General features: G+C 37.0%; 54 protein-coding genes and 1 rRNA gene (1 of these 55 running past the window's edge). 2 read left to right on the top strand and 53 right to left on the bottom strand.

Annotation, left to right across the window (positions count from 1 at the left end):
- A 16S ribosomal RNA gene (locus BV906_RS07385) occupies positions 1-229 on the bottom strand; the annotation flags it as partial.
- A gap of 647 nt (positions 230-876) precedes the next feature.
- Here BV906_RS07385 and BV906_RS07390 point away from each other — a divergent pair.
- On the top strand, positions 877-1,152 hold the full coding sequence (locus tag BV906_RS07390; RefSeq protein ID WP_087972823.1) for a YqhV family protein: 276 nt from the start codon (positions 877-879) through the stop codon (positions 1,150-1,152).
- A gap of 641 nt (positions 1,153-1,793) precedes the next feature.
- Here BV906_RS07390 and BV906_RS07395 read toward each other — a convergent pair.
- Positions 1,794-2,642 (bottom strand): pyridoxamine kinase, encoded by an 849-nt coding sequence (locus BV906_RS07395; RefSeq protein WP_087972824.1) that lies wholly within the window; start codon positions 2,640-2,642, stop codon positions 1,794-1,796.
- Positions 2,643-2,949: 307 nt separating this feature from the next.
- Here BV906_RS07395 and BV906_RS07400 point away from each other — a divergent pair, with 307 nt between their 5' ends.
- Positions 2,950-3,489, top strand: coding sequence for an ECF transporter S component (locus BV906_RS07400; RefSeq protein WP_087972825.1), 540 nt, complete (start codon positions 2,950-2,952; stop codon positions 3,487-3,489).
- Between the two features lie 374 nt (positions 3,490-3,863).
- Here the strand turns inward: BV906_RS07400 and glnA are convergent, their stop codons facing one another.
- The 51 genes from glnA to nusA form a co-directional block, all read right to left on the bottom strand.
- Positions 3,864-5,201, bottom strand: coding sequence for a type I glutamate--ammonia ligase (gene glnA, locus BV906_RS07405; protein WP_087972826.1), 1,338 nt, complete (start codon positions 5,199-5,201; stop codon positions 3,864-3,866).
- Positions 5,202-5,284: 83 nt separating this feature from the next.
- Positions 5,285-5,671 (bottom strand): MerR family transcriptional regulator, encoded by a 387-nt coding sequence (locus tag BV906_RS07410; protein WP_087972827.1) that lies wholly within the window; start codon positions 5,669-5,671, stop codon positions 5,285-5,287.
- Between the two features lie 124 nt (positions 5,672-5,795).
- Positions 5,796-7,037 (bottom strand): methionine gamma-lyase family protein, encoded by a 1,242-nt coding sequence (locus BV906_RS07415; RefSeq protein ID WP_087972828.1) that lies wholly within the window; start codon positions 7,035-7,037, stop codon positions 5,796-5,798.
- A 6-nt stretch (positions 7,038-7,043) separates the two neighbouring features.
- Positions 7,044-8,282: a GTPase HflX gene (hflX, locus tag BV906_RS07420; protein ID WP_087972829.1), complete on the bottom strand. Its 1,239-nt coding sequence runs from the start codon at positions 8,280-8,282 to the stop codon at positions 7,044-7,046.
- A gap of 120 nt (positions 8,283-8,402) precedes the next feature.
- Positions 8,403-9,329: a stage V sporulation protein K gene (gene spoVK, locus BV906_RS07425; RefSeq protein WP_087972830.1), complete on the bottom strand. Its 927-nt coding sequence runs from the start codon at positions 9,327-9,329 to the stop codon at positions 8,403-8,405.
- Positions 9,330-9,788: 459 nt separating this feature from the next.
- On the bottom strand, positions 9,789-10,013 hold the full coding sequence (gene hfq / locus BV906_RS07430) for an RNA chaperone Hfq (protein ID WP_087972831.1): 225 nt from the start codon (positions 10,011-10,013) through the stop codon (positions 9,789-9,791).
- Positions 10,014-10,056: 43 nt separating this feature from the next.
- The gene (miaA, locus tag BV906_RS07435; RefSeq protein ID WP_087972832.1) at positions 10,057-10,986 is read right to left on the bottom strand and encodes a tRNA (adenosine(37)-N6)-dimethylallyltransferase MiaA; all 930 of its coding nucleotides are present in this window, start codon (positions 10,984-10,986) and stop codon (positions 10,057-10,059) included.
- Positions 10,987-11,007: 21 nt separating this feature from the next.
- Positions 11,008-11,457 (bottom strand): Dps family protein, encoded by a 450-nt coding sequence (locus BV906_RS07440; RefSeq protein WP_087972833.1) that lies wholly within the window; start codon positions 11,455-11,457, stop codon positions 11,008-11,010.
- A 101-nt stretch (positions 11,458-11,558) separates the two neighbouring features.
- Positions 11,559-13,409 (bottom strand): DNA mismatch repair endonuclease MutL, encoded by a 1,851-nt coding sequence (gene mutL / locus BV906_RS07445; protein ID WP_281254126.1) that lies wholly within the window; start codon positions 13,407-13,409, stop codon positions 11,559-11,561.
- A 23-nt stretch (positions 13,410-13,432) separates the two neighbouring features.
- Positions 13,433-16,012: a DNA mismatch repair protein MutS gene (gene mutS / locus BV906_RS07450; protein ID WP_087972834.1), complete on the bottom strand. Its 2,580-nt coding sequence runs from the start codon at positions 16,010-16,012 to the stop codon at positions 13,433-13,435.
- A gap of 129 nt (positions 16,013-16,141) precedes the next feature.
- Positions 16,142-16,702 (bottom strand): outer spore coat protein CotE, encoded by a 561-nt coding sequence (locus BV906_RS07455; protein WP_087972835.1) that lies wholly within the window; start codon positions 16,700-16,702, stop codon positions 16,142-16,144.
- A gap of 146 nt (positions 16,703-16,848) precedes the next feature.
- On the bottom strand, positions 16,849-17,277 hold the full coding sequence (locus BV906_RS07460; protein ID WP_087972836.1) for a YlbF/YmcA family competence regulator: 429 nt from the start codon (positions 17,275-17,277) through the stop codon (positions 16,849-16,851).
- Between the two features lies 1 nt (position 17,278).
- Positions 17,279-18,835: a tRNA (N6-isopentenyl adenosine(37)-C2)-methylthiotransferase MiaB gene (gene miaB / locus BV906_RS07465; RefSeq protein WP_087972837.1), complete on the bottom strand. Its 1,557-nt coding sequence runs from the start codon at positions 18,833-18,835 to the stop codon at positions 17,279-17,281.
- 622 nt (positions 18,836-19,457) lie between these two features.
- Positions 19,458-19,718 carry a stage V sporulation protein S gene (locus BV906_RS07470; RefSeq protein WP_010649201.1) on the bottom strand — a complete coding sequence of 87 codons (261 nt, stop codon included), beginning with the start codon at positions 19,716-19,718 and terminating at the stop codon, positions 19,458-19,460.
- Positions 19,719-19,821: 103 nt separating this feature from the next.
- Positions 19,822-20,619 carry a TIGR00282 family metallophosphoesterase gene (locus BV906_RS07475; RefSeq protein WP_087972838.1) on the bottom strand — a complete coding sequence of 266 codons (798 nt, stop codon included), beginning with the start codon at positions 20,617-20,619 and terminating at the stop codon, positions 19,822-19,824.
- 172 nt (positions 20,620-20,791) lie between these two features.
- Positions 20,792-22,354, bottom strand: coding sequence for a ribonuclease Y (rny, locus tag BV906_RS07480; protein ID WP_087972839.1), 1,563 nt, complete (start codon positions 22,352-22,354; stop codon positions 20,792-20,794).
- Between the two features lie 230 nt (positions 22,355-22,584).
- The gene (recA, locus tag BV906_RS07485) at positions 22,585-23,700 is read right to left on the bottom strand and encodes a recombinase RecA (RefSeq protein WP_087972840.1); all 1,116 of its coding nucleotides are present in this window, start codon (positions 23,698-23,700) and stop codon (positions 22,585-22,587) included.
- A 173-nt stretch (positions 23,701-23,873) separates the two neighbouring features.
- Complete coding sequence (locus tag BV906_RS07490) at positions 23,874-25,124, bottom strand: competence/damage-inducible protein A (RefSeq protein ID WP_425435183.1); 1,251 nt, start codon at positions 25,122-25,124, stop codon at positions 23,874-23,876.
- The gene (pgsA, locus tag BV906_RS07495; protein WP_087972841.1) at positions 25,121-25,699 is read right to left on the bottom strand and encodes a CDP-diacylglycerol--glycerol-3-phosphate 3-phosphatidyltransferase; all 579 of its coding nucleotides are present in this window, start codon (positions 25,697-25,699) and stop codon (positions 25,121-25,123) included. The genes BV906_RS07490 and pgsA overlap by 4 nt, the downstream gene beginning before the upstream one ends.
- 96 nt (positions 25,700-25,795) lie before the next feature.
- Entirely contained in the window at positions 25,796-26,704 is a 909-nt protein-coding gene (locus BV906_RS07500; RefSeq protein WP_087972842.1) for a helix-turn-helix domain-containing protein, read from the bottom strand.
- 17 nt (positions 26,705-26,721) lie between these two features.
- Complete coding sequence (locus BV906_RS07505; RefSeq protein WP_087972843.1) at positions 26,722-27,513, bottom strand: DUF3388 domain-containing protein; 792 nt, start codon at positions 27,511-27,513, stop codon at positions 26,722-26,724.
- A gap of 229 nt (positions 27,514-27,742) precedes the next feature.
- The gene (locus tag BV906_RS07510) at positions 27,743-27,991 is read right to left on the bottom strand and encodes a DUF3243 domain-containing protein (RefSeq protein WP_087972844.1); all 249 of its coding nucleotides are present in this window, start codon (positions 27,989-27,991) and stop codon (positions 27,743-27,745) included.
- A 79-nt stretch (positions 27,992-28,070) separates the two neighbouring features.
- On the bottom strand, positions 28,071-28,787 hold the full coding sequence (gene ymfI / locus BV906_RS07515) for an elongation factor P 5-aminopentanone reductase (RefSeq protein WP_087972845.1): 717 nt from the start codon (positions 28,785-28,787) through the stop codon (positions 28,071-28,073).
- A 10-nt stretch (positions 28,788-28,797) separates the two neighbouring features.
- Positions 28,798-30,081, bottom strand: a complete 1,284-nt coding sequence (yfmH, locus tag BV906_RS07520) for an EF-P 5-aminopentanol modification-associated protein YfmH (RefSeq protein ID WP_087972846.1) — start codon at positions 30,079-30,081, stop codon at positions 28,798-28,800.
- Entirely contained in the window at positions 30,074-31,363 is a 1,290-nt protein-coding gene (gene yfmF / locus BV906_RS07525) for an EF-P 5-aminopentanol modification-associated protein YfmF (protein WP_087972847.1), read from the bottom strand. The genes yfmH and yfmF overlap by 8 nt, the downstream gene beginning before the upstream one ends.
- Positions 31,364-31,505: 142 nt before the next feature.
- Positions 31,506-32,459, bottom strand: coding sequence for an ABC transporter permease (locus BV906_RS07530; RefSeq protein WP_087972848.1), 954 nt, complete (start codon positions 32,457-32,459; stop codon positions 31,506-31,508).
- Positions 32,460-33,506 carry an ABC transporter permease gene (locus BV906_RS07535; protein ID WP_087972849.1) on the bottom strand — a complete coding sequence of 349 codons (1,047 nt, stop codon included), beginning with the start codon at positions 33,504-33,506 and terminating at the stop codon, positions 32,460-32,462. It lies immediately after the preceding gene.
- Positions 33,493-35,031, bottom strand: coding sequence for an ABC transporter ATP-binding protein (locus BV906_RS07540; RefSeq protein ID WP_087973540.1), 1,539 nt, complete (start codon positions 35,029-35,031; stop codon positions 33,493-33,495). The genes BV906_RS07535 and BV906_RS07540 overlap by 14 nt, the downstream gene beginning before the upstream one ends.
- A 154-nt stretch (positions 35,032-35,185) precedes the next feature.
- Positions 35,186-36,301, bottom strand: coding sequence for a BMP family lipoprotein (locus BV906_RS07545; protein ID WP_087972850.1), 1,116 nt, complete (start codon positions 36,299-36,301; stop codon positions 35,186-35,188).
- Between the two features lie 104 nt (positions 36,302-36,405).
- Positions 36,406-37,131 (bottom strand): GntR family transcriptional regulator, encoded by a 726-nt coding sequence (locus tag BV906_RS07550; RefSeq protein ID WP_087972851.1) that lies wholly within the window; start codon positions 37,129-37,131, stop codon positions 36,406-36,408.
- A gap of 477 nt (positions 37,132-37,608) precedes the next feature.
- Entirely contained in the window at positions 37,609-39,882 is a 2,274-nt protein-coding gene (locus BV906_RS07555) for an FtsK/SpoIIIE family DNA translocase (protein WP_087972852.1), read from the bottom strand.
- A gap of 146 nt (positions 39,883-40,028) precedes the next feature.
- Positions 40,029-40,235 (bottom strand): YlzJ-like family protein, encoded by a 207-nt coding sequence (locus tag BV906_RS07560; protein ID WP_087972853.1) that lies wholly within the window; start codon positions 40,233-40,235, stop codon positions 40,029-40,031.
- Positions 40,232-40,963 carry a ClpP family protease gene (locus BV906_RS07565; RefSeq protein WP_087972854.1) on the bottom strand — a complete coding sequence of 244 codons (732 nt, stop codon included), beginning with the start codon at positions 40,961-40,963 and terminating at the stop codon, positions 40,232-40,234. The genes BV906_RS07560 and BV906_RS07565 overlap by 4 nt, the downstream gene beginning before the upstream one ends.
- A gap of 89 nt (positions 40,964-41,052) precedes the next feature.
- Positions 41,053-41,919 (bottom strand): 4-hydroxy-tetrahydrodipicolinate synthase, encoded by an 867-nt coding sequence (gene dapA / locus BV906_RS07570; RefSeq protein WP_087972855.1) that lies wholly within the window; start codon positions 41,917-41,919, stop codon positions 41,053-41,055.
- 282 nt (positions 41,920-42,201) lie between these two features.
- The gene (gene dapG, locus BV906_RS07575; RefSeq protein ID WP_087972856.1) at positions 42,202-43,443 is read right to left on the bottom strand and encodes an aspartate kinase; all 1,242 of its coding nucleotides are present in this window, start codon (positions 43,441-43,443) and stop codon (positions 42,202-42,204) included.
- A 72-nt stretch (positions 43,444-43,515) separates the two neighbouring features.
- Entirely contained in the window at positions 43,516-44,562 is a 1,047-nt protein-coding gene (gene asd, locus BV906_RS07580) for an aspartate-semialdehyde dehydrogenase (RefSeq protein WP_087972857.1), read from the bottom strand.
- Between the two features lie 193 nt (positions 44,563-44,755).
- The gene (dpaB, locus tag BV906_RS07585; protein WP_087972858.1) at positions 44,756-45,346 is read right to left on the bottom strand and encodes a dipicolinate synthase subunit B; all 591 of its coding nucleotides are present in this window, start codon (positions 45,344-45,346) and stop codon (positions 44,756-44,758) included.
- On the bottom strand, positions 45,343-46,227 hold the full coding sequence (gene dpaA / locus BV906_RS07590; RefSeq protein ID WP_087972859.1) for a dipicolinic acid synthetase subunit A: 885 nt from the start codon (positions 46,225-46,227) through the stop codon (positions 45,343-45,345). The genes dpaB and dpaA overlap by 4 nt, the downstream gene beginning before the upstream one ends.
- A 244-nt stretch (positions 46,228-46,471) precedes the next feature.
- Entirely contained in the window at positions 46,472-46,714 is a 243-nt protein-coding gene (locus BV906_RS07595) for a YlmC/YmxH family sporulation protein (protein ID WP_087972860.1), read from the bottom strand.
- Between the two features lie 152 nt (positions 46,715-46,866).
- Positions 46,867-48,093 (bottom strand): M16 family metallopeptidase, encoded by a 1,227-nt coding sequence (locus BV906_RS07600; protein ID WP_087972861.1) that lies wholly within the window; start codon positions 48,091-48,093, stop codon positions 46,867-46,869.
- A gap of 40 nt (positions 48,094-48,133) precedes the next feature.
- Positions 48,134-49,078: a polysaccharide deacetylase family protein gene (locus BV906_RS07605; RefSeq protein ID WP_087972862.1), complete on the bottom strand. Its 945-nt coding sequence runs from the start codon at positions 49,076-49,078 to the stop codon at positions 48,134-48,136.
- A gap of 287 nt (positions 49,079-49,365) precedes the next feature.
- The gene (pnp, locus tag BV906_RS07610; protein ID WP_087972863.1) at positions 49,366-51,483 is read right to left on the bottom strand and encodes a polyribonucleotide nucleotidyltransferase; all 2,118 of its coding nucleotides are present in this window, start codon (positions 51,481-51,483) and stop codon (positions 49,366-49,368) included.
- A gap of 225 nt (positions 51,484-51,708) precedes the next feature.
- Positions 51,709-51,978 carry a 30S ribosomal protein S15 gene (gene rpsO, locus BV906_RS07615; protein ID WP_087972864.1) on the bottom strand — a complete coding sequence of 90 codons (270 nt, stop codon included), beginning with the start codon at positions 51,976-51,978 and terminating at the stop codon, positions 51,709-51,711.
- Between the two features lie 149 nt (positions 51,979-52,127).
- A complete protein-coding gene (locus tag BV906_RS07620; RefSeq protein WP_087972865.1) occupies positions 52,128-53,066 on the bottom strand; it encodes a bifunctional riboflavin kinase/FAD synthetase in 939 nt (312 codons plus the stop codon).
- 22 nt (positions 53,067-53,088) lie between these two features.
- Complete coding sequence (gene truB, locus BV906_RS07625; RefSeq protein ID WP_087972866.1) at positions 53,089-53,982, bottom strand: tRNA pseudouridine(55) synthase TruB; 894 nt, start codon at positions 53,980-53,982, stop codon at positions 53,089-53,091.
- A gap of 96 nt (positions 53,983-54,078) precedes the next feature.
- On the bottom strand, positions 54,079-54,420 hold the full coding sequence (gene rbfA / locus BV906_RS07630; protein WP_087972867.1) for a 30S ribosome-binding factor RbfA: 342 nt from the start codon (positions 54,418-54,420) through the stop codon (positions 54,079-54,081).
- A gap of 28 nt (positions 54,421-54,448) precedes the next feature.
- Positions 54,449-54,727 carry a DUF503 domain-containing protein gene (locus BV906_RS07635; RefSeq protein WP_087972868.1) on the bottom strand — a complete coding sequence of 93 codons (279 nt, stop codon included), beginning with the start codon at positions 54,725-54,727 and terminating at the stop codon, positions 54,449-54,451.
- Entirely contained in the window at positions 54,724-56,856 is a 2,133-nt protein-coding gene (gene infB / locus BV906_RS07640) for a translation initiation factor IF-2 (RefSeq protein ID WP_087972869.1), read from the bottom strand. The genes BV906_RS07635 and infB overlap by 4 nt, the downstream gene beginning before the upstream one ends.
- A 20-nt stretch (positions 56,857-56,876) precedes the next feature.
- Entirely contained in the window at positions 56,877-57,176 is a 300-nt protein-coding gene (locus BV906_RS07645) for a YlxQ family RNA-binding protein (RefSeq protein ID WP_087972870.1), read from the bottom strand.
- A complete protein-coding gene (gene rnpM, locus BV906_RS07650) occupies positions 57,166-57,447 on the bottom strand; it encodes an RNase P modulator RnpM (RefSeq protein WP_087972871.1) in 282 nt (93 codons plus the stop codon). The genes BV906_RS07645 and rnpM overlap by 11 nt, the downstream gene beginning before the upstream one ends.
- Positions 57,448-57,460: 13 nt before the next feature.
- Positions 57,461-57,671, bottom strand: the 3' portion of a protein-coding gene (nusA, locus tag BV906_RS07655; RefSeq protein WP_087972872.1) for a transcription termination factor NusA. It continues 893 nt past the right edge of the window; 211 of the gene's 1,104 nt are visible here — the last part of the coding sequence; the start codon falls outside the window, past its right edge; the stop codon is at positions 57,461-57,463.

The raw sequence follows: 57,671 nt of genomic DNA on the forward strand, positions 1-57,671 counted from the left end.
CGTCTTTTAACTTTCCAACAGGAGTTAAAAAGTATTATCCGGTATTAGCTCACGTTTCCGCGAGTTATCCCGATCTTACAGGCAGGTTGCCCACGTGTTACTCACCCGTCCGCCGCTCGTTCCACAAGTTCACACCCCGAAGGGTGATCACTTGCTTCCCGCGCTCGACTTGCATGTATTAGGCACGCCGCCAGCGTTCGTCCTGAGCCAAGATCAAACTCTCCATAAAAGTGTTTGAATAGAATCAACATCAGTTAATTCCATTTGTGTTCTTAGCTTGTTGCATACTCAAAAAGTAAAACTTAATGAGTTGTTTAAAAAGAAAATCATGTTTTCTTTTCTTGACATACTGGTTGTTTTGTTCAGTTTTCAAAGAGCAAATTTATTAGCCAACTTATCAAAAGCGACTCTATTAATATACCATAAATCAGCCGTTAATGTCAACAATAAATTAATTATTTAACGTTGTTTTTTCGACAACTTTTATATCTTACCACTTTAAGTTTCAAAAGTCAAACGCGATTTCCTCGGCTTTGATAGAAATTATTGAAACACAAATTACGTATAGTTAAAACACGTTATTTAGCTGTGGGTAAATTATATTACTCTTGTAACTTCAAAAAGTCAATACTTTTTTTGATGTAGGTATTTTATATTTATCATGATATTACCTTAAGCTACTCTTAGCAAAATAGTAGCTTAAAGGAATATATGGATTCTTATTTTATAACTCATCTATCTAAACTGAGTAATGATAGTATTTTCAAGCACTTCTTCCCATATGCTGTTTAAAGAACATGCAAAGAAAGAAACTGTTTAGTCTTTTTGTGGACATGTAGGGTATATAATAGAAAATGCGAAAAACGGAGGATTAAAATGTTTACTTTACTAGAAAAAGCGGTAGTTTTAATGGCACTATTAAGGATGCTATCAGGTAGTATAGAAATATTTGCGGCTTATATGATGATTAGATTTAATGAAATTGAGAAAGCACTCATAATTAATAGCTCACTTGCCCTTGTCGGTCCACTGATTTTGATTATAACTACTACTATAGGATTAAATAGTGTAGCTGATAAGATCTCCTTTGATAAACTGATTTGGATTATATTAGGTGTCACATTTATTATTTTTGGGATAAAGAGCAACTAGTATAAACACGAGATTAGCCGCGCGAACTCCCTTATCGATTTTGTTTTATATGGTTCTATAATACTTTCTCGATTTATGTATCTCTAACGGACCATGCTGCATTATTCCATATAGAATCAAGTGCCAAAAAATGTATAAGAAAGAGTTAAAATCACACCATACCCATCTTCGTAGTAAAGCCAATGCATCTATTCGAGGCGATATAATAAGGAGTTAGAAGTAAGGTTACAAAGGCATTTATAACAAGCTTATTAAATCATCTATACGTAGGTACAAATAGGAACGTAATTAGATTGTTGTTGTCAGAAGAGCAAAAACATTTTGTTAGATAGTGTAAACTTAACTGCGAAGTAAGAACCCTCTCACTAACACAGTTTAGTTTAATCTTCCTACAATATAGACAGTTGCGATAAGAGCTTAAGATTTTAATCGATTGAACCTTCCATTTCATACTTAATTATTTTTGGTTTTTTTACTAGCACTTAGAAATCCTATCTATTGTAATCCTGCAATTATTACATCAATGTTAATATCGCTATTAGATTTACCTTCTCCCTTTAAGTTGGATTCATTTCAGTCAGCGGAGTTTACTAGTCCAATAACAGGGGATTAGATTTGATTTGACTTTTTTAATAGAACTTCTATAATAACATTCCTAAATATTTCTCAAAGTTAACCCCTTCTACTTCAGGAATTTGCTCTACTGTGGAATCACCGATGGCCTTTGACAGGAATGACACTGCAAGCTTTATAGATTTTTCCAGGTCCTCTCCGCGCATCATACTTCCCATCATCACGGATGCAAATAAATCACCAGTGCCAGAATAGCTTTTACCATTAAACTTCATCGCATGATAAAAGGTTTTACTCCCGTCCAAATACATATTTCCGATATACTGCTGATCTAATTCTACTGATGGTGGATTCACTCCAGTAATGATAACCTTAGCGCCAGTTTCTTGCCGCAAAATATTACCAGCTTCTTCTACGGCTTTCATATAGTCCTTCTCACTTGAGTAACTATGTAGTTTTTCGTAAGACATTCCAGATAACAAACAGCTCTCAGTAACATTTGGTGTAATCACATCTGCATGCATCACAAGCTCTCCCATACGTACCAACAATTGGTTGGTAAAATGTTTATAGACTTCTCCTATATCCCCCATAACTGGATCAACAAGTAAAGTCGTTTCTTTTGTATGAAATTTATCTAAAAAATAATAAATATTATTAATTTGCTCACTGCCAGTAACGAAGCCAGTATATATTCCATCAAAGGTTACATGAAGCTTACTCCATTCCTCTGTGAAATATTTCATTTTAGAAGTAAAATCTTCGTAAAAAAAACTCGGATAACCGGTTTGCGCAGAGAGTATTGCTGTTGGTAAAGGACATGCCTGCACGCCCATTACTGAAAGCACCGGTATCGCAGCTGTTAATGAGCATTTTCCAAAAGATGATAAATCTTGTAATACAGCAACTTTTTTCATAATAACCTCCATAAACTCTATTCATCTTAAACTTCGTCTATATTAATATTACCACATAGAAAATAATGTGGAAAAGGTCAAAAGAATATTGCAAAATTACTTACACAAATATTAACGGCACGCTCCAATTATATACTTCTATTGAATCATCAATAACTTAATTGCAGGGATTGTCTCTATCTTCTTTAAACTTGTATAATCTGCACTTTCACAAACTGACCCTAACGTTTTATATTAAATTGGTACTTTTGCAGATACCAATCTTTTGCTAAAGTTATAGAAAATTCTAGTAAGGAAGGTTTATAAATTGCAAAATACACAAAGTTATTTAAAGTCACGTCAAAAAACATTAGATCTAATTACAACATCAATGTTAATATCACTTGTTTTCGTTGCTACTCTCTTTTTGAATATCAGACTACCTATTTCTGCAAACGGAGGTTTAGTTCATCTAGGAACAGCAATGTTGTTTATTGCATCTATTTTATTTGGCCCTAAAAAAGGGGCTCTTGCTGGAGCGATAGGAATGGGATTATTCGATATGTTCGGGGGTTGGGTCTTATGGGTACCTATCACCATTCTAGCACGTGGTTTGCAAGGTTACATTGTTGGTAAAATTGCTTGGTTAAATGGTCACAATGGTGACAGTATTTCCTTAAATTTAACTGCAACAATTGTTTCCATCCCATTTATGTCAGCTGTTTATTACATTGGTGAAGGAATTCTATACGCTAATTGGATTGCACCCTTAGCTTCGATACCTGGTGACCTCCTTCAAAATATATTAGGAATTATAATTGCCTTGCCAATTTGTGTTGCTTTGAAAAAAATCCCTTCTTTTAAATAGTAATATTTTCTATGTTCAACTGATTGCTCTCCTTCGTATTTGTTTTAAATTTATTATGTCAAAGTGTATACAAGTATATTTCTATATTTGTATACACAAAGGTTTAGTTACTCCCCAATATTAGGTATTATATTTAAAATAGATAATTACAAACCAAAACTATAGGAGTAGAGGTTTCATAGCTGATATCTACACCCATGTGTCTAAAAAGATGGAACAAAAAAATACCGCTCAGTTGAATCGTACCTGAACGATATTTTAAATGAAGACATCTTATTATTTTGTGATTTTTGGTGGGTGTTTCGTGACTGTAACCTACGAATAAACTCAAAAACAATCCGAATACTCACGAAACAAACCCTATCATATCAAACTTAATAGTTAGTCAAGTACTGCTCACGTTCCCACGGATGTACAGTCGTTCTAAACATATCCCATTCAATTTCCTTCGCTTCGATAAAGTGTTCGTATAAGTGTTCGCCAAGAGCGCTCACGAGAACTTCATCTTTTTGTAATTCTTCCAAAGCATCGGCAAGTGTTGCTGGTAGGTCTTTGATACCGTTAGCTTCACGTTCAGCTTTATTCATTACATAAATGTTCCGGTCAATTGCAACAGGTGCTTCCATGTTATTTTCGATACCATCTAGTCCCGAAGCCAATAAAACAGCTAATGCCAAATATGGGTTTGCAGAAGGGTCTACACTTCGAGCCTCGATACGGGTACTTAATCCCCTTGAACTTGGTACACGAACCAATGGACTACGGTTTGAACCAGACCAAGCTACATAGCAAGGTGCTTCATAACCAGGAACCAATCGTTTGTAAGAGTTTACTGTTGGGTTTGTCACAGCCGTAAAATTAGTAGCATGTTCCAATATACCAGCAAGGAAACTAAATGCCTTTTCACTTAATTGCATGTCACCATTCTCAGCAAAGAATACATTTTCTCCGTCTTTAAATAAGGACATATTCACATGCATTCCAGAACCATTTACACCGAATAACGGCTTTGGCATAAATGTTGCGTGTAAATTATGTTTTCTGGCAATCGTTTTAACTACTAATTTAAATGTTTGAATATCATCTGCGTGTTTAACAGCATCCGAATATTTAAAATCAATTTCATGTTGTCCAGGAGCTACTTCATGGTGGGATGCTTCAATTTCAAAGCCCATTTCTTCAAGTTCTAGCACGATATCTCTACGGCAGTTTTCACCTAAATCAGTCGGAGCCAAGTCAAAATATCCACCGTGGTCATTTAATTCCAATGTCGGATTGCCTTTTTCATCCAGTTTAAACAAAAAGAATTCTGGTTCTGTACCGATATTGAATGCGTCAAATCCAAGTTCTTCCATTTTTTTCAAATTACGTTTCAAATTATATCTCGGACAACCTTCAAACGGAGTTCCATCTGGATTATAAATATCACAGATAAAACGTGCTACCTTACCCTTATCTGATGTCCATGGAAAAACAACGAAAGTATCCAAATCAGGATATAATTTCATATCTGACTCTTCAATACGGACAAAACCTTCAATCGAAGAACCATCAAACATCATTTCATTAGCCAACGCCTTATCTAATTGGCTTAAAGGAATTTCCACGTTTTTGATGTTACCGAGCATATCCGTGAATTGCAAACGAATAAACCTTACATTTTCTTCTTTAATTTGTTGAATAATTGCTTCTCTCGTGAATCTCTTTCCCATTCTTTCTCCTCCAATTTTTAAGTGTTTCACCATCAGAAAAACGCAGCACCGGTCATATGTAAAGAGCTTTATTTTTCCAATACCTATTTTACAAAAAATCTTGATAATTCACCTTGTCTTAAACTCGTTCTTCCAAATCTGCCTGCATCTTTTAGTTCATTTCGCAAAATAGATCTAAGTTCCTCGTCGGATAAATCGGAACCTACTCGCTTGCTTACTTCACTTTTTATTTCCTTTGTAAGCAAGAGTTTAATTCCGGCCATATTAATGCCTTTATCCAGCAAATTCTTAATTTCCAACAGCTTGTCAACATCATTGAAAGAGAATAATCTCTGATTGCCAGAAGTGCGTTCTGGTGTAATCAGTTCATTTTCTTCGTAATATCTAATTTGCCTCGCTGTCAGTTCAGTCAATTTCATAACGATGCCTATCGAGAATAAGGGCATTGAACGACGATCTTTATCATTCAAAAGATGACCCCCTAAAAGATTTCTTAAGGTAATTATAAATTTTGTGAGGTAACTTGTCAATCCTATGTCAGATTATCTAACATGAATGAAATTTACAAAGCGATACTTTAGTAATCTACCCTTTTCACTCTATTATAAACCCCTTATCAATTAAAACTTTTACAGATTCCAGTATTGCGATCTTTATATGTGCATATGTAAGTCCGCCTTGAACATAGGCGGTATACGGAGCTCTAATTGGCCCATCTGCAGATAACTCTATACTTGCACCCTGTATAAAAGTTCCAGCAGCCATAATTACTTTATCTTCGTAGCCCGGCATTTCGCTTGGGTATGGCGTAACATAGGAGTTTACCGGAGAATTCTGTTGGATTGCCTGACAAAATGCAATCATTTGCTCTGCTTCCGGAAAAGTTACCGATTGAATTAAATCTGTACGTTGATCGAGATAACCTGGAGATGTACTGAATCCAGCCAATTCCAGAAATCTTGCTGTTAATACAGCACCTTTTAATGCTTCACCAACTATATGTGGAGCAAGAAAGAATCCTTGATACATTTCTTGAAGCATATTAAAAGTTGCACCAGTTTCCTTGCCAAGTCCTGGTGCAGTTAATCTGTTTGCACATTGTTTAATTAAATCATGACGACCAACAATATAGCCACCAGCTCGTACAATACCACCGCCAGGATTTTTTATTAAAGAACCTGCCATGAGGTCTGCACCAACATGGAGCGGTTCTTGTTCTTCAACAAATTCACCATAACAATTATCAACAAAAACAATAATATCCTGGTTGATCTCTTTAACAAAACGCACCATCTCACCAATTTCGTCGACTGTAAAGGATGGTCTATTATCATAGCCTTTCGAACGTTGAATACCGATAACTCTTGTCTTTTCATTCATGGCCTTTTTTACTGCCGAATAATCAACAAATCTGTCTTCTTTTAATGAAACTTCCTTGTACAGAATTTGAAAATCACGTAGAGAACCCGAATTATTTCCACGTATTCCAATTACTTCTTCAAGCGTGTCATAGGGTTTGCCTGTAATGTACATTAGCTCTTCACCAGGTCGCAATAGACCAAAAAGCGCGGTGGTTATAGCATGTGTACCCGACACGATTTGTGGTCTTACAAGTGCGTCATCACCACCAAAAACATCCGCATATACTGCTTCCAGTGCTTCTCTTCCTAAATCATCATAGCCGTAGCCACTTGTCGAATTAAAATGACTGTCACTAATTCGATTCTTAATAAAAGCATCAAGTACACGTTTCTGATTTATTTCTACGACGCGATTAATTTTTTTATGTTGTTTGCTGCAATCTTCTTCCGCTTGACCTATTAATGATTCAACCATGTACTATTATTGCCCCTTTAATAAGCTATTCAATGAATGACTTTTTCTTACAAACCCACTAATAACATAATTATTTTTCTCTTCATCAAATACTTTGTTTTTTATAATTGTTTCTGTATTAATTTTGTTTAGTAATTTTCCATTTTCAGGATCCAATACCACGTTATAACTGTTCCATTCCTCTGTCATAATTTCTTCAATTTTTTTCAGAACTGCTTGAATATCATTTTGTTCATAAGCACTCATAAGCATATATGGGTGATTCATCGGTATAAAATCACTTTCAATAAGATCTTTTTTATTATATAAAGTAAGCATTGGTAATTTTTGTGCATCCAGGTCTTCTAGTAATCCGTTAACTGTATCCTGTTGCTGAATTTGATCAGGATGTGATCCATCTACAACATGCAGCAGGAAATCTGATGCTGTAACTTCTTCCAAAGTAGAACGAAATGACGCAATTAGCGATGTCGGTAGCTCCTGTAGGAAACCAACCGTATCCGTAATAAGAGCTTCAAAACCGGAAGGCAGCCTTATTTTTCTTGTTAAAGGATCTAAGGTGGCAAATAGAAGATTCTCCTCCAGTGATTCACTTTGCGTTAATCGATTAAATAATGTAGACTTCCCCGCATTTGTGTATCCTACAATTGCAATTTGAAAGACATCGTTACTTTTTCTGTTTTTACGGTATTGATTCCTTTGCTTTACAATTAGTTTCAATCTGCGCTTAATATCATAAATTCGTCTCTCTATATGCCGTCTGTCTGATTCTAACTTTGTTTCACCTGGCCCTCTTGTACCGATGCCCCCACCAAGTCTTGACATTGCAACACCTTGGCCATGAAGCCTTGGCAGCATGTATTCCAATTGGGCAAGCTCCACTTGAAGCTTGCCTTCCTTCGTTCTGGCACGCATGGCAAAAATATCCAAAATAAGCTGGCTTCTATCAATGATTCTTACACCAATTTCATCAGTCAAGTTTCTCAGTTGACCTGCTGAAAGTTCGTCATTCGAAATAACAAGGTCAATATCATTTTCATCGACCATTTCTTTTATCTCAACAATTTTCCCTTCACCAATATAGGTAGCGGGATGGATTCGGTTTCTTTTTTGAGTCACAACTTTCTCGACTACACCACCTGCTGTTCTACCAAGGGAAATCAATTCATCCAAAGAAGATTGAAATCGGTCTTCCGTTTGTTTTCTGCTTTTCACGGCAATGATAAGTATATTTTCCTGGGACATTAACAGACCTCTTTCTTTACTACAATTTGATATTAAATGAACTCTGCAGCTGTTAATAAGCATATTCGCCACATTATATGTTAACTCAATCATATCAAATAATACTTTCGAAACAAATCATTAACTATATCCACGATCAAGCTGCAAATCATTTCCCGTCAATAATATAAGATCTTTCGAAGTATAGCTGTTTTGTCTTAATAACCTTACTGCATGCAACCTAATTGCCTGTTCAATGACATTTCTTACATATCTTGCATTGGAAAAGTTTCTTGGTTTTTCCTGCAGCTTCTTATATAGGTGATTCCGAAGTTCCCATTCTGCTTCTTTCGATAGATTATATTCCCGCTCCTTGGCCATCCTACCCGCAATTTCCATTAGCTGTCCCACTTCATAATCATCAAATTCCAATATGAATGGGAAACGAGATTCCAGTCCCGGATTAAATGTTAAAAAACGGTCCATCTCATATGGATAACCAGCAAGTATAAGAACAAGATCTTGATGTTCGTCTTCCATATGTTTCACAAGTGTATCAATCGCTTCTTTACCAAAATCCTTTTCACCGCCACGTGCCAGGGAATATGCTTCATCAATAAAAAGGACCCCTCCCATTGCTTTCTGGATTACAGCTCGCGTTTTTTGAGCAGTCTGCCCAATATATTCCCCTACTAAGTCCGCTCTTTCCGCTTCGATAAAATGACCTTTGGAAAGGATATTCATATCTCGATATATTTTAGCAATCTTCCTCGCTACAGTCGTTTTACCTGTACCTGGATTACCTTTAAAAAGCATATGAAGTACTTGTTTGGAATCCCTTAATCCCAATTCTCTTCTTTTTTCATTAATCAATATGGTCGCATAGATTTCTTTTATGGAAGTTTTTAAATTTTTCATGCCGACAAATGATGAAAATTCATGCTCAATAAGCTTCAATGGACTATTTTCAATCGACTTCACATTGCTTGTTGGCTGATAGTCACTTTTATCCCGATCCTGTAAAATGATATTAATTTTTCCATTTTTATAGCCTTGCACTTGTGCCATTCCATCACCCCTTACTCTTCCACAGTATACGCAAATGCCTATAAGAGGGTGACAATAGCCTAGTAATTTTATATAATGGCAGTTTTTTAAAAGATTGTGGTTTTGCCACAAAATCGGTAAACTGCACACATAAGATAAACTTCGGCGACCGCTCTGGAAAATACACCGCGCGCATCCTAAGGCGACAGGTGAGCCCCTTCATGCTAACGCATTTCAGGGTCTCACCTATGCCTCTCTTCCCGTAAGATTCTCCGTGTATTTCTCAGAGCTAGTTAGAAGTGGCTTGCAATTACTATACCCGCCATAGCTAAAATAACATCATACAACTCCTCCAGTCTGGGTGAGCGGGGGGTGGTGGCCCCTGCGGGAAAAGCACATCCTGATAGAAATCAACAGGTAATTAAGAAAAGAAAGCTGCCCAATTTAAAAACGGACGCTGTTTTAGCGTCCGTTTCGAATCTATTCTTTATCAAGTGTTACGTTTTTCACTGGTGCAAAGGTGGAAATAGCATGTTTGAAGATTAGTTGCTGTTTCCCGTCTGTTTCCAGTAAAACTGTAAAATTATCAAAGGCTTTAATAATACCCCTTAATTGAAAACCATTTGTCAAAAATACAGTAACCGAAATATGATTCTTTCTTAATTGATTTAAATACTGGTCCTGGATATTAACTGCTTGAGCCATGGAAGTTCCTCCTCTTTTCTATCTGTATTAATTAATTCTACCATTATTTCAAAATTCCTGCTAATTCGTCTAAAATATTTGCGAATTGCTTATCAATCGTTGCAGGTGTCATATGAAACCATGTTAAATCCATTTTGTTCCGAAACCAGGTAAGCTGCCTTTTCGCGTATCTTCTTGAGTTACGTTTTAATAATTCAATCGTCTCTTCTAGACTTTGCTCATTCTTAAAGTATGGTATGAATTCTTTATATCCAATTGCGTTCATTGATTGGCAGTTTTCATAGCCCTTCGCATATAAATTTTTCACTTCATCCAAGAGGCCATCCTTCATCATATGATCCACCCGTTCATTTATCCGGCGATACAGTAGTTCCCTTTCCATATCGAGACCTAGTAATATTGGTTTATATGGTGATTCCATTGACTGGTTTTCCTTGTATGCAGTCATCGTCATTCCCGTCGATTCATAGATTTCCAACGCCCTAATTACCCGTCTGTGATTATTGGGATGAATTTTTTCAGCCTGTTCTGGATCAATTTCTACTAAACGGTTGTATAGTGGCATAATCCCTTCTGATTCAATAATTTCTTCCATCTTATTTGTAATTGTATGATCCCTTTTTGCTTCGGAAAAATTATAGTCATACAATGCAGCCTGGATATAAAGGCCGCTGCCACCAACGATAATCGGCAAGTTACCACGTGCTGTAATATCATTTATGTATTTTTGCACATTCTCTTTAAAATCAGAGACAGAGAATTCCTGATCGGCTTCCCTAATATCAAGCATATGATGTGTGATACCTTGCATTTCAGAGGGCTTAATTTTCGCGGTGCCGATATCAAGCCCCTTATAGACTTGCATGGAGTCACCACTGATAACCTCACCATTGAATTTTTTTGCAATTTCGATGCTAAGATTTGTTTTTCCTACTGCGGTCGGACCCATGATTGAAATAACATTTTTTTTCATTCGTACTCCCCTATATTACTTTTATTTATAGGCAGAATATGCTTTCAACATCCAGATATCCTTCTCAAGCTTCCCTTGAAGATCTGTTAACATATCTGCAGTCGGATCATCATTAAATTTAACCGCAAGCTCCATTCCCGATTGATTAATTTCTGAAACTATTTGGGTATAATCTTCAATTAGCTGTGCGATTATTTCTGTTTCTTTATCATCAGCAGTCGCTTCTTCCAACGTTGACTCTTTTAGGTATTTGATCATCGTTGCAAGAGGTTTTCCATCAATCATTAGAATTCTCTCTGCTATCGTATCTAAATCCTCGGCAAAACGATTATACATTTCTTCAAATTTTTCGTGGAGTAAAAAGAAATGCCTGCCTTGTACATACCAGTGATAGCGGTGCAGTTTCACATACATCACAACGTAGTTGGAAAGCATTTGGTTTAAAAAATTAATTAGTTTCTGGTTTTCCAATTTCCACACCTCGATTTTTAAATGCCAAGTGACTATATCCATTCATTTGGCTATTAGCTTTTATGCATAGCTTCGTCGATATATGGAAATTTTATACATATTTACATAACCCTTTTAAACATTTTTTCTAATTCATACGTGGAGAAATGTACGATAATCGGCCTGCCATGTGGACATGTAAATGGGTCTGTCGTTTGACGTAAATCTTCCAGTAATCGGAACATTTCATCTTGATTCAAATAGTGATTCGCTTTAATGGATCGTTTACAAGACATGAGAATGGCTGCTTCTTCCCGGATTGATTCCACATTTACCTTTTCCTCATTAATGATTTGATCAACCATTTCCCGGATTACTTCTTCTTCAAATCCGGTTGGAAACCAATTTGGATGGGAACGGATAACATAGGTCTGATTTCCGAATTCCTCAAAAAATAAGCCTACCTTTTCAAAATCCTCTTTATACTGGTCAATAAAAATGGCTTCCTGTTTGGAAAATTCAAATGTCATCGGTAAAAGCAACTCTTGTGATTCATTAAATGGCTTTCCTAGTTTTCCCTTAAAAAATTCGTATTTAATTCTTTCCTGTGCAGCATGCTGGTCAATCATATAAAGCCCATTTTCATTTTGCGCCATGATATAAGTACCTTGTAATTGTCCAATCGGATATATTGTTGGCACACGGGGTTGATCTGCCTCTGTTACTCGTGTATCTGTTTTTGTGAAATCAATAGTTATATCGTTATTATCTGATTGAGCCCCAACATTTTTTGTTTCATACTCTTCAGTAGATTGTGAGCTAATACTTTTCTTATCTGTAATCCGGGGTATTGATTCATGAATTACCTCTTGATCCTGCTGCGTAAACGTATCTCCTGAAAAGTTTCTCTTCACTGTATCATCAAAATCAATTGCATGTTGGAATGACTTTTCTTTTACTTTCGGTTTTTGTTCGATTTCTGGAATTAATGTCATTTCACGGAATCTATCTTTGATTGTCTGTTCAATGGCAGTATATAATTCTCTATCCTTACTAAAACGTACTTCAAGCTTGGCTGGATGTACGTTTACATCAACCAGTATGGGGTCCATATCAATTGTGAGAACAACAATAGGTGAACGTCCAATTGGCAACAAGGTATGATAGGCACGCAAAATCGCCTGTGTTAAGGGGGCATTTCTAATATAACGGCCATTAATAATCGTTGATACATAGGCTCTTGATGCCCTTGTAATTTCAGGCTTGGCAATGTAGCCTTCGATAGAAAAATCCAGTGTTTGATGTTTGATTGGCAGCATATTCTTCGCTACATTCATACCGTATATTTGAGAAATAACCTGCAGTAGATCACCCGTTCCAGAAGTTTTAAATAAGCCTTTACCATTATGCGTTGCTTCGAAACGTATTTCTGGATGGGAAAGTGCCATCCTGTTTAGAAGATCTGTGACATGTCCTAATTCGGTATGAAGGCTCTTCATATATTTAAGTCTTGCAGGTGTATTAAAGAAAAGGTCCCTAACTGTAATCTCTGATCCTTTCCGTGCGTCACTTTTGTTCTTCTCCAGTACTTTTCCACCTTCCAAGGATAAAAACGTGCCTGCCTTGTCACCTTGCGATGTTTTAATTTGTAATTTGCTTACCGACGAAATACTTGCTAATGCTTCTCCACGAAAGCCAAGTGTTCGTATATGAAATAAATCTGTTTCATTTCTGATCTTACTTGTTGCATGTCTCAGGAATGCAATTTCTGCGTCTTCTTCTGACATGCCATCCCCGTTATCAGTTATTTTAATCTCCTGTAAACCTGCTTCTATTATATCTACCTTGATCCAACTACTGTTTGCATCAATACTGTTTTCTACTAGTTCTTTTACTACAGATGCAGGACGTTCCACGACTTCCCCTGCTGCTATTTTATTTGCCAGCGCATCTGACATTTGAATGATACTCACGCAAACATCCCTTTCGAGTAAAACTATTGCTTAATATCTTTTTGAAGCTGATATAACTCATTCATTGCCTCCATAGGCGTCATTTCAAACAAATTCATTTCCTTCAAATCATTGATTACTTTTTCTTGATTTGCTGGTTGGTTTTCTTCTTTTTCAACTGTTTTATTTCCATCCGCAAAGAAAGACAGTTGGCCAGATTCGGTTTTTTCTGCAGTTGGTGCTAATTTTTCATCGCTTTCCAACTGTTCAAGAATTGCTGTTGCCCTTTCAATCAATACCTCTGGAAGGTCTGCAAGTTTTGCGACATGAATCCCATAGCTTTGATCTGCTGCACCTTCTTTAATCTGGTGCAGGAATACAACATTCCCCTCATGTTCTTCTGCACGAACATGAATGTTTTTCAAGTTCGCTAACGAATCTTCAAGTGCTGTTAATTCGTGATAATGGGTCGAAAATAACGTTTTAGCATGAATATTATTATGAATAAACTCCACAATCGCTTGTGCCAGTGCCATGCCATCATACGTACTTGTACCTCGTCCTATCTCGTCCAATAAAATTAGACTTCGATCCGTTGCATTTGCAATGGCATGATTTGCTTCCAGCATTTCGACCATAAAGGTACTTTGTCCAGACACAAGATCATCTGCTGCACCAATACGCGTGAATATTTGATCGAATATAATTAAATCAGCATCATCACATGGTACAAAACAACCTATTTGCCCCATGATTACGGTTAGTGCCAACTGTCTCATATACGTACTCTTACCTGACATATTCGGACCGGTAATCAGTAATATATTTTTATTTTCGTCAAGAGAAATATCATTTGGAACGAACGAACCATCCTTCATGACTTGTTCAATAACTGGATGTCGTCCATTTTTGATGTTCAATTTATTTCCTACAAATTTTGGACGCTTATAATTATTCGTTTCGCTAACAGTAGCAAATCCTTGCAAGACATCAATTTCACTTACAACATCGGCCAGATGCTGAACTACTGGAATATGTTCCTTGATCATCTCTCTTATTTCTATAAACAATGTATATTCTAGGTCTACGCTTTTCTCTTCCGCTTCCAGTATAATTTCTTCTTTTTCCTTTAATTCAGGTGTAATATAACGTTCTGCATTTGCTAGTGTCTGCTTTCGTTCATATCTTCCCTCAGGCAAAAGATGTAAATTAGACTTGGTTACCTCAATATAATAGCCAAACACCCGATTGAAACCTATTTTTAAAGACTTGATATTCGTTTCCTGTTTTTCTTTTTTTTCAAGTTCAGCTATCCATTTTTTACCGTTCTTTGTTGCATATCTATACGTATCCAACTGCTCATTGTATCCATCCTTAATGATAGATCCTTCTTTTATAGATATCGGGGGATCTTCTTTAAGACTGCTTTCCAGTAACTCCAAAATATTATCAGGGGAAATCAGATTATCTGCTAATCTACTGATTTCTTTCTTGTTGAATTGATATAAGTTATGTTTCAGTTCAGGTATTTTTTGCAAAGAATGTTTCAATTGAATTAAATCTCTTGCATTTACATTACCAAACGCAATTCTGCCAGCCAATCGTTCCAAATCGTAGACCGATTTTAAAGTATCTCGTAATGAATCCCGCTCCATAAAGCCACGATAGAATCCAGCCACTATTTCCAACCGTTCTTCAATTTTATTTTTATTAAGTAATGGCCTCTCAAGCCATTTCTTTAGCATTCGGGACCCCATTGCTGTTGCTGTCTTATCCAAGACCCATAACAAACTTCCATACTTACCTTTTTTAATAATTGTCTCCGTTAGTTCCAGATTTCGTTTGGAATACATATCGAGTGATAAGTATTGTTTAAGCTCAATTACTTTTGCTTTCTGAAGATGGTCCAGTGTTCGTTTCTGTGTATGCTGGATATAATTCAAAAGTCTGCTGAATGCTGTAAGCAAGCGCTCGTCATTCAGACCTTCAGTAAGATTACGATATTCCGCATTAAATGTTACTTCATCCTGGTATGATAGCGTAACATTTAATCGCTCCTCTAATTGTATTTGCAATTCATCCGACAAATCAGAAGAAATGACGATTTCCTTTATTGGTTGGTTGTATAATTCATGGATAACGGCATCCCAGCCACTGGAAATAAGCGCTAATTGGTTTTCCCCGGTCGATAAATCATTGTAGACAATCACATAGGAACCATCATTAAATTGGGACAAGCTAGCAATATAGTTATTCTCGCCCTCTTTTAACATCGTACTTTCCATTACCGTACCAGGTGTAATCAGCTGCACGACTTCCCGCTTAACGACACCTTTTGCAGTTTTTGGATCTTCCACTTGTTCACAAATTGCTACTTTGTATCCTTTTTCAATTAATGTCTTAATATAATTCTCAGCCGCGTGGTAAGGAACACCACACATTGGTATGGGGTCTCCTTTTCCTCCCCCTCGTTTCGTAAGTGTTATTTCCAGTTCTCTTGATGCATGAATTGCATCATCATAAAAAAGTTCATAGAAATCACCTAATCTGTAAAATAAAAATGAATCTTGGTATTCTGCTTTGATTTTTATGTATTGTTCCATCATTGGTGTATGCTTAGCCATCTTTTTTCCTCCAACTACCTAAAACTTTCTTCTGCAATTATAGCATAAAATAAAAGAGATAGCAGACACGTATTGGCTCCTGCTATCTCGGTTAAAGAGAATGAATGTATTATAAACCTCATTCATTATTTAATCTTTTTTATGAAAGAAATCTGTCTTAACATCTTTGACTTCATCATCCGTTACTTTGTGGTCCCATGAGTCGTCATCGTCATCGTTATCCCAATCTGGATTTACTTTTACGAATATTTTTGTGTCACCGATGATTTGAACGATGAATTCCCGCTCAATATCAACAGTAACTTTACTTCCACTGCTTGCAATTTTGCATTCCAGGCAGTTCGGTTGCTGGATTACTTTTGCGATCACATCATATTCGTCATTGATGGAATTATCATCTTTCACAGACAGTGGAATAATGTCAGTGTACGTCACTCTTTCGGTAACCACTTCTGTCTTTGTGTTGTCATTAAAGGAATACCAGATATTGATATCATAGCTACCATTAATTTCGACCGTGTCTTCGGATTTCTTCTTCGCATTATATAAATGGTTGATCACCCAGCAACCTAAAATGCTTGAAGGCCGATGTGACGGAGAGATGGAATGGGATTCCTTTGAGAACTTTCGCCCTTTACCACAGACAGCTTTCGTTATGATCTCTCTATATTCTTTATCAAGAAAAGTCATGATTACTTTTACCTCCTCTATTTACATTGTCATTTTATGCAAGACAAATACCTAAAGTGCATAGCATTTTAGGAAAAGAAGAATGTAAGGCGATTATAACGGGATAAACAACAAAACCGGGCATATTTCCTGCCCGGCTTTAGAAGTTAATTTGTGCATCCAGAGTTATTTTTAGCTTTAGAACCAGTTTCACCGGCAAGTACGTCTCCGCCAGTTGATTCAATTACTTGGTTGGTTACTTCACGTGCAATTGTTTTCGTAACAAGTTGCAGTACATCATTTACAACTATTTGTGTTTCTTTAAATTCTTGTACAACTGGTATGTCATCTATTTCCGCTTGTACTCGGTCAATTTCTTCCTCTATTCGTTTCAAGGCTTCTCTTTTTTCATAAGCCTGGAAATTAACTGCCTGTTTTTGTAATGTTTTAATTTTCTGGATTAGTTTTTGCACTTTCTTACTTTCATTTATTTTTGCTTCAACCTGCTTGAAACGGTCAATTTCTTCCGTACTGGCAAGCATATTTGCTAATTTTTTCGCTTCATCCATTACTTCTTTGCGACTATATTCAACCATATTAGTTCACCTCAACTGTACTTTCCACCATTATACCATTTAATGACCATGTTTTGGCTTCTGTTATTTTAACTTCTACAATTTTGCCTATAGACGATTTCGGTCCTTTGAAATTCACAAGCTTATTTCTTTCTGTATATCCAGCCAGAACATCCGGGTCTTTTTTACTTTCACCTTCAACAAGAACTTTAACCGTCTTTCCGTCATACGTTTTCATCGATTCAGCAGATTGTTTATTCACAAGGTCATTTAAGCGATATAAGCGTTGTTTTTTAACCTCTTCAGGTATGTCGTCTTTCTTACGCGCTGCTGGAGTACCTTCACGTGGTGAATAGATATAAGTGTAGGCAGCTTCAAAACCTACTTCTTCCATAAGTGTCATTGTCTCCTCGAATTGTTCTTCTGTTTCGTTCGGGAATCCAACAATGATATCTGTTGTTAAGGTAGTATTCGGCATCGCTTTTCGGATTTTCTGAACCAATTCCAAATACTCTTCCCTTGTGTATTTTCGGTTCATCTTTTTAAGGATTTCACTGCTGCCGGACTGTACCGGTAAATGGATGTGATCAAGTAAATTACCACCCTGTGCTAGAACTTCAATTAAACGATCATCAAAATCCCTTGGATGTGATGTCGTAAAACGGACACGGGGAATATCTATTTTATGAATAGCATTCATCAAATCGCCTAGTCCATATTCAAGATCCTCGAAGTCTTTGCCATAGGCATTTACATTCTGACCCAGTAATGTGACTTCCTGATAGCCTTGTGCCACAAGATGACGTACTTCCTGAATGATATCTTCTGGTCGACGACTTCGTTCTTTACCACGTGTCATTGGGACGATACAGTATGTACAGAATTTATCACAGCCATACATAATGTTTACCCAAGCTTTGATTTTCCCTTTACGAACTTTAGGAAGGTTTTCAATTACGTCGCCTTCTTTGGACCAAACCTCGACAATCATTTCTTTACCGAACATTGCTTCTTTCACTAACTGTGGTAGACGATGTATATTATGTGTACCGAAAATAAGATCAATATGCTGATGTTTTTTTAGAATTCGGTCTACTACAGACTCTTCCTGAGACATACATCCACATACACCAATTATAAGGTCGGGGTTTTCCAATTTAAGTGGCTTTAAATGACCAATTTCCCCAAACACTTTATTTTCGGCATTTTCACGGATTGCACAAGTATTTAGTAAGATGATATCTGCTTCATCTGTAATGGAAGTTGATTCATACCCCATTTCCGTTAGAATTCCGGCCATTACCTCGGTATCATGTTCATTCATCTGGCAACCATACGTACGTATCAAGAATTTCTTACCTTTTCCAATATTAGCTACATCTTCTGGTATTGAGAAGTCATAATGAAATTGAACATCTTCATTACGTCGCTTTCTTGCTTTTTTTATATCTGGTGATTGCTGTTCATAGCTCGTTTGAAAATATTTAGCAATCATATCGTCACTTGACGCACTTTTAATACGCTCAACATTATCGACTTGATTTATTTGTGCTTGCTGTTTTCGTTGTTCTTCGTTCATTACGAATCTCCTTTCTATCTAAAAGATTATATGTATAGGTATACAATAGAACAGTATAATGCTTCTTATTAAATTTAACAATACTTGTGAGAATAGCGCAAATAAAAAACCTCCCTATCGATTATAGGAAGGTTACCTTAATTCAGGCTGTTTTTGCATAGATTGCTGTTGTCCGGGATTGCTCTGGGCGGATGCGCATCCTTAGGGCACGACCTCAGCCTCCGAAGAGAAAACCACTCTGCGGGGGCTTCGGATACGTGCTGTTCCCGTAGGAGTCACCGCTCAGAGTAATCCCGGACTAGTAAAGCTTTTTTATGGAAGAATTCTTTGTCATTATTTCAGCTAAAGATTTTCATTATTGGAAAACACTATACTAGCAGCCGTATACACGAAGACTCCTGTGGGAGGAAAGGCATCGGTGAGACTCCGAAGTGCGATAGCACAAGGTGGCTCACCAGCCGCCCATAGAAAGGGAGTGTATGGCAGGCTGCGGTTGCATAAGTAATTTGCTTCCAATATTAGTGTCACAGATCTAACTTAAATAGAAGTTACGTCGTAGTTTATAGAAACTGCGACGGTTGAAAGAGTAACAAAATTTACAAAAAGTCCCTAAACTATAATATTATCTTGGTTCAACAATTAACTTAATGGCTGTCCGTTCTTCATTATCAATTAAGATATCTGTGAATGCTGGAATACAAATTAAATCTACCCCACTTGGTGCAACAAAACCTCTTGCTATGGCTACTGCTTTAACAGACTGATTTAAAGCACCTGCACCAATCGCTTGAATCTCCGCTGTACCTCGTTCTCTTAAAACATTAGCAAGTGCACCTGCTACTGAGTTTGGATTTGATTTTGCTGAAACTTTTAATACGTCCATTACTAGTACCTCCTCCATGCGCTATTGTAGTTATATTGCTACTATATTCCTGGAGATGTTAGCTTATTCCCTATTACGCAACAAAGATTCAAACAATTATCAATCAACCGAAGAATGGATGATCATCATTTATCATAATCCGTTCGATCTTAGATGCTTTACCCGTATTTGACTCGATTGTAACCATTACTCCATTTAATTGTGTTCTTCCCTGTTTTGTCGTTTCAAAACGTACAGGTAGTGACGTGAGGAAACGTTTTATTACAGCTTCACGGTCAACACCAAGTATTCCATCATAGGGACCAGTCATCCCTACATCTGATATATACGCTGTACCATTCAGTAAGATCCGCTCATCCGCTGTTTGGGTATGTGTATGTGTACCAACAACAGCACTCACTCTACCATCAAGATACCATCCCATCGCCTGCTTCTCACTTGTCGCTTCCCCATGGAAATCTACAAAAATCATATTCGTTCTTTTTTTGGCTTCCTCAATTAATTGATCTGCTTTCTGAAAAGGATCATCCACAGCAGGAAGGAATGTTCTACCCTGGAGATTGATAACGGCTACCTCTGCTCCATTTATATTTATATATACGATTCCTTTCCCCGGATTATTCTCTGGGAAATTTGCTGGCCGAATCATATATTTAGCATCATCAATAAACTCAAAAATTTCCCTTTTATCCCAAGTGTGGTTTCCCATAGTGATAGCTTGAGCACCCCATTCAAGAAATTGCTTATAAATTTTTTCCGTAATCCCTTTACCTGCAGCAGCATTTTCACCATTAATAATGGTCATGTTCGGTCGATATTTTTCCTTTAGTTTCGGCAGATATTCTTGTACCATATCCCGCCCTGGGGAACCAACCACATCACCTATAAAAAGTATTTTCATTGTTAATCATCCTAACGTATAGTATAGTATAAGTTTTTCATATTGACTTAGGGTTGTCAAAACTCTAACTGAATCAAACCGATTATTTCCCACCCTAGATAGATAGGTAGGTAGGTAAACACAATAGATTCAGAATTTAAAAAACAAAAGCGATCGAATGACCGCTTTTGTTTTATTTGGCGTATTCAATTGATCTTGTTTCCCTGATTACCGTTACTTTAATATGACCAGGATAATCAAGTTCTGCTTCAATCCGTTTCCGTATATCACGAGCAACACGAACAGATTCTATATCATCAATTTCATCAGGTCTAACCATAATTCGGATCTCTCTTCCAGCCTGAATGGCAAATGATTTCTCTACTCCGTCAAATGACTCGGAAATTTCTTCGAGTTTTTCTAATCGTTTGATGTAGTTTTCCAATGTTTCACTTCTAGCTCCTGGTCTGGCAGCAGATAATGCATCGGCGGCAGCTACAAGTACTGCGATAATGGAAGTAGCTTCTTCATCTCCATGGTGGGAAGCGATCGAATTAATGACAACCTCAGGTTCTTTGTACTTCATTGCTAGCTCTTTACCTATTTCAACGTGACTGCCCTCTACTTCATGATCAATTGCTTTTCCGATATCATGAAGTAATCCGGCTCTTCTTGCTAACGTAACGTCTTCACCAAGTTCAGCAGCAAGCAAACCTGACAAATAAGCAACCTCCGTTGAGTGCTTCAGTACATTTTGACCATAGCTCGTACGATATTTCAGTCGACCGAGAATTTTCACCAAATCTGGATGTAGTCCATGTACACCAACTTCAAACGTAGTTTCTTCTCCAACTTCCCGTATATATTCATCAACTTCACGTCTGGCCTTATCCACCATTTCTTCAATTCTTGCGGGGTGAATTCGTCCATCCTGTACTAGTTTTTCTAATGCCATACGGGCTACTTCCCGTCTAATTGGATCAAAACCGGATAGTATGACAGCTTCCGGTGTATCATCGATAATTAAATCAATACCTGTTAATGTTTCTAATGTTCGTATATTACGTCCTTCTCGACCTATAATACGACCTTTCATTTCATCATTAGGCAAGTTAACAACAGATACAGTTGTTTCTGCAACATGATCTGCAGCACATCGCTGCAATGCAAGAGATAGAAGACTTTTCGCCTTTTTATCTGATTCTTCTTTTGCACGATTTTCAGCTTCTTTAATCATTACAGCAGATTCATGTTTCACTTCATTTTCGATCCGTTCTAAAATAATTTGTTTAGCCTGGTCAGATGTATATCCTGAAATGCGCTCAAGCTCCGTTTGCTGCTCTTCTTTCATAGCTTCCACTTTGCTTTTCATTTCTTCAATTTGTTGTTGTTTGTCTGTTAGAGCTTGTTCTTTTCTTTCTAACAGAGATTCACGTTTGTCTAATGTTTCACTTTTTCTGTCCAGAGTTTCTTCTTTTTGCATCAGACGGTTTTCCTGCTTTTGAGCTTCCGTACGTCGCTCACGTAATTCATCTTCTGTCTGCTGGCGAAGCCTATGATTTTCATCTTTTGCTTCAAGAAGTGCTTCCTTTTTAGCAGCACCTGCATTTCTACGTGCTTCTTCCACAATCTGCTTTGCCAAGGTTTCCGCACTGGAAATTTTAGCTTCTGCAATAGATTTACGTACTAGATAACCAACAACAATACCGACGATCAGAGCAAGCAAAATGGAGATGATTAAGAGTATAATGTCCATGATTTCACCTCCCATTGCTATAAAATTGTACAATTCATTATTGTCGGCATGTAACATTTCTGAATGCATAAAATACCAATTAATTTCATAATAAAAATTATAAAATTATACACTTATAATATTAATTGCCAAAGCACGTAATGTCAAGGAAACGTCACAACTATTTACGCAAAGTAAAAAGACCTTTACCGATATTTTAACCGGCAAAGGTCCCTTAAGTTAAGAAACTATTAAACATCCAGACTGTCCTGAGTATTTTTTTCCTTTTCTGTTGCTTTACTATTTTTAGTTGCTGTTTTATTATCTTTTGTTTCTGTCTTTGCTTTTTCCGCTTCTGCTTCTGCTTTTTCTTTTTCTACACCATCCAGATCATAATGGGTTCGAATAGCACTATGAATCTCGTTCATGATAGCTTTGTTTTCATTTAGGAATATTTTTGAATTTTCACGGCCTTGTCCAAGTCTCTCACCTTTATAGGAGTACCATGCACCACTTTTATCTACAATATCCAAGTCTGAAGCGATATCAAGTATTTCACCCTCTTTAGAAATCCCTACACCATACATGATATCCACTTCTGCTTGTTTAAATGGTGGCGCAACTTTGTTTTTAACAACTTTAATCCTTGCTCTATTCCCTACCATTTCATTGCCCTGTTTTAATGTTTCGGCACGGCGTACTTCAAGTCTTACAGAAGAGTAGAACTTAAGGGCACGTCCACCAGGTGTTGTCTCTGGATTACCAAACATAACCCCGATTTTTTCACGAACTTGGTTGATGAAAATAGCAGTTGAGTTTGATTTATTAATAACACCGGAAAGTTTTCTTAATGCCTGTGACATCAGACGAGCCTGTAAGCCCATATGGGAGTCACCCATTTCACCTTCAATTTCCGCCTTTGGCACTAATGCAGCAACTGAATCGACTACTAATATATCAACAGCTCCACTTCGAACAAGTGCTTCTGCAATTTCCAGTGCCTGCTCCCCTGTGTCCGGCTGGGATAAAAGTAACTCGTCCGTATCTACACCAAGTGCTTTTGCATAGGTCGGATCAAGTGCATGCTCCGCATCGATAAATGCTGCTTGCCCGCCCTTTTTCTGTGCTTCTGCAATTGCGTGAAGAGCTACAGTTGTTTTACCTGAGGATTCTGGACCATATATTTCAATTACTCTTCCACGTGGATAACCGCCAATACCTAATGCGACATCAAGTGCCAGTGAACCACTTGGAATTGTATCTAGTTTCCGCATTGGAGTTTCACCGAGTTTCATAACCGAACCTTTACCAAATTGCTTCTCTATTTGTCTCAAAGCTACATCTAAAGCTTGTTTTCTATCACTCAAAGAAACTACCTCCTTAAATTATCTATTCCTATCATACATTGTTTTGAGATATTTAACAAGAAAAAATCGAATAGACGTTCTTATATTTTTATACTTGAAATTATTAAAAAATAAAGTAATATGCAGTGTTATTTACGTAAAAAATGATTTCTACTTCTAAACAGTACCATATATTACGATTTTAAGTAGTTATAAATTATTTCCAATCCTTTTAAACAAGCTCTTTTTCTTATCGAATTACGTGTCCCTGTAAATAAGTATTCTTCTACTTTTTGATATCCATGAATATCACTAATAGAAATAAAGACTTTTCCTACGGGGTTTCCTTCTGTCTGTGTTGGTCCCGCAACACCAGTAAAGCCAATTCCAATGTCAGATCCGAAAAGTTTTCTTACCTTCTCGGCCATCTCAAGAGCACATTCCTCACTTACTGTTCCCTTGTTTTGAATTATTTGCTCTGATACACCAAGTATATCTCGCTTTATCGCGGTATCATAACAAATGATTCCGCCAGGACAGACTTCTGAGGCGCCATTTACAGATACAACCTTTTCAGTAAACATTCCACCTGTCAGACTCTCTGCTGCTGCAAGCTTTTTCTTCTGCTTTTTAAGTAATTCCACTATTACCTCTTCTATAACCTGATCATCTTCTCCAAAATAAAATTCTCCCACTCGTTCGAGAATTTGTATTTTGGTATTGTTTAATAGTTGCTTGATGCTTTTCTCAGATTTTCCTTTTGCCGTTAAACGAATCACAACCCCATCATCCTGGGCAAGTGGTGCAATGGTTGGATTGCTCTGTGCTTGAATTAAATCTTTTAATTCATGTTCCAATGAAGACTCACCAATACCAATAAATTTCAGCACTAAAGATTTAATTATTTGTTCATTACCTATCATCACTTGAAGATAAGGGATAATTTCATCCTTCGTAATTTGTTTCATCTCTCTTGGTACTCCTGGAAGAAAGAACCATGTTTTTTCAGCTAATGTTACTTTCATTCCTGGTGCCATGCCGGCGTTATTTTTCAACACAGTGGAACCCTTGAAGACTCTTGCCTGTCTTCGATTATTAGGAGTCATTTCAACTTGATGATTTTGAAAAAATAATTCAATCTTTCCCATCGCTGTTTTATCTTCTATCATTTCCATTCCACTGATTGCTTGAAATGCTTCTCTAGTTAAATCATCTTCTGTAGGTCCCAGCCCTCCAGTGACAATGATGATATCCGATCTTTTCTGCGCCATTTGGAAAGCTTCTTCAACGCGCCCGGGATTATCGCCAACAACCGTGTGATTGTAAACATTAATACCATATAACGCCAATTGTTGTGATAACCATTGTGCATTTGTATTGGCAATTTGACCGAGTAATAATTCTGTTCCGACAGCAACTATTTCTGCTTTTAAATGTTTCATCATTTAGAATCCCTCATGACATGCCAATTTTTCACAAAATAATCAACACCAGATACGACTGTAAAAAATAATGCAATATAAAGCATAATCGTCCCAAATGGAAAATCGATATAGGAAAATGGGAAGTTATGCAATAATAGTACAGCAATTGCAATCATTTGTGTTGCTGTTTTCAGCTTACCCATTTGACCGGCAGCAAGTACAATCCCTTCCCCGGCTGCGACAAGGCGCAGACCAGTTACAGCGAATTCTCTGCTAATGATAATAATGACTACCCATGCAGGTGCAAGTCCCAATTCAATCAATAAAATAAGTGCTGCCGAAACAAGCAGCTTATCTGCCAATGGATCCATGAATTTCCCTAGATTTGTTACCAGGTTATATTTTCTTGCATAATACCCATCCACCCAATCGGTAGCTGCAGCAATAATAAAAATCAGTCCTGCTACAAAATGGGCTATAGGTAGTTCTGCTGCTCCAATATTCCAATTACCCCAATTAAAAGGTACTGATAAAAGAATGATAAAGATGGGAATCATAAAAATTCGCGATAATGTAAGTTTATTTGGTAAATTCATTACTCAATTTCCTCCTATGTTTTATTTGATTTTAGAATGAGATAAACCCTTCCGAAAAGGTAAATGGAAGGGTTTATCATCATAGACTATACATATTTACTCAGCCTTATTAATATTTAAATACAGTTTCTGATGTACCTTGGAAGTTGAAACCGGGTATTCCAGCTCCACTCCATTGACTAAAATCCTTAATGCTGGGACGTGACCAATATTAAAGTAAATTGTTTCCGCTTCACTGACATCAATTTCAGTCGGAGAGTTGTCTTCACTAAAACTATTACTATAAAATACTTCATTACTATTATCATCTCTGACTTCAAGCCAAGTATCATCCGAATTGGCTGACTCCAGCGTAATAATTATCTCCTCACCAGCATTAGTCAATTCCAATGTGGATGCAGGTGCTGAACCTGTACCTTCTTCAACAACGGTTATTTCCGATTGTTCTTCACCAGAGTCCTCTGGCTGTTCTTCTTCCTCTGTTGTATTATCATTATCTATTGAATCAGCATCGTGGTTGTCACCATCTGATTCTGTACTCTCCGTATTTTCTGGATTGTTTATAATAACGTTATCCTGTGGTTCCTCTACAGGGGCAGATGAATCTTCTGACATATTCTCCCGTATAAACCACCAAGCAACTAAAATAATACCAATTACAAGTAATACAACAATAATAGATGGTATAAGTGAGGAAATTCCAGAAAATTTTTCTGAATGATTGGATTTTCTTGTCCGCTGAATTCTTGAGTATTGAACATTTTCTTCTTCAGTGGCAGGAATCTCTTCCCTGTATTCCTCCAACAGGTCACTTGCATCCAGTCCAACTGCACTCGCATATTCTTTGATAAATGCGCGCGCATAAAATTTGCCTGGTAATATATGCAAATTCCCTTCTTCAATTGCTACTAAGTATCTCTTTTGTATTTTTGTTGTTTCCTGAAGACTGTCCAACGACAATCCACTCGCAAGCCGTGCTTCTTTTAGCTTTGCCCCAACCTCCATAAATAACACCTTCCATTTTAAAAATCAAACATAGAAAATCCGCTTTGCCCATCAAATTGCTGTTTTTCTACTGATTCATATGTTATTTGTTGTTCTTCATCTGTTCTCAGTTCAATAATATAATCAAAATCATCCATACTATATTCTGTTGATTGTACAAAAATGTCTGGATGCTCCACAACCTTAATAGCGGGAAGTTGCATAATTTCCCGAATCAATTGCCAATGCATCTCATTTGCCTTTCGTTTAGAAACGACACCATCGATAATATAAATATTATCTGAGTTATATTCTCCTTCAATGAGCTGACTTCTAACCGTTTGTTTAATCATCGTACTGGAGACAAACAACCAGCGTTTATTTGCACATACACTGGCGGCAACAACGGATTCTGTCTTACCAACCCGCGGCATACCCCGAATTCCAATTAATTTATGACCTTCCTGCTTATATAATTCTGCCATAAAATCAACGAGGAGACCCAGTTCATTACGAACAAAACGGATTGTCTTTCTGTCATCACTATCCGTATGTATATATTTACCATGTCGGACAGCCATTCGATCCCTAAGTTTAGGCTTTCGCAATTTAAATAATTTAATTGTGTCCATTGTTTGCAGAATTGATTTTAATCTTGTAATGTTCTCATCATATTTTGAAAGAAGCAGCATTCCCCTTCTCGAATTCTCTACTCCATTAATAGTGATAATATTAATGGAAAGCATACCTAATAAAGAAGAGATATCACCTAATAAACCAGGCCGGTTGATTTGAATTTCATATTCAAGATACCATTGGGTTTTATCCATAACGAGCTCCTTTATTTTACATATAAACAACATATTAGGCAATCCATACTATTATTACTATCATCCATAAAACATAAAATAATAAGTGTTCTCTTAGTAATATAACATTATTTCCAATTTTTCCAAACTAGAATTACCGAATGTTTCTATAAAAGTAAATTTCCCAATGAAAAAAGCTGTATAGAATTGACCTATACAGCTTTTTTAAAAAGTCATATCAAATTGATTTTTACTTGTTTTGCACGAGTTTTATCATCACATTGGCTAGTGCCTGCTGTTCTTGCTCAGATGCAGCATTCCATAGTTCTTTTAATGCCGCTTCCTCACCTGTCTTTGCTTCAACACTTTGAGCTAGGTAATCGCCCACTTCAGCAGCTATACTGGATATTGTTTGTTGATCCATCCCTTGCTGTTGTGCCTGATCAAGCCTGTTTGCTAAGAAACCTTTCCACGTTTCAAAATTATCAAGAACTGACATTTGGCATGCCTCCTCTATTCATTTTATCCTGTATAGTATTTGGGTTTACTAATAATTTATACAGAAAAATGAACGTTTCTTACCAACCGCCAGAAATATTGATAATTTCTCCTTGGATATAACTTGAACGTTCATCAAGTAAAAAGCTGACAGAATGAGCAATCTCACTAGGCAAACCAGCACGATTGAGTGGTATATCAGCAATGATTGATATTTTCTCATCTTCCGTCAAATGGCCGTTCATCTTTGTTTCAATATACCCGGGACTGATCGCATTTACCGTTATGCCAGAAGGTGCAACTTCTTTTGCCAAGGCTTTGACAAAGCTGTTCTGTGCACCCTTTACAGAAGAGTATATTACTTCATTACTGGCACCAATATTACCCCAGATTGATGTAATAAAAATGATTTTCCCTCGTTTTTGTTGGATCATTCGTGGTAATAGGTGTTTTGTAATCATCCATGGTGCTTTAACATGTAATGTCAACATGTCATCCATTACTTTTTCAGGTGTATCCTGAAGTAACCCGAACTGTGCAACGCCACTAGCGAACACAATATAATCTACAGGCAAAACCATTTCAGCAAGAAATCTTTTAATTGCTTCATTGCTGCTCAAATCCGCTTGTATGACTGCAAGCACTGAATCTGTACTTAATTCCTGCCTTAATTCATCTATCTTTTCCTTATTTTTATTATAATGTAGCAATACTTGATAACCATCATGCAATAGACGTTCTGCAATAGCTTTACCAATATCCCCGCTTGCACCAATGATTAGAACATTTTCCCCCATATAAATCTCCTTACTCGGCTGCAATCGTACAAACTGCTAATCGATTCTCGCTAATCCAATTTTTCATGAAATTATTGGCGTCTTGCAATGTCAGTTTTTGTATTTCAGGGATAATTTCAAATAAATTGATTCCCATTGCATGATAGGAAGTATAGTTGTTCGCAATAAACTCAAGTGAATTCATTGAACGTAACAACTGACCAATTTTCTTTTTCTTCATTCGATCAAAAACGTCCTCCGCAAGCTCGATCTCATTTGTTGAAAGTAATAACTCAATTACCCGCTTGGAAAATTTCTCTGGCTTGTTTGTGTTGCTTCCAATCATGGAATAGCCAAAGTTTTTATCCAGATTCGTTTCAAAGTAAAAACTACCATCAATCAGATTCGCTTTATATAGTTCCTGGTAAAATTCCCCACCAGTTGAAAAGAAATGACTTAGTACCATTCCACCAAGCAGATCTTTATGAAGGAAATCATCTTTACTCAGTTCGTCACCATACTCTTTTATTCCTATCGTACATTTTGGGATCGAAACGGGCATCGTAATTTTATTCTCTTTTATGGCCACTTCTTCTGGTTCCTCCGGTAAATTCCGCTTTAGATCTTCCATTTCCTTGAATGATTTTTTATTCTGATTCGTTTTAATCATTTCCATCATATTTTCAGGCCTGAAATTTCCAGCGAGGAATAAAGACATGTTTTCTGGATGATAGAAAGTGTTATAGCAAGTGTATAAATCATCTTTTGTAATCGAGGTTATTGATTCAACCGTCCCAGCAATATCTACGTTGACCGGATGATTCTTAAACATGCTTTTAATTGTACCCATAAACGATTGCCAATCAGGCTGATCATCATACATTTTAATCTCTTGAGAAATAATTCCTTTCTCCTTTTCAACCGACTCCTCGGAAAAATAAGGATCTTGCACAAAGTCAATTAACGTTTCAACATTTTTTTCTATATTCGTTGTCGCCGAAAATAAATATGCTGTCTTCGTAAAAGAAGTATATGCGTTTGGTGAGGCACCTTGCTTCCCAAAGTCTGCGAAAACGTCACGGTCTTTCTTTTCAAATAGTTTATGTTCTAGAAAGTGTGCTACACCTTCAGGCACATGAACTTCCTCCGTTTCACCAATTGGAACAAATGTTTGATCAATTGATCCATAATTTGTTGAAAAGATACCAAAGGCCTTTGCCATTTCTGGCCTTGGAAGTAAAAAGACGGTGAGCCCATTATCGAGTTTTTCTGAATATAATGTTTCATTGATTTCTTGATATATTTGCTTATTCATCTTTTGAGCCTCCTTCACTTGTTAACAAGTATACGGTATCTTCCTCTATTTTCCCTGCTACCTGGATAACTTCATCTTTTGTAACATTACGAATACCTTCGATTAATTGATCTGGTGTTAAGGTTTTATTGCCTATTACTTGTTGATATAACAGTTCGATCAAACCTTGTGGATGGTCCATTGTTTCTTTTAACTGATTAATGATTAAATCCTTTGTTTCACTTAATTCCTCTTCTGTAAAGTCTCCATCTTTCATTGCGGTAACCTGAAGACGAATAATGTCTCTCGCCTTTTCGAAATCATTGGGAGCAATCCCACTAAACACAAAAAGCAGCCCTTTATGGCTCTCCATTCGGGAAGATGCATAATATGCCAGGCTGTTTTTTTCTCTAACATTAATAAACAGCTTAGAGCTTGGAAAGCTACCAAATACCCCATTAAATACTTGCAGGGCAAAGTAATCATCGTCTTGAAATATTATATTGGTACGATAACCAATGTGCAGCTTTGCTTGTTGTACATTCTGTTTTTCAATAACTTCCTGTGATTTACTAACTGACTTTATTGCCTGGGATGGATTAAATTCAGGAAGTTTTTGTTGATTGATTGTCATTTTACTTGTTATTTTTTCTTTTATCGCAGCTTCGTCAAAATCACCAAGGACATAAACATCCAATTCATTCTCATTAAAGATTGTTTGATAATAATTGTACAAGTCTTCATTTGTCATGGTATCAAGCTCTTCTTCATATCCATGAACATGTAGTTGATAGGGTTCATTTTCACACATTTCATCAATAAGTCGCATGTTGGCATAACTCATTTTGTCATCCTGTATCGCGTTTATTTTTTGTTTTAATGTATCTTTTTCACGCTTAAATATGGATTCATCAAAGCCATTCTCATTAACATTTGGCTGAAACAATATTTCGCTGAATAAACTAATTGCTTCATCTATAATAGAAGATTCTTCCGGAAGAAATTTCTCATTGGCAAATTCCAGGCGAACAGTAATAATATGATTTTCACCCTTTTTTCCGCCGTCAACAGACAAAACGGCACCATATAAATCATCTAATTTTAATTGAAATTCACTTCTGCTTGGATAATTTTTAGTTCCCTGCTTTAATATATAAGGGAGTAAAGCTCTTTTTGTAATCGTTTCCTTCTCAAGAGGTGCTCTTAACTTTGCCACGATATTAATCGTTTTGTATTTTTTACTTTGAATAAAATGAAGTTTTAGACCGTTTTCCCGATGTTGCTTTTCTTGAATGGCATTCATAAATATCCTCCGATGCTATGTAATATTATTCTCCACAATTATTCTGCACAATTTTACCAGTTGTCATCCATAATACAGTAAAAAAAACTGACTTGCTAATATAAGCAAGCCAGTGAAAAGTTATTCTAAATTAATTGTAATTTTATCTACTTCCTTTAATATAAGGCACGCCATTTGCTTTTGGCGCTTGGGCACGTCCGATAAACCCTGCAAGTGCCAGAATCGTTAACACGTATGGCGCAATCAAAAGGAATATCTGTGGTACATTCTCAAACAGGGGAATACTTGATCCGATAACACTTAAGCTTTGGGCGAAACCAAAAAATAATGCTGCACCCATTGCACCAAGTGGATGCCATTTCCCAAAAATAACTGCGGCCAATGCCATAAAACCTTGTCCAACAATAGTTGAATGTGAGAAATTCGAAGCAATCGTAAGAGCGAAAACCGATCCACCAATTCCTCCGAGTGCTCCGGACAAGATCACAGCAATATAGCGCATCCTGGGTACATTGATACCATTTGTATCAGCTGCCATCGGATGTTCACCTACCGCACGTAAACGCAAGCCAAATGGCGTTCTGTACAATACAAACCAAGCAATAAAAGCAAAAGCAATTGCTATATATGAAGTAATATAGATACCTTCAAAAAAGATAGAACCTATAATTGGTATATCAGATAAAATTGGAATATTGGTTGTATAAAAAGGCTGATCCACCATATCCGTTTGACCTTTTCCATACCATTGCTTCGTTAAATATACACCAATACCTAACGCAAGCATGTTGATTGCTACACCACTTACGACCTGACTTGCATGGAAAGAAACAGATGCAACAGCATGAATAATCGAAAAGATTGCAGACACTACCATAGCAACTATTATGGAAATCCATGGCGTCCAGACACCAAGAACATCAGAAAAAGTTAAATTGAATACAATTCCTACAAATGCTCCCATTACCATTAATCCTTCTAGACCAATGTTTACAACTCCAGACCGTTCACTAAATACACCACCTAATGCAGTAAAAATCAGTGGTGCAGAGTAAAATAATGCTGTAGGGATAATCGACTGCAATATATCTAACATTTATTTACCCTCCTTTTTAAAGCGAAGCAATATCCAGCGAATAATATAGCTAGATGCTACAAAGAAAATAATTAAAGCAATAATGATATCTACAAGCTCAGTTGGCACACCAGCACCAGTAGGCATTTCACCAGCACCCTCTTTTAATGCCCCAAACAAAAATGCTGCCAGCACAACACCTAAAGCGGTATTTGCACCAAGTAAGGCAACGGCTATACCATCAAAGCCCATATTAGGAAAACCGGACATAACAGAAATGGTTCCATAGGTTCCTAACCCCTCCATGGCGCCTGCCAAACCTGCAAATGTCCCAGCTATAACCATTGAGAGAACTATATTTTTACTTACATTCATTCCGGCATATCGAGAAGCATGCTCGTTGTAACCAACAGATTTCAGCTCATATCCAATTGTTGTTCTCTGGATAATAAACCACATAATTACTGCTGCAAATAAGGCGATTAGTATTCCATAGTGAACACGGGAGTATAATGTAATACTTTGCAACCAGTCCGATGCCAATGAAGCTGACGCAGGAATTGCTTCGGTTGTGGTTTGGCGATCTGTTAATACATTTCTAATAATGTCATTTGTTACAAATAATGCTATATAGTTCATCATAATCGTAACAATAACTTCATGCACTCCAAGTTTTGCCTTCAGTATACCCGGGATAAATGCCCAAAGTGCTCCCGCTATTCCTGCTGCGATTATAGCAAGCGGTAAATGAATATACATTGGAGCATCGATCGCAAGTCCTACCCACACTGCTGCAAGCCAACCAACAATCACCTGACCTTCAGCACCAATATTAAATAAACCGGTACGGAAGGCAAATGCAATTGATAAACCTGTCAATATATACGGTGTCGATCTTCTTATCGTTTCACCAAGCGTATAAGAATCTCCGAATGCTCCATTCCATAAAGCTGTATATCCTTCAATTGGGTTAAATCCGGAAACGAGCATGATAATTGCGCCTGCTAGCAAGCCAAGAAACACGGAAATTATAGGCACTAGAACGGTAAATAATTTATTCTGTGACATTGGACTCACCCGCCTTTACTTTACTGCCTGCCATCAACAGGCCAAGCTCTTGTTCGTTTGTTTCTTCCGGTTTTACCTCAGCTACAATTTTACCGTCAAACATTACTGCTATTCGGTCACTTACATTAATAATTTCATCTAGTTCAAAAGAGACAAGAAGGATTGCCTTTCCTTTATCCCGCTCCTCTATTAACTTTTTATGGATAAATTCGATTGCACCAACATCAAGCCCTCTGGTAGGCTGAGCAGCAATCAGTAAGTCCGGTGAACGATCCACTTCCCGACCAATGATTGCTTTTTGCTGATTACCACCTGATAGTGCTCTTGCTGGCGTATGTACACTTGGTGTACGCACATCGTATTCTTGGATTAATTTCTCTGCCTTATTTAGAATCTCTTTATAATTCAATACTTTTGCTTTGGAATACGGCTTTTTATAATAGGTTTGCAGAACCATATTTTCACCAATTGAATAGTCCAGAACGAGTCCAAATCGATGCCTGTCCTGGGGAATATGCCCAATACCACTTTCAGTGACTTTTCTCGGGCTTTTATTCATGATATTTTTATTATTAAGTTCTATTTTCCCTGATACGGATTTGGTTAGCCCCGTTATAGCTTCAATCAATTCTGATTGTCCATTGCCATCCACACCTGCAATCCCAACAATTTCACCAGCATGGATTTCAAGATTGAGCCCTTTGACAAGATCTACTTTTCTAGAATCTTTCACTACCAGATTTTCTATTTTAAGTACCGTTTCCTTAGGATGAGATTCTGTTTTAACAGTATTGAAATTAACTTCCCTGCCAACCATTAAGGAGGCCAGTTCATTTACATTTGTATTGAAAGTATCTACGGTACCAATGCCTTTTCCTTTGCGGATCACAGTACAACTATCACAAACTTCCATAATTTCCTTCAATTTGTGGGTAATTAAAATGATAGATTTGCCTTCTTTAACAAGAGAACGCATAATATCCATTAATTCATTAATTTCTTGAGGGGTCAGTACTGCAGTTGGTTCATCAAATATAAGTACTTCAGCACCACGGTAAAGTGTTTTTAGAATTTCAACACGTTGTTGCATTCCAACAGAAATATCACTTATTTTGGCATCAGGGTCTACTTTTAGCCCATATCTATCGGAAATCTCTTTAATATTTTTTCTTGCTCTATCAATATCAATAACTCCACTCTTTTTGGTCGGTTCACTACCAAGCACAATATTTTGAGTTACCGTAAATGGTTCAACAAGCATAAAATGCTGATGTACCATTCCAATTCCTAATTCGTTTGCAATATTAGGATTAGTAATATTTACCTTTTTACCTTTAACCCTTATCTCTCCTTGCTCTGGCTGGTACAAACCGAATAAAACATTCATTAAAGTGGACTTTCCTGCACCATTCTCTCCTAAAAGAGCATGGATTTCACCTTTTTTAAGCTGAACAGTAATGTTATCGTTCGCAACGATACCTGGAAATTCTTTTCGAATGTTCAACATTTCAATCACATACTCCACCATGTTCACCCCTTTATAATCTGATATATCTTTTAATGGTATTATTTTAATAAAATCACCAAATAAAAAGGATCTTATTATACAGATCCTCTTTATTTGAAAATTTTATCCTACATGATAGAAGAAGGCTGCAGTCAGCCTTCTTCATTATTTATTAAAGCGAGCTTTCGAATGTCTCTAATTCTTCACGTGTTTTTGGTACTTCTATTTCCCCGTTTAGAATCTTTTCTTGCCATTCGTTGACTGTATTAACAATTTCTTCTGTCATTGCTTCTGTATTTGTTTCAGCAATTGCAATTCCTTCTTCTTCAATACCGAATTCTAAAATTTCACCACCTGGGAATTGATCATTTGCTAGCATGTTAGCAACTTCCTGTACTGCAACGTCCACACGCTTAATCATAGAAGTCAATGTAACATTTTGATCATTAATTTCACCATCTTCATGTTGGTCACGGTCAACACCGATAACCCAAATTTCACGTTCCGGATCGTTTTGCTTGATATCTTTTGCTTGATTGAATACACCATTTCCAGTCCCACCAGAAGCATGGAAGATAATGTCTATATCATTGCTGTACATGTTGGAAGCAATTAACTTACCTTTTGATGGATCATCAAATGTTTCAGCATACTGTACATCTACTTCAATCTCTGAATTCACTGATTTTGCTCCTGCAATAAATCCTGCTTCAAATTTGTTGATTAATGGTGAATCAATTCCACCGACAAAACCAAGTTTGTTTGTAGTTGTCTTACTCGCTGCTGCAACACCAGCCAGGAAGGATCCTTCATGTTCTTTGAAAGTAACACTTACTGCATTTGGTGCTTCTACAATAGCGTCAACTAATGCAAATTTAGTATCTGAAAATTGTTCTGCAGCTTTTTGAATATCCTCTTGTAAAAGGAAACCAGTACCAAAGATAAGACTATATTCATCTCGAACAAGACGTGTAATGTTTGGCATAAAGTCTGCTTTAGATCCTGATTGTGCATAATTAAAGCCATTCCCTTTTGACAAACCATGTTCTTCTCCCCATGCTTGCATACCTTCCCATGCAGACTGGTTAAAAGATTTATCATCTACTCCACCTTGATCTGTTACCATAGCAATACTGTAATCTGAAGACCCTTCTTCAGTAGCAGCATCATCTCCGCTGTTTGTCGAATCTGTTGTTTCTTCTTCGTCAGACCCCCCACCACATGCAGCTAATACGATTCCAAGACTAAGTAGTAAAGCAAATAATAAAATAAATTTACGATTTTTCATTTAAAAGCCCCCTTAAATAATTTACTGTTGATTAGTTTTACAATAGAATTCCTACTAGACCTGCTATCTTGCCCATCACCTCCTAAAAAAACATGGTTGGACTTTTAAACTCGTTTTCTTAAAACATGAAAACTAAATACATCCGAACGGAAATAATTAGACGAATAAAGAACCGCTTCATCTTCACTTGTGTAATGTACTTGCTTCAGCAAGAGAAGAGATAGGTCTGGTGCACAATTCAATATACTGAATATACGGTCATGATAACTGATTGGTTCAATATATGTAACAGCATAAGAGATCCGTTTATTCGCATATTCTTCCAGCAGTTCAAAGAGTGAATCTTCTTCATGTACACGGTGGAGCGGTATCAATTTTGCAGGAACCTTATCAATGCAAAATACAACAGGTTTATTATCAGCAGTCCGAACTCTTTCAATTTTTGCCAGATTCTCAATATTTTGCGAGGAGAACTTTGCTTTTTCTTCATCACTTGCTTCTATTATTTCAGTAGACAAATATTGAGAACCGGCAATTTTTCCTGACTGTTCAATCATTTTTGTTACACTCTTAAGTTCTTCAATTCCTGATGAAAAAATTGGCTTTGAATTTACAAACGTACCAACCCCATGCCTTCTTGTTACAATATTATCTTCTTCAAGAATACGCAAAGCCTCTCTTAATGTAGCTCTGGAAACACCCAATCGTTTAGACAATTGATACTCGGATGGTAATTTTTCTTTCTCGCTGTATGTGCCATTCTCAATATCTTTTGTTATTTCATCGATTACCTGTAAATATAGGTGTCTTGAATCCGTTCTAATCGACACAAAATCCCCTCTTCCCTAGGCTGCTATTAAAGAGATCCGACCTCAGACGTATGACTCTTTTGTTGTCATTAATAATACCATCATTATTAAAATAAATAAATAGAATATAGGATAAAAGTCATAAAACTCGTCATCTTTTGACAAAATTCAACAAAAAGGACAGGTTAATCATTTTTTCATGATTAACCTGTCCTTTTTTTGGCAAATTTCATAAATTTTATTGCTTTTCAACCTTCGTAGATTCTATAAAGTGCGAACTAAGATAAGCAACTTAGGCACCGCTCTGGGAAATATACTTCGCGCATCCTAAGGCGGCTGGTGAGCCCCTTCATGCTGTCGCATTTCAGGGTCTCACCTATGCCTCTCTTCCCGTAGGAGTCTCCGTATATTTCCCAGAGCTGGTAAGAAAGTTGCTGACGACTATGGGGCAGATAACAACATTCTATGTGAAAACTAGCCTTTATTTTAAATTAAACATTACGAGGGTTGTTCCTCTGTCTGTTTAGTAATCAATACAGTACGAGGTTTACTGCCTTCATACGGGCCTACAATTCCTCTTGCCTCCATAGCATCAATTAACCGGGCTGCACGTGTATAACCAATCCTAAATCTCCGCTGAAGCATTGATACACTGGCAGTCTGCATTTCTGTAATCATTTGTACCGCATCATCATAAAGCTCATCATCCACTTCTTCAACCATTTCATTCGTTTCTTCTGGAATCATTTCTTCCTGGTAAGATGCTTTCTGCTGCTCAATACAATGGTCGACAATTCGTTCAACCTCTTCATCCGATAAAAATGCTCCTTGTACACGTGTTGGTTTGGATGAACCTACCGGCATAAACAGCATGTCTCCCCTACCTAGCAATTTCTCTGCTCCACCAGAATCAAGAATTGTCCTGGAGTCGGTTTGAGATGATACACTGAAGGCAATTCTTGATGGAATATTCGCTTTGATTACCCCAGTGATGACATCTACAGAAGGTCGCTGTGTGGCAATAATTAAATGTATCCCTGCAGCTCTGGCCATTTGAGCGAGTCTTGTAATCGAATCTTCCACATCATTGGAAGCAACCATCATTAAATCGGCTAGCTCATCTACCAGAACAACAATATATGGTAAATGGGGCTGTGTTTCTTCCGTTGTTAAGTTATATTTTCGAATATGTTCATTATATCCTTCTATGTTTCGTGTCCCTGTATCGGAAAATAAATCGTATCTTCTTTCCATCTCAGAAACTACCTTTTTCAATGCTCTGGAAGCTTTTTTTGGATCTGTGACAACCGGTGCCAACAGATGTGGAATTCCGTTATATACATTCAATTCTACTTTCTTCGGATCAATCATCATCATTTTTACTTCATGTGGTTTTGTACGCATTAGAATGCTAGTAATAATACCGTTCACACACACACTTTTCCCACTACCAGTAGCACCAGCAATCAGGAGATGTGGCATTTTATTTAGTTCTCCTACAACTGCTTCACCGGAAATATCTCTTCCTAATGCATAAAGTAGTTTGGATGTTTTATTATTCCATGTTTTATCCAATACTTCTCTGAGCGAAACCATCGCAATTTCCTTGTTAGGAACTTCAATACCAACAGCAGATTTACCCGGAATCGGTGCTTCTATGCGAATATCCTTTGCAGCAAGTGCCAACGCAATATCATCATGCAAACTGACAATCTTGCTTACTTTCACACCGGCTTCAGGAGAAACTTCATATTTTGTTACTGCAGGACCAACATGAACCTTTGTAATCTTTGCCTTAACATTAAAACTTTTAAATGTCCGTTCAAGCTTACGGACGGTTGCCTGAATTTGTGATTTTTCCTGCTGTTGTGGATTATGTGCAGGTTCGGCCAATAAATCAGGTGAAGGCAGCACATAGTCATGGTTCTCTGTAGCTGTCATTGGCATCGGTTGATCTACTACATCTTCTACAACTTTTTGCTCATTTACAGATTCATTTACTTCCACTTTTTCCATCTCTTGATTCGGTTCAGGTGTAGCATAGGCAATCTCTGTAAAATCATTTATTAATGGTTCATCATGCTCTGCACCTGGTCCAATCGTTTCCTCTTGAAGTACTTGTTTCTCTTCCCTATGCTGTTTCTTCTCTGCTCTAGCTTCTTTCCATTTCGTAAACTGTTTAGTCATCATTAATTTGACCTTGGCATAAAGTTTGGCGAAAATATCACCAATAGATAAATCAGTAATAAAAATAAGACCAATCAACATGGAAAAAACCGCAACAATTTTCGAACCGGCTAAAGAGAATAGATAATAACAGAATGTAAAAATAATCGCTCCTATCATTCCTCCACCGATTTGGACAGTAGTGCCTGTCCCGTTAATATACGCCAGAAAATTACTCCAAGTAGTTCCGATGATCGAAGAATTTTCAGCTGATACTAGTAAACTTTCAAACGTTTGAATATGAGTAAATAGTAATATTCCAGCAAAAAGAATATAGAAACCTACCATTTTTTTAGTCCAGAAATCCGGATACTTTCTTTTGACGAGTAAAAGCAGTCCAGTAATAAATAGAAAAACAGATGCAACAAAATACCAAATTCCTAGGAAAAATTGAAAGAAATACTCCAGCCAACCTGGTATTGCACCATCACTGATTGCACTTGCTCCACTTCCAAATATGGATAGAAAAATAAATAGTAGTCCTATTAGTTCCAATTTCAATAGCTTTGTTTGTTTTGCACTTTTTCTTTTTCTTTTTTTAGCCATTCTTTCACCTCTATCTATACCAGCATATACGATTAGTAAACCCTTGCCTTTTATTGGCAAGGGCATATACATGCAATTATATCATAAAGTGAAACTTATTTAGTAAGGATTTTCCATCATCGTTACTAAATGGTAAATGAGACGAATCAGTTTATGATTCTCCCAGGGGAAAAATCTGTGTTTAAAAAATCTTGGGGATCCGATGATAGCAATTGTTGTATCTGATAAGTTCCATCCTGTAGTCTTTCTGCATGGATTGTTCTGCCATTATACGTAACACTCGCTATTTTGTCGTATTCACTTAAATCCATTGGAAATATGTCGTTTTGTGCTAGTGGTGTGTACAGGATCATTGGACTTCACTTCCTTCTGAAGACGGACTCGTACCAATAAATTCATTTAACTTACTCATTGCATCTTTAACGCCACCTACTGCATCAATCAATCCGTACTCAACAGCATCTTTACCAATCACATTTGTTCCAATATCTCTTGTAAGATTTCCTTTTTCAAACATTAGATCTTTGAATTTCTCTTCTTTTATATTTGAATGCTCTACCACGAATTGAATGACTCGGTCCTGCATTTTATCAAGATATTCAAACGTCTGTGGCACCCCGATCACCAAACCTGTCAATCTTACTGGATGAATGGTCATGGTTGCAGAAGGTACTATGAATGAATAGTCTGTTGCAACAGCAATTGGCACTCCAATAGAATGACCACCACCAAGAACAATGGATACCGTTGGTTTTGAAATAGATGCGATCATTTCAGCAAGTGCAAGACCTGCCTCCACATCTCCACCAACAGTATTTAACAGGATAATCATTCCCTCAATTTTCGGATTCTGTTCAATCGCTATAAGTTGAGGCAGTAAATGTTCATATTTCGTTGTCTTATTTTGCGGCGGTAATTGCAAATGTCCTTCTACTTGACCAATAATGGAAAGGACATGAACGTTTGATTCAGGTGCCTGGGGTATATTGGACTGACCCAGTTGTTGAATTTTTTCAACCAAAGATGATGAATGTGGCTGATTATCCTGCTGTTGATTTTCTTTTTGATTTGAATTACTCATATTTTCGAACACTCCCTTTATGGCTTTGGCTATAAGGATAGTATGAACGTAAATATGCAAAAAATACCGGCTGATAGCAGCCGGTATTTTTACTTGTCTAAAAGACCCTTTAATTGATCCATTTCTTCATCTGTAAGCGGGATTAACGGTAATCGTACACTGCCTGTTTCAATCCCCTTCATTTGTAGCGCAGCTTTAACAGGTGACGGATTAGGTGCTAAGAATAGCCCATTCATAATCGGCAGAAGCTTACGGTGAATGGAGGCGGCTTCCATTGGCTTACCATCAAAAAAGTGGTTTACCATTGTTTTTATTTCATTTCCAATCACATGAGATGCAACGGAAATTATCCCATCTGCGCCTACTGAAAGCATCGGTAATGTTAATCCATCATCACCACTGTAAACCGTGAAATCATCATCAGTATTTTCAATGATTTCCGAGATCTGATCAAGATCACCACTAGCTTCTTTTACGGAAACAATATTATCAATCAAACTTAAATTAATAATTGTTTCTGCAGTCATATTAACTACCGAACGGCCTGGTATATTATAGAGCATAACCGGCAAATCAGTTACCTTGGCAATTGCAGCAAAATGTTCATACATTCCATGTTGACTTGGTTTATTGTAATATGGTGTAACAAGCATAATTGCATCCACACCACAAATTTGCGCTTCTTCCGTCAATTTTATCGACGCAGCAGTATTATTATTACCTGTACCAGCGATGACAGGCACCCTTCCATTAACTTGCTGAACTACATGCTTATATAACTTGATTTTCTCATCCATCGTTAATGTAGGAGATTCACCAGTAGTTCCAGCTATTACTAAACCATCTGTCCCATTATCAAGCAAATATTCAACAAGAACACTTGTTTGTTCAATATCTAATTTACCATCATTATCAAATGGGGTGACCATTGCGGTCAACACTCGCCCAAAATTCATTCTTGATCACCTTTCTTTTATAGAGGATGTTCAAAAAGTCCGGTAAAAATGACGCTTCGAGAAAGGGGGCCTTCGACTAAGTTCCGACACGTCCTGTGTCGAACGTCGAAGTCACCACCTCCTATGGAAGCTCGTTAGCTTGCTTTTCCTTTTCTCACGTATTAATTGAATACGTTCCGATACTCAGGATCTACGCTGCCTCGAACTTCTCGTTCCTTTTTATCCATCTTTTTGAACACGCACTTATAGGGTTGTTCAAAAGGTAGTTTACATTGAACACCTTTAAGGCTTTAATTCACTCGTTTCAGTCATATTACCGAGACCAAAGACATCATGCAATGCGTTTACTGCTGTAATTAATTCATTAGAATGCACGAGAACCCAAATGGTTGTATGACTATCCGCTGACTGTAATATTTGAACACCAGCATTTGTCAATGCTTGAACAATTTTTGAAGCAACTCCAGGGACACCAGTCATACCTGCACCTACTGCCGAAACCTTAGCACACCCTTCCGTAATTTCCGGATGAAATCCTAGAACTTCAAGAATGTTAACCGCCTTTTCTGTTTGGGATTCAGGCACTGTATAGACGACACCTTTAGGAGATATATTAATAAAATCAACCGATATCCCAGCTTCTGCCATCGCCTTGAACACTTCTGATTGCAATCGATATGCAGATTCTTTTGTTTGTACTTTAATTTGTGTAATGGAAGATATATGCGCAATACCAGTGATCATTCTATCAGGAATGTCCACTCCCATTTCAGTAACTCTTGATGAAGTAACCAGTGTTCCCAACTCCTCAGAATAAGTTGATCTTATACGCATGGGTATCTTACCTTGCATTGCAATTTCTACTGCCCGTGGATGGATCACTTTCGCACCCTGGTATGCTAAATTACAGATTTCATTGTATGTGACAACATCCAGTGGGCGAGCGGTTTTCACCACTTTCGGGTCGGCAGTCATGATTCCATTCACATCTGTAAATATTTCAATCCGTTCTGCAGATAATGCAACACCAAGCGCAGCAGCACTTGTGTCACTGCCGCCTCGGCCAATTGTAGTAATCTCACCAGTTTGGCTTTGTCCCTGGAAACCGGCAACAACTACGACATCATTTTTTTCAAATTCTTTAAGGATACGCGCTGGATTTACTTCCTTTATTTTTGCTTTGGTAAAGTCCTCTGTTGTTATAAAACCTGCCTGTGCTCCGGTTAAAGCAACTGCTGTAATATGATTTTTTTGAAGTTCATTGGATAGAACGACAGAAGAAATTATTTCGCCACATGACATTAGCAAATCCAGTTCGCGTTTGGTGTTTTTATTGGCAGGAAAGTCAACTAAACTCAATAATGTATCTGTTGCATAGGGATCTGGTTTTCTCCCCAATGCAGATACGACGACTACGAGTTTGTAATCCTTTACCAATGCATCTTTAATATGTTTTATTACATGTTCCCTATTTTCTTCTGATTGAACAGAAGTTCCACCAAATTTTTGAACTAATACTTGCATTCTAACACCTCTATTATTACCGGATACCATATGTTCAACCAATCATCATGATTGATTTTCTGAACATTCTTTTTATAACCAATTATTTTTAGTTAATGATTGTGCAATTTGTACTGTATTCCATGCTGCACCCTTAAGAAGGTTATCTGAAACTATCCATAAATGAAAACCATTGGGATTATCAAGATCTTTGCGGACACGACCAACAAAAACATCTTCTTTATCTGCTGCACTTAATGGTGTTGGATATTCTTGAGCATCTGGATTATCTTGAAGTACAATACCATCGGCTGCTTCCAATACTTTCCATAAATCTGCAACTTCTACTCCATCTTGTTCTACTTCAATATAAACACTTTCAGCATGGGAAGTAAAGAATGGCAAACGAACACAAGTCGCTGCAACAGAGATAGCTTCATCATGCATAATTTTTTTTGTTTCATTGATCATTTTCATTTCTTCAAATGTATAGCCATTATCCCCAAAAACGTCGATTTGTGGAAGTGCATTAAATGCAATCGGATAATGCTTCTCATCGCCTGAAACAGGAAGGAGATTTGCTTCCATCTCTTCTTCATTTAAAAATTGTTGTGCCTGTACTTTTAATTCGTTAGTTGCTTCTGCACCAGCACCAGATACAGCCTGATAGGTTGAAACAATAATTCGATTCATTCCAAATGATTTTTTAATCGGATGTAATGCTGCAACCATCTGAATCGTTGAGCAGTTTGGGTTTGCGATAATTCCTTTATGATTTGCTATATCCTCACTATTAACTTCTGGTACAACCAATGGAACGTTCTCATCCATACGATATGCACTTGTATTGTCAATTACAACGGCACCATGTTTCACAGCTTCAGGCGCAAGCTCCTTGGAAATAGAACCTCCTGCAGAAAACAGTGCAATATCTACTCCCTGAAAACTATCTGGCGTTGCTTCCTCAACCGTTATTTCTTTATTGCCAAATAGTAACTTCTTACCTGCAGACCTTTTTGATGAGAGCAATTTCAATTCATTTATAGGGAAATTCTTTTTTTCTAGTAATTTCATTATTTTTTGTCCAACTGCTCCTGTTGCTCCAACAACTGCAACATTGTATGCTGTTTTTATTGTCATTTTAATGACTCCCTTCAGAAATGATAAATAATTCACTTATAGAGGATATTTAAAATTCCGGTAAAAAGAAATATCGAATTCCGCCCGAATGCTTGCTTTTCCATTACTTAGGAGTTTTTCCGCCTCGAACTTATCGGTACTTTTTTATCCTTCTTTTTAAACACGCACTTATAGTTGTTTATTTTAACATATTTTAAGAGAGATAAGGAACAATAATAGGTTGAAGTTGTTTTCCATTTAAAGCAGATTCTACACTTTCCAATAAATAATCTAATTTTGCGGTCATTGAATTTGGCTTATTATAAGGATCATCCTGACCAAATGGGATAAAATAAATATTTTTACTGTTCATTAATTTGATTAAATTTGAGCCATTTAAACCGAGTGCGTCGTTCGTAGTTACACCAAGTAATACAGGATGCTGATTTCTTAGAGTTGATTTAGCCGCCATAAGTACCGGATTATCAGTAAGTGCATTTGCTAACTTACTTAGTGAATTTCCTGTAAGTGGAGCAATAATCATACAATCTAATGGGTTTTTCGGTCCGAACGGTTCGGCATCCGGAATGGTTCTAACTGCCTTTTTACCTGTAATGTTTTCCAGTTTCTCGATATGATCGGAAGCTTTGCCAAATTTTGTGTCTGTGTTTTGAACCGTATAGGAGACGATTGGAATAACTTCGGCCTTTTCCATTACAAGTTTTTCTATTTGAGGAAAAATCTGACTGTGTGTATGATGGGACCCTGTCATGCCAAAACCAATTCGTTTTCCCGTAAGACTCATAACGATTCCCTCTTTTCCTCTAAAATTTGTGTGATGACATCAGCAAGTATTTTCCCTGCTGTTCTTGGTGCTACAATCCCTGGAAGGCTTTTCGCCAAAATTGCTTTTATACCCCGTTTTTTGGCATAGTCAAAGTCCGTTCCACCAGGTTTGGACGCCAAATCAATAATGATCCCATTTGTTGGAAGATTTTGTATCGCTTCTTCTGTAACAATTGGAGCAGGTATCGTATTTATCAACACATCACAGTTATCCGTATAATCAGAAAGCTTTTCCAAGGGAATTGCATTCAGGCCCATTTCTGTAATTCTTGCCAAATCACGAATACTTCTTGCACATACAGATACTTTTGCACCTAATGCTGAGAATTTATTTGCTACTGTATTTCCAACACGTCCGAATCCTGTCACAATTACTTGTGAAGAATGTATCGTATGATCTGTATGCTCAAACGCCATCATGATTGCACCTTCTGCAGTAGGGATTGAATTATAGATGGCAACATCATCCCTATTCAATAGCGGGATTAAGCTAACGCCCGCATCACTGGTAGCTGAAGATAGATAGTCATTAGTTATTCCAGTGAAAACCATCGATGATTTCTTCATTTTTTTAAACCACTCTTTGTTCAGATTGACGATTTTATCAGAAAATACAGTTTCAATATCCCCATCCATATTTGTCCCTGTAATTGGAAGGATAACAACATCTAATTTTGATTGATCCAAGTCTTCCAAATCAATTTGATTAAGTTCCGTAAATCCTTGTTCCAGTTTGTCAAACCCAACAAGTGTAATCTTAGTATCAGGTAAATTTTTCAACTGTCTGATCAGTTCCAAATATCGTCCATCTCCACCAATTACAGCTATTAATTGATTCATTTTTATTTTTACCTCCAGACATACAATTCCTATCAAAACAAACACTTTTAATCATTTTCTTTATAGCTTATGTGATACCACCCTAGGAGTGAGTGTCAGATTAAAAAAATATGAAAAAAGGCTAATATCATTATGTGATATTAGCCTTTTTTCTAGGTCAGTACATATAAAATTTTTTAACTACTATCTACTGTAGTTGGAGGACAATATATCGCTCACTGGGGCACAATTTCTAGCGCTTTACTTAATCGAGTTGATTTGTTTCAATCATAATCATATCTTCGCCTATTTTTTTAATGGAGTTCCAGCGTATTTTCGTTTCTTCTCCCTCTTTCACTAACCCAAACCATTTGTAATTCGGTATGATAAATGATTCAATTTGTCCGGTTACTTCATCAATTTCCAAATCTGTCTGACCCAGAACCCCTAGTCGTGTACCCTCATTTACATTGATGATTTCTTTGTCACTCATCTCTCTGAATCGCATGTATCCGCCCTCCTGCATTTGCCTATACTTCATATATATGTGGGAGCTGTAGAACTAATGTATAAATATGGTGTTTGAATAATACTGAGAGGTCGTATTATACAAATAAAAGCAGGCTTTCAAATCTTTTCCGGTTTGAAAGCCCGCCTTTTTTAATTCGTAATAGCCGGTGCGATTAATGCACTTGAAGGTGAATTATCGAAAACTTGCTTAATGACTTGTTTAATAGAGTCATGATTTACTGCATCAATTTCCCGAATGACCTCATCCAATGTCCGATGCCGTTTAAGCAATAATTCATTTCTGCCATTTCTGGACATTCTGCTGTTTGTACTTTCCAAACCAAGCATTAAACTTCCTTTCAGCTGTTCCTTACTGTTTCGTAGTTCTTTCTCTGAAAGGCCATCTTTTATTAATATATCCAAAGTTGTTCTTACCGTATCCCTTAAGAGTGGCAACTGTTCTTTTCCAGTACCAGCATAGATTGTTAGTAGTCCATTATCAAGGAATGTAGAATGATATGAAAAAACAGAATAGGCAAGCCCTTGTTTTTCTCGAATATCCTGAAACAATCTGGAACTCATACTTCCACCAAGAACATTATTCATAATTACAAGACTATAAATATTTTCATCCCCCTGAGAAAGTCCGTTAAACCCTAAGCAAAGATGTGCCTGTTCCGTATCTTTATTTCGCTCAATTGATTCAGCAATAAAAGTCGGTTTTACAATCGCATGATTATCTTTTGCTGTCGATTCATATTTGCCAAAGTAACCTTCAACAGTGTTAATAAAGGATTCTTCCACATTCCCAGCTATGGAAACAACTACATTATCTGGTCTATAACGTTGCGATATATATTCCCTAAGCAGGGTCGGTGTGAACGTTTTTAAATGTTCTTCCGTTCCTAGGATGGGATAACCCAATGGATGCTCCCCATAGGATGCTTTTGCCAATAAGTCGTGGACAATATCATCTGGTGTATCATCATACATTTTTATTTCTTCATATACTACTTTCTTTTCCCGTTCCATTTCCTCTTCATCAAAAGTAGAGTTAAAGAACATGTCTGCTAATATTTCCAATGCGTAATCTTTATGGGTATCCAATACTTTCGCATAAAAACAAGTATACTCTTTTGATGTGAATGCATTAATTTGACCACCAATGGAATCAAATGCTTCAGCAATATCCTGTGGAGAACGAGTTTTCGTCCCTTTAAAAAACATATGTTCCAAGAAATGAGAAATTCCATTATTTTCGACAGTTTCATTTCTCGAGCCGGTAAGGACCCATATACCAATTGTCACTGACCGGACTGCTGGTATCTTTTCTAATACAATACGTAAACCATTCTTGCTTATATGCTTATCTATCAATATTTTCCCTCCTAATATACTCGAAAAACGTTCTGGATTACTATCTTTCTTCACTGAGAAGTAAATCAATCGTACTTATTTTGTATCCGTTTTCTTTAATTATTTCTATTAACTGATTTAGTCCATTTGCAGTTGATGAAGTTGGATGCATGAGAACTGTTGCACCAGGATGAAGTTTTTCTTTTACCTGGTTAAGCATAACAGAAACGGATGGGTTCTTCCAATCAATCGTGTCAACGGTCCATAGAATGGTTTCCATATTTAAATTATCAGCAATCTGTACTACCCGATCATTATAACTTCCGCTTGGAGGTGCAAACCATGTTGGTTTCTTGCCTGTAATTGCCGTTAATATTTGGTTTGTCTGATCAATTTGCTCCACACTTTCTTGTTCTGATAATCTTGCCATATCTGGGTGGTTATATGCATGATTTCCAATCACATGTCCTTGTTCATCAATCATCTTCACAAGTTCCGCGTTTTCTTTGCCCCATTTTCCTTCAATAAAGAATGTTGCTTTAACTTTGTTTTCCTTTAATATACTTAGCATTTCTGGAATATATTCTTCTCCCCACGAAACATTGATTAATAATGCTACCATCTCTTTTTCCGGATGGCCGCGATAAATTGGAGAAGCTGGTAAATCCTTCAAAGTAATTTCAGGTGGTATTTCTTCATAAACCAACAAAGACTCATCATACGCGCCATTGCCCTTCATTTTTTCATAAGATTTTTCCACATTGACTCTTAAACCATTTCTACCCGCAGTCTTTTTCCACACCTTATCAATATATGCATTCTGAGGTTGCTCAAAAAAGACGTTACTATTATCTTCAATTTCCATATATAACGCATCACTTTGAACAGCAGTCTGTGTGTCCATTACAGTTGGATTGATTTCAAATGGATTGTATTCTATATCAAACACTGTAACAACCAAAATTAAAAAAACAAATAAATTAACATACTTTCGATAATTACCCATCCATACCCCTCCCCATACATTTCTATGCACAAAAAGGACAAGTATGAATATCAAAACAAAAGCGGAGTGGGCTTGCCCAGGGACGGAGGGCATAGATAAGGGACCGCAGAGCACACGTTTTTTCGTGCTCGGAGTGTCCATTAACTATGCTCCGTAGTCCCTAGCCCACGCAGCTAGACGATTTCAAAAGCGGAGGCAAGTGGTCAGAAGTTCAGACGCAAACAGGGGAGTTTAAGCAAAAAAAAGAAACTGGTTTATCAGCTTCTTTTAGTCTATATGAATTTAATTTATTGTTGTTTCGCTTTTTCAGCTCTTTCCTTTTCTTCCAGAATAACAGCTTTACGGGAAAGATTAACACGTCCCTGACGGTCTACTTCTTTAACCTTAACCATTAATTGGTCACCAATGGAAACTACATCTTCCACTTTATTAGTACGTTCTTCAGCCAATTCGGAAATGTGTACTAAACCATCTTTTCCCTTAAATAATTCGACAAATGCTCCGAATTTTTCAATACGTTTAACAGTTCCCATGTACATTTGACCGACTTCAACTTCCCGTACAAGATCTTCAATGATTTTTTTCGCCTTATCATTCATAGAAGAATCGATAGATGAAATAAACACACTACCATCTTGTTCGATGTCAATCTTAACACCTGTTTCATCAATAATTTTATTGATTTGCTTTCCACTCGGTCCAATAACATCGCGAATTTTGTTCGGGTTAATAGACATTGTAAGGATCTTAGGTGCAAACTCGGAAAGCTCCTGTTTAGGCTGATTTATTGTAGCTAGCATCGATTCGAGAATCTGCATACGTCCTTTTTTAGCTTGAATTAATGCTTCTTCAAGAATTTCTCTTGATAAACCGTCTATTTTAATATCCATTTGTAATGCTGTAACACCTTGAGCTGTTCCGGCAACTTTAAAATCCATATCACCTAAAGCATCTTCCATACCTTGTATATCAGTTAAGATTGTATAATCTTCACCGGATTTCACAAGACCCATCGCAATTCCCGCTACCGGTGCTTTAATTGGTACTCCAGCGTCCATCATCGCCAATGTGCTGGCACAAATACTTGCTTGGGATGTAGAACCATTGGATTCCAATACTTCTGAAACCAAACGAATAGTATATGGAAAATCTTTATCATTTGGAACCACTTTTTCAAGTGCTCGTTCACCTAAAGCACCATGGCCAATTTCACGTCGACCTGGTCCTCTAATAGGTCCAGTTTCCCCTACACTATATTGTGGGAAATTATAATGATGCATAAATCGTTTAGACTCTTCTAGATCTAGACCATCCAGAATCTGAACATCACCTAACGCACCTAATGTACATATACTTAATGCTTGAGTTTGTCCACGTGTAAATAATCCTGAACCATGGGTACGAGGTAGGACAGTAATACGGGAGGATAGTGGACGTATTTCTTCTGGATTACGACCATCAGGACGTATTTTTTCTTTTGTAATCAATCTGCGTACTTCTTCTTTAACCATTTTATCTAGAATAGATTTAACTTGTTTAACTGTAGCTTGCTCTTCTTCTTCGTATGATTGTAGTACGCTTTCTTTAACATTGGAAATTGCTACATCTCTTGCATGTTTTTCTTGTACTTGAATCGCTTCAATCAATTTATCTTTTGCTTCAGATTCTACTTTAGCAGATAATTCTTCATCCAATTCAGATAATACTAAATCGAATTTTTCCACTCCAGCAGCTTTTACAATTTCCTCTTGGAATGCAACGATTCGTTTGATTTCTTCATGTCCGAACATAATTGCTTCCAGCATGACTTCTTCAGGCACTTCATCCGCACCCGCTTCTACCATGTTAATAGCATCTCTTGTACCCGCAACAGTTAATTCAATATCGCTATTTGCTTCCTGTTCAATTGTCGGGTTAATGATAAATTTCCCATCAACTCGTCCAACATTAACACCTGCAATTGGCTCTGCAAACGGAATATTAGAAATCGAGAGGGCAATGGATGATCCAATCATTGCAGCTATTTCAGATGGGCAATCTTGATCAACACTCATAACGGTGCTAATCACCTGTACTTCATTTCTAAAACCATCTGGGAACAGTGGTCTGATCGGACGGTCAATTAAACGGGAGGATAGAATTGCTTTTTCACTCGGACGACCTTCACGTTTAATGAATCCTCCAGGAATTTTACCAACCGCATATAATCTTTCTTCATAGTTAACGGTCAATGGGAAAAATGGTAGATCCTTTGGTTCTTTTGATGCTGTAGCTACAGACAGTACAGATGTATCGCCATAATGGACCATACATGCACCATTTGCCTGTTTTGCTAACTCCCCAATCTCAATAGTAAATTTCTTTCCAGAGATTTCTGTGGAGAATACTTGTTTTTCTTCTGCCATTAGTAATAGTGCTCCTTTCAATACAACATTCTCTCTTCATTTTATCGTCTATAAACATAAATGTACATTATTCGTCATACATTTCCTTACAGCTCGATTCCTTTCTTTAGAATAAACCATAGAACAAAAGGAATCAACTGCAAGTACATGCCCTAGTAGCTGTTATGTAAAAATAGTTGTCGAACATAATAGAAAAAGCAGGATTTCTCCTGCTTTTTAAGTAAATTATCGGCGTAAACCGAGCTTTTTAATTAATTCACGGTAACGAGTAACGTCATTATTACGAAGGTAAGTAAGTAAGTTACGACGTTTACCAACCATTTTCAAAAGACCACGGCGTGAATGATGATCTTTCTTATGAACACGTAAATGTTCGTTCAAAGCATTGATATCTTCAGTAAGTACAGCGATTTGTACTTCTGGAGAACCAGTGTCAGTGTCGTGAACTTTGTATTCATTAATGATTTCATTCTTACGTTCTTGTGTTATAGCCATCTGGCGCACCTCCTGGTAAAATTATTATAGCCCCAATCTCCTAGCATTCGTCGGAGTTACGATTTGCCAAGGGATGGTTTTATGTTTATAAGCATAACGCTTCTTGTAAAAAAAATCAAGTCCAAACATTTTAAGTCTTGTATAGTTATTTACTTGGAAAAGTAAGCTCTAATATTTTGCTCATCCAATGCCAGTTGGGTTATTAGAGCATCTACACTGTCATATTTCTCTTCTTCTCTCATATATTTAAACCATTCCACAGTTAACTCTTCTCCATACAGATCATTATTATAATCGAAAATATTTATTTCTATAGAGAGATCCTTTCGATCTGCCGTAAAAGTAGGATTTGTACCGATGTTTGCCATTCCTTCATGAACTTCATTTTTATAAATAACACGTACGGCATAAATTCCTGGTCTCGGCAGCAATACATCCTCATACAATTCAAGGTTTGCGGTCGGGTAACCCATTTCTCTTCCACGCTGATCCCCTTTAACCACAACCCCGCTGAACCTTAAAGGTCGACCAAGCAATTCATTGGCTTCATCTATCCTGCCACTTTTTAACAGCTCCCGAATTCTTGTCGAACTGATTTTATCATTTTCCAATGTAACTTTATCAATGGTTGTATAACTTAATCGATCACGGGTAAACGATTTTATATTTTCCATATTACCCTTTCCTTTATATCCAAAGGAATAATCAAATCCAGCTACAAGGTGTTTGATATTTAAACCAATAATAAAATGATCAATGAATTCCTGTGGAGATAATTGAGATAGTTCCTTATTAAACTTTATAATGTACAAACGGTCAACCTGGAGATTTTCTAGGCGCTCCTGTTTCTGTTTCATCGGTGTTATATATTTTACATGCCCTACTTCTTTTTTTAGAACTACGGAAGGATGGGGATGGAATGTAATGACAGCACTATCCATACTTCTCACTTCAGCTTCTCTAACAGCAGTATTTATAACTTCTTGGTGTCCTTTATGTATGCCATCAAAAAAACCGATCGCACAAACTGTCTCTGGTAGGTCTTCCACTCCTAACGTATGTGGATATGTCAATTCGATTGTTCTCACAATTATTCACCTGCACTTTTTGTCATTCACTGAAAACTCGAACTGGTTTTATTTGTTCCGCTTTTTCAGGATGTTGTTGATAGATTGCTAATAATTTTCCATGATGCATAACTACAAATGGATCTGTATCAAGCTTCATCTCGGGTCTTGGCAACTTTTGACCATTCATTACTTTGTTTTTTGTTTCTTCATCGACTGGAAGTATATCCAGATGGTTAATTCCTTCTATTATTGGCTTGAGTAATTGACTTTGTTCATTTCTTTCAATTGCTTCTTCTATAGTAGCAAATGTTACTGTATTTTTCTCGGAAAATGAACCAGTTTCGGTCCGAACAAGTGAAGACATATGTGCTGGAAAACCTAATTCTTTTCCGATATCTACACAAAGGGTGCGAATATATGTACCTTTTGAACAAACAATTTTCATGCGAATTGTATAATTCGATGGATCATAGGACAATTTATCAAGTTCATAAATCATTACTTCTCGTTTCGGTCGTTCCACTTCTTCATTCGCTCTAGCATATTCATAAAGCTTTTTCCCATTGACTTTTACCGCAGAATACATTGGAGGCGTTTGGACAATTTTCCCTTTAAAAGATTGGATGACGGAATTAATCTCCGCTTCAGAAGGCATACTGTTGATTTCCTTTTGCTCTACAACACTGCCATGTGCATCCTCGGTAACTGTTGCAGAACCAAGCTTTAATTCAGCGATATACGTTTTTCTCGTATCTGTGAGAAAAGGTACAATTTTGGTTGCCTGTCCAATACAGATTGGTAAAACACCCTCAACTTCTGGATCAAGTGTACCGGTATGTCCAACCTTTTTTGTTTTAAAATATCTGCGGCATTTCATAACACAATCATGTGATGTAAACCCTTTTGGCTTCCATAATGGCAAGATACCATCCATCTGATCAACCTCCATTTGATAGTAATTATATGATTCCGGCATGGAAAAAAATCTGACCCGTTATATTTGCTGATAATAGGTCAGATTGCCATAATATTATTTATTTAAGTCTCTCAAAATCGTATCAATTCTGCTTCCATATTCAAAAGCATCATCAAATTCAAAAGTCAACTCCGGTGTTTTCCGTAGTCGTATACGGCTACCAATTTCGGAACGGATAAATCCTTTTGCCTTAGTAAGCCCCATTAACGTATCCTGCTTTTTCTTCTCATCTCCTAAAACAGATATGAAGACCTTTGCTTGTTGGAGATCTCCAGAAACTTCAACATCTGTAACTGTAACAAAGCCCACTCTTGGGTCTTTAATTTTACGAGTCAGTATATCACCTAACTCTTTTTTCATTTGTTCTGCTACACGGTTTGCTCTTAATTCAGCCATTTTATTCACCTCAGTTAAATGAGATTTATTATAATCTCTCCACATTTGTTATCGTACGTTCAAGCTCTGTATATTCGTCTATAATATCCAAGGCCTTGGTGATTACCTTTTCAGCATGTATATAATCCGTGGATATTGTAACGATACCAATTTTAGTCCGCTGCCACAAATCATGATAATCAAGCTCTGTGACAGCGACATTAAAATTGTTTTGCAACTTTGCGAATAACTTTTTCATTACAGAACGCTTTGCTTTCAGTGAATGTCCCTCATACATGATACACTCTACCTCAGCATATATAATCATTTGCGTTTGATTTCTTCCATGACAAAGGCTTCGATGATGTCGCCCTCTTTAATATCGTTAAAGTTGGCGATTGTTATACCACATTCATAATTAGTAGCGACTTCTTTCACATCATCTTTAAAACGTTTCAGTGCTAATAATTCCCCTTCATAGAGAACAACACCGTCTCGGATTAGTCTAACACCCGCATTACGAGTGATTTTACCTTCTATTACATAGCTTCCTGCAATCGTACCAATTTTAGAAACCTTAAATATTTCCCGAACCTCTGCCTGACCGATTACTTTCTCCTCAAATTCAGGATCCAGCATTCCTTTCATAGCTGACTCTATTTCTTCAATAGCACTGTAAATTACTCTGTGGAGACGGATATCCACCTTTTCTGATTCTGCTGCATTTTTAGCATTCACATCTGGGCGAACATTAAAACCAATTACAATTGCACTTGATGCTGAAGCAAGAATGATATCAGACTCTGTAATTGCTCCCACACCCGTATGGATGATTTTAATATTGACACCTTCCACTTCTATCTTACGTAAAGATGCTGCAAGTGCCTCAACGGAACCTTGAACATCTGCTTTTACAATGATATTCAGTTCTTTCATTTCACCTTGTTTTATCTTTTCAAATAAGTCCTCTAAACTAACGGTAGATTGTTCACCACGATTTGCAACAATGTGCTTCTGCTGACGTGCCTCACCAATTTGGCGAGATTTCTTCTCATCAGCAAAAACGAGGAATTGATCCCCTGCTTGCGGAACATCATGTAATCCGGTGATTTCAACTGGTGTTGAAGGTCCAACCTCATTAACACGTTTACCGATATCATTTACCATTGCACGAATACGGCCATACGTATTTCCAACTACGATTGGATCCCCAACATGCAATGTTCCATTTTGTACAAGCAATGTCGAAACAGATCCTCTTCCTTTGTCCAGTTGAGCATCAATTACAGTACCCGAAGCATGTGCATTTGGATTTGCTTTTAATTCCTCTACTTCAGCAACTAGTTGAATCATTTCCAGCAAATCATCGATTCCTTCATCTTTAATCGCGGATATATTAACAAAAATAGTGCTTCCGCCCCAATCTTCAGGAATTAGTTGATATTCTGTCAATTCTTGCATGACACGGTCAGGATTTGCTGCTTCCTTATCCATTTTATTTACAGCAACAATAATTGGTACTTCCGCTGCTTTAGCATGATTGATTGCTTCAACTGTTTGTGGCATTACGCCGTCGTCTGCTGCAACAACAAGGATTGCAATATCTGTAACCTGTGCACCACGTGAACGCATGCTTGTGAACGCTGCGTGACCTGGTGTATCCAGGAACGTGATTTTCTTACCGTCATTTTCAACTTGATATGCACCAATATGTTGTGTAATACCACCAGCTTCTCCTGAGGTTACTTTCGTTTGGCGAATAGAATCAAGCAAAGTCGTTTTACCATGGTCAACATGTCCCATAATAGTAACAACAGCTGGACGTTCGATTAAGTTTTCTTCTTTATCTTCCTCGATATATTTATCAAAATCAGTATCTTCCAATATGATTTCCTTTTCTACTTCAACATCGAATTCACTACAAATCAACTCAACGGCATCATCATCTAAATCCTGATTTTTAGTAGCCATTACGCCCATAAACATTAACTTCTTAATTAGTTCGGCAGACTCCTTATTTAACTTGGAAGCAAGGTCACTTACTGTTAATGTATCACTATACGTAATTTTTTTCGGTGTTTCTTTAACAATCTTTTGTTCTACTGGCTGATTTCCCTTTTTAGGACCTTTTTGTTTTTTATTCTTATTGTTGTTCGTATGGTTTGGTTTATTTTGCTGACCATTATTTCTTGAACCGGAATTTTGTTTTCCGCTCTTTGCTGGCTGATTTGGTTTATTTTGATTATTGGATGTTGTTTGTTTTGTATTATTGTTTGTTGCAGGTTTCGATTGTTTGGCTTTCGCGATGAATTTTTCATCCAATTTTTTCGCCGTATCATCTGATATTGTTGACATATGGTTTGAAACTTCTACATTTAAAGTAGTTAAATAATTGATTACATCTTTACTTGTTATATTGTTTTGTTTTGCATATTCATATACACGCATTTTACTCATACGTTCACCCCCGAATTTGATTACCCAAGTAACGATTTAATCTTAGCAGCAAAACCTGCATCCAAGATAGCAATAGCTACTCTTTGGGACTTTCCAATTGCATCCGATATTGTTTCTCGATCATCTACAATTAAATATGGTACCTCATAATAGTTACATTTGTTTGTTAGTTTTTTCTTCGTTTGTGGTCCAATGTCACTTGCCAGTAAAACTAGTTTGGCCTTATTTGAGCGTATATCTCTTAAAATTAACTCTTCCCCTAGTGTACATTTCCCTGCACGTTGAGCGAGACCAAGCAAATTTAAATAATTATTTTTCATTGTGTTTACCACTAATAATTTGTTTTAACTCTTCATAGATGGAAGCATCCACTTCGACATTCAGTGTACGGCCAAGCACATTCGATTTTTCCGCTTTCCGAATTACATCAAGATCACGGGATAAATAGGCCCCCCTACCATTCTTCTTGCCAGTAGGGTCAACAAAGACTTCTCCTTCTTTGTTTCGAACAACGCGAATTAGACTCTTTTTAGGTTTCATTTCATTCGTAATTACACATTTTCTTTCCGGTATCTTTTTATTTTGCACCATTTTTAGCCCTCCCTTATTCGAACAAATCCTCGTCATTGTCGGAATAGGAATCTTCTTTCTCGGACACTGTAAGTAATCCTTCATCTTTTGCTTCTGTCTCACTCTTAATATCTATTTTCCAACCTGTCAGCTTTGCAGCAAGCCTTGCGTTCTGACCACGTTTTCCAATTGCAAGTGATAATTGGTAGTCAGGTACAATAACTGTAGTAGCCTTTTCTTCTTCA

It is taken from the genome of Oceanobacillus rekensis, assembly GCF_002153375.1.
Classification (GTDB): Bacteria; Bacillota; Bacilli; order Bacillales; family Amphibacillaceae; genus Oceanobacillus; species Oceanobacillus rekensis.

Coding starts and splice junctions, on each gene's coding strand:
- BV906_RS07390 (WP_087972823.1), top strand. CDS start 877: ATGTTTACTTTACTAGAAAAAGCGGTAGTTTTAATGGCACTATTAAGG.
- BV906_RS07395 (WP_087972824.1), bottom strand. CDS start 2,642: ATGAAAAAAGTTGCTGTATTACAAGATTTATCATCTTTTGGAAAATGC.
- glnA (WP_087972826.1), bottom strand. CDS start 5,201: ATGGGAAAGAGATTCACGAGAGAAGCAATTATTCAACAAATTAAAGAA.
- BV906_RS07415 (WP_087972828.1), bottom strand. CDS start 7,037: ATGGTTGAATCATTAATAGGTCAAGCGGAAGAAGATTGCAGCAAACAA.
- hflX (WP_087972829.1), bottom strand. CDS start 8,282: ATGTCCCAGGAAAATATACTTATCATTGCCGTGAAAAGCAGAAAACAA.
- spoVK (WP_087972830.1), bottom strand. CDS start 9,329: ATGGCACAAGTGCAAGGCTATAAAAATGGAAAAATTAATATCATTTTA.
- hfq (WP_087972831.1), bottom strand. CDS start 10,013: ATGGCTCAAGCAGTTAATATCCAGGACCAGTATTTAAATCAATTAAGA.
- miaA (WP_087972832.1), bottom strand. CDS start 10,986: ATGAAAAAAAATGTTATTTCAATCATGGGTCCGACCGCAGTAGGAAAA.
- mutS (WP_087972834.1), bottom strand. CDS start 16,012: ATGGCTAAGCATACACCAATGATGGAACAATACATAAAAATCAAAGCA.
- BV906_RS07455 (WP_087972835.1), bottom strand. CDS start 16,702: ATGACTTTTCTTGATAAAGAATATAGAGAGATCATAACGAAAGCTGTC.
- BV906_RS07460 (WP_087972836.1), bottom strand. CDS start 17,277: ATGGTTGAATATAGTCGCAAAGAAGTAATGGATGAAGCGAAAAAATTA.
- miaB (WP_087972837.1), bottom strand. CDS start 18,835: ATGAACGAAGAACAACGAAAACAGCAAGCACAAATAAATCAAGTCGAT.
- BV906_RS07470 (WP_010649201.1), bottom strand. CDS start 19,718: ATGGACGTATTAAAAGTTTCAGCAAAATCAAATCCAAACTCAGTAGCA.
- BV906_RS07475 (WP_087972838.1), bottom strand. CDS start 20,619: ATGAAAATACTTTTTATAGGTGATGTGGTTGGTTCCCCAGGGCGGGAT.
- rny (WP_087972839.1), bottom strand. CDS start 22,354: ATGGACATTATACTCTTAATCATCTCCATTTTGCTTGCTCTGATCGTC.
- BV906_RS07490 (WP_425435183.1), bottom strand. CDS start 25,124: ATGATGAAACATTTAAAAGCAGAAATAGTTGCTGTCGGAACAGAATTA.
- pgsA (WP_087972841.1), bottom strand. CDS start 25,699: ATGAATTTACCAAATAAACTTACATTATCGCGAATTTTTATGATTCCC.
- BV906_RS07500 (WP_087972842.1), bottom strand. CDS start 26,704: ATGGAGGTTGGGGCAAAGCTAAAAGAAGCACGGCTTGCGAGTGGATTG.
- BV906_RS07505 (WP_087972843.1), bottom strand. CDS start 27,513: ATGGATAAAACCCAATGGTATCTTGAATATGAAATTCAAATCAACCGG.
- BV906_RS07510 (WP_087972844.1), bottom strand. CDS start 27,991: ATGTCAGTTCTTGATAATTTTGAAACGTGGAAAGGTTTCTTAGCAAAC.
- ymfI (WP_087972845.1), bottom strand. CDS start 28,787: ATGGGGGAAAATGTTCTAATCATTGGTGCAAGCGGGGATATTGGTAAA.
- yfmH (WP_087972846.1), bottom strand. CDS start 30,081: ATGAATAAGCAAATATATCAAGAAATCAATGAAACATTATATTCAGAA.
- yfmF (WP_087972847.1), bottom strand. CDS start 31,363: ATGAATGCCATTCAAGAAAAGCAACATCGGGAAAACGGTCTAAAACTT.
- BV906_RS07530 (WP_087972848.1), bottom strand. CDS start 32,459: ATGTTAGATATATTGCAGTCGATTATCCCTACAGCATTATTTTACTCT.
- BV906_RS07535 (WP_087972849.1), bottom strand. CDS start 33,506: ATGTCACAGAATAAATTATTTACCGTTCTAGTGCCTATAATTTCCGTG.
- BV906_RS07545 (WP_087972850.1), bottom strand. CDS start 36,301: ATGAAAAATCGTAAATTTATTTTATTATTTGCTTTACTACTTAGTCTT.
- BV906_RS07555 (WP_087972852.1), bottom strand. CDS start 39,882: ATGGCTAAAAAAAGAAAAAGAAAAAGTGCAAAACAAACAAAGCTATTG.
- BV906_RS07560 (WP_087972853.1), bottom strand. CDS start 40,235: ATGATCCTGTACACACCACTAGCACAAAACGACATATTTCCAATGGAT.
- BV906_RS07565 (WP_087972854.1), bottom strand. CDS start 40,963: ATGAGTAATTCAAATCAAAAAGAAAATCAACAGCAGGATAATCAGCCA.
- dapA (WP_087972855.1), bottom strand. CDS start 41,919: ATGAATTTTGGGCGAGTGTTGACCGCAATGGTCACCCCATTTGATAAT.
- dapG (WP_087972856.1), bottom strand. CDS start 43,443: ATGCAAGTATTAGTTCAAAAATTTGGTGGAACTTCTGTTCAATCAGAA.
- asd (WP_087972857.1), bottom strand. CDS start 44,562: ATGACAATAAAAACAGCATACAATGTTGCAGTTGTTGGAGCAACAGGA.
- dpaB (WP_087972858.1), bottom strand. CDS start 45,346: ATGAGTCTTACGGGAAAACGAATTGGTTTTGGCATGACAGGGTCCCAT.
- dpaA (WP_087972859.1), bottom strand. CDS start 46,227: ATGAATCAATTAATAGCTGTAATTGGTGGAGATGGACGATATTTGGAA.
- BV906_RS07595 (WP_087972860.1), bottom strand. CDS start 46,714: ATGCGATTCAGAGAGATGAGTGACAAAGAAATCATCAATGTAAATGAG.
- BV906_RS07605 (WP_087972862.1), bottom strand. CDS start 49,078: ATGGGTAATTATCGAAAGTATGTTAATTTATTTGTTTTTTTAATTTTG.
- pnp (WP_087972863.1), bottom strand. CDS start 51,483: ATGGCAGAAGAAAAACAAGTATTCTCCACAGAAATCTCTGGAAAGAAA.
- rpsO (WP_087972864.1), bottom strand. CDS start 51,978: ATGGCTATAACACAAGAACGTAAGAATGAAATCATTAATGAATACAAA.
- truB (WP_087972866.1), bottom strand. CDS start 53,982: ATGGATGGTATCTTGCCATTATGGAAGCCAAAAGGGTTTACATCACAT.
- rbfA (WP_087972867.1), bottom strand. CDS start 54,420: ATGGCTGAATTAAGAGCAAACCGTGTAGCAGAACAAATGAAAAAAGAG.
- BV906_RS07635 (WP_087972868.1), bottom strand. CDS start 54,727: ATGATTATATATGCTGAGGTAGAGTGTATCATGTATGAGGGACATTCA.
- infB (WP_087972869.1), bottom strand. CDS start 56,856: ATGAGTAAAATGCGTGTATATGAATATGCAAAACAAAACAATATAACA.
- BV906_RS07645 (WP_087972870.1), bottom strand. CDS start 57,176: ATGAAAAATAATTATTTAAATTTGCTTGGTCTCGCTCAACGTGCAGGG.
- rnpM (WP_087972871.1), bottom strand. CDS start 57,447: ATGGTGCAAAATAAAAAGATACCGGAAAGAAAATGTGTAATTACGAAT.